Origin of the sequence: Collimonas sp. OK242, from assembly GCF_900107095.1 — a bacterium.
In the GTDB taxonomy this organism is placed as follows: domain Bacteria; phylum Pseudomonadota; class Gammaproteobacteria; order Burkholderiales; family Burkholderiaceae_D; genus Collimonas.
The window spans coordinates 1-57,021 of sequence record NZ_FNOR01000019.1; the positions used below are offsets into that span (position 1 = coordinate 1).

The window sequence follows — 57,021 nt, forward strand, 5'->3', positions numbered from 1 at the left end:
TTCAACAACGGTGGCCAGACCAAGGATTGGTCGTTCACTCAGACCGTGGCAGCCAGTACGCAAGTGCCCAGTACCAAGCATTGTTGACCAGCCACGGTTTCATCTGCAGCATGAGCCGTAAAGGGAACTGCTGGGACAATGCAGTTGCCGAACGCTTCTTCCTGAATCTCAAGATGGAACGGGTGTGGCAGCGCCAATATGCCAATCACGCGGAGGCCAAGATCGATATCGCCGCCTACATCGTCGGCTTCTACAACAACGAACGTCTGCATTCAGTTCTGGGCAATCTGCCGCCCTCCGTCTACGAACGGAACATGGCAGCAAAAAAACCTATCGCCGTGTCCGAATTTACTTGACCACTACACAGTGAGGATCGGCTAGCCATGGTCAACAATCCCGACTTTCTCGGTCTGGGTCGGATGTTCCCGGCGCATATACCTGCGTAACGGCTTCAAGGTACACTGCCGGCTGAATTTTTGTTTGGCGCCTAAACGCGAGGTCGAATAAACTTCACCCCTTGGGAAATTTGGCTTGCATTCAAGGGAACGTTGCCTCCATGTAATCGCAGTTTCCTGGCTAATTCAGCGTGCCCTTAAGGGAGTGGTGGCAGGAAGCACCAAACCAATGCTGCCGCGCCAACCGACACACCAACCGCAAGGAGATTACAGTGACTGCAGGTAAATCAACCATCATCTATACGCTTACCGACGAAGCGCCGCTTCTGGCAACCGCTTCTTTTCTGCCTATCGTCAGGACCTTCGCCGCAGCGGCCGGTATTGACGTCGTCGAGAGCGACATCTCGGTGTCGGCGCGGATTCTTGCCGAATTCTCCGATTGCCTCGCTGATGAAAAGAAAGTGCCGGACAACCTGGCTGAGTTGGGCCGCCTCACCCAGGAACCCGATACCAATATCATCAAGCTGCCGAACATCAGTGCCTCGGTGCCGCAGCTGATCGCGGCTATTCGCGAACTGCAGGCACGCGGCTACCAGATCCCCGACTTCCCGGAAGACCCGAAGACCGACGAAGAAAAATCCATTTTGAAGCGTTATTCAAAGACGCTGGGTAGCGCGGTCAATCCGGTGTTGCGCGAGGGTAATTCCGACCGCCGTGCGCCAGCGGCGGTGAAACGCTATGCGCGCAAGAACCCGCACTCCATGGCCAAGTGGAGCCCGGCATCTCGCACCCACGTATCCCACATGCACGGTGGGGATTTTTACGCCAGCGAAAAATGCATGACGCTATCCAAGGCCTGCGACGTCAGGATGGAGCTGGTCGCCAAGGATGGCGCAAACACTGTCTTGAAGAACAAGGTGTCGCTGCAGGAAGGCGAGATCATCGACAGCATGTTCATGAGCAAGAAGGCGCTGTGCCAGTTCTACGAAGAACAGATGGAGGACGCGCGCGAAACCGGTGTGATGTTGTCGCTGCACGTCAAGGCGACGATGATGAAAGTCTCGCACCCGATCGTTTTCGGGCATGCGGTGAAGATTTTCTACAAGGACGCCTTCGCCAAGCACGGCAAGCTGTTCGAGGAACTGGGCGTCAATGCGAATAACGGTTTGAGCAGCGTCTATGAGAAGATCGCCACCCTGCCGGAATCCAAGCGTGATGAAGTGATCCACGACCTGCACGCCTGTCATGAACACCGTCCGGAACTGGCGATGGTGGACTCGGCCAAGGGTATCTCCAATCTGCATGCGCCTAACGACGTGATCGTCGATGCTTCGATGCCGGCCATGATCCGTCTCGGCGGCAAGATGTGGGGGGCGGATGGCCGTCCGAAAGACACCAAGGCGGTGATCCCCGAAAGCACGTTCGCCCGCATCTATCAGGAGATGATCAACTTCTGCAAGACCAACGGCGCGTTCGATCCGACCACCATGGGCACCGTGCCGAACGTCGGCCTGATGGCGCAAAAGGCCGAGGAGTACGGCTCACATGACAAGACTTTCGAAGTCCCTGCCGATGGCGTGGCGCGCATTGTCGACCTTGACGGCACCGTGCTGCTGGAGCAGAACGTCGAGCAGGGCGACATCTGGCGCATGTGCCAGGTCAAGGATGCGCCGATCCGCGACTGGGTCAAGCTGGCGGTGAACCGCGCCCGCCTGTCGGGCATGCCGGCGATTTTCTGGCTGGACGAGTACCGCCCGCATGAAGCCGAGCTGATCAAGAAGGTGAAGACCTACCTGAAGGACTACGATCTGACCGGTCTCGACATCCAGATCATGTCGCAAGTACGCGCCATGCGCTACACCCTGGAGCGCGTGATCCGCGGCAAAGACACCATCTCGGTGACCGGCAACATCCTGCGCGACTACCTGACCGACCTGTTCCCGATCATGGAACTCGGCACCAGCGCCAAGATGCTGTCGATCGTGCCGTTGATGGCGGGCGGCGGCATGTTTGAAACCGGCGCGGGTGGCTCGGCCCCGAAGCACGTCAAGCAACTGGTGGAAGAAAACCACCTGCGCTGGGATTCGCTGGGCGAATTCCTGGCACTGGCCGTGTCGCTCGAAGATATCGGCATCAAGACCGGTAACAGCAAGGCCAAGATCCTGGCGCAGACCCTCGACGACGCCACCGGCAAGCTGCTGGAAAATAACAAGTCGCCTTCACCACGCACCGGCGAGCTGGATAACCGCGGCAGCCATTTCTATCTGGCCATGTACTGGGCACAGGCGCTGGCGCAACAGACCGACGACGCAGAACTGCAGGCGCAGTTTGCACCACTGGCCAAAAGCCTCACCGAGAACGAGCAGGCCATCACGGCGGAGTTCAAGGCGGTACAGGGTAATCCGGTGGACATCGGCGGCTACTTCATGGTCGACACGGAGAAGCTCAAGGCAGTCATGCGCCCAAGCGCAACCTTCAATGCGGCATTGAACGCCGCGGGCAACTGACGGCAAGGTAATGCGGATCTGCATAATTATGCAGATCCGCACCAGCTTTCCGGCGCAATTTCGCACTTCGCGTCGCAACGCTACGTGTTTTGGAATGGAAGCGGTTCGAATTATTGTGTGCGAAGTACAATTCCCGACTCCGTCTAGTGCGGAGTCGGGAGCGACTTTCTGTTTGCCGACGATGTCAGTGAAATCTAGTCACTGGTAATCATCAGGCATCCGGGCATGACCCTGACACGTACGTTGGCATTGGGGTTGAAGCCTGTTTGCCTGATCCCGTTGCCATGCAGGCGAATCCAGAGTGTTTCAGGATCGTCGTCCTGATAGAAGGAGACGTTGAGCCGTTGTGCTGGGTTTACTATCGATGTGCTGCTATCTCGCGTACTATTGCGCTTAGCCATATTCAACTCCGGTTTAGTTGCTTGTGGTTAGCGGGTCATGGGTGTTTCCGCACCTCTGACCCGCGTCTATTTACTGCTCTGCATAGCGCTCTTTACTCTGAACGCCTTCTTAAAAATAGCACGTGCGCATGTTTAAAGACATCATTATCGTGCGTCGATGGATTTTTAAGAAAATGCAGATACTTGGCGTTGTTGGCTTCGACTCAGCGGGTGCAGGCTTCTTTGGATTCTTTGCCGAAAAGAAGGTCATACCTATTAGCGGATAGGGGCAAAGGCGGTTGGTATTTCAATCACACAGAATATCTGGAGATGTTTCTGCTGTATGCTCGTTTTCGCAATCTATGAGAAACTAATCGACGGCAAATTTTACGGTCACACGATATGGAGATATAGCTATGGGACGGGCAAAACAAGGGCAATTCGATCAAGAGGAAAAAACGAATCGAGCTTTAGCGTTATGCGTTGAAATTGGCGCCATCGAAATATGCGATTCGCATGAGGATACATACATCGATACTCTAGAATATTCAGACTACGACGAATTGACAACAGCAATCCTAAAAAATAATCCTGACTCGATTGATTTCTTTGATAATCGAGACGACATGCTTGACTCTATAGGAGACGCTATGGGTTCTGCTGGGGATGAGTGTGGCTCTTGCGAAAAAAACCGTAATTCATAGATTGCAAATTCGAAGACCAAACATAAAATGCAAACCTGCCTGTTATAACAGGATTAAAAGTAACGCTTAACTTGGACTTGCCAAAGGCTTTCGTTTCCGAGGGCCTTTGGTTTTTAGACTTATCAACAGTTGCGTGATAAGCCCATGAGCTGGAAAGGGTGGAATTGTAACTCGGCGTTGGATGTCATATATCCTTGGTCGGCATAGAGGTGACTTTACACGACGCTGCCTGCTTCGCCGCTGCGTATCTAGCATTTCATTTTGCCCCCGACCCAATAGTCTCGTACATGGCAACATCGAACACCGAGTGTTCGACTTGATACAACTTAACGTCTTTTTTCCTGAAATGCTATTGCGTTGTCTGCGGCCATTGAAATGACTACGCGATTAAACAGTGGAGAGCGCTATCTCTGCTTCGCTTTCTGTCGCTGTCGATGCCAATTGTTGTATGAGCCGGGCCAGTTGGCGGGCTGTATAGCAAACGTGATGGTTCATGTCAGCTATGACCCACGTAGCAAGTGAACCGGGCCTAATTAGGCGTCTTGCGCAATCATCGATGTAAGTATCACCAAAGCTGCGTGTCCGACCCACATATCGAAAATCTGCGCTAACGCGACTGGCTAGATCGTGATACTGATCATAGTCCTTGATGGGGTGGTGGAGGGCATGGCCTCTAAAATAGATGATTTTATCGCCAGCGGTATAGCGAATTTTGGCGTTCACGTACCGGCTTGTTGTTTGATCACTGAAATCGGGATGTATGATGCCGTAATCCCCAAATGTTGGTTTGATTGTATCGGGCATGTCCCGCCAGAGAGCTGACCAAAGACGCAGTTCTTGGCGAATCACCTCGCCGACCTTATTTTTCTCGATACTACCCACGGTTTTCAGTGCGGAAGAACCGGCAATTACTATTGATCTATAACCGGCGATGTTCGGGTTGTGAAAGAGAAAAGAAACTATGTTCTCTGCTAGGTTCGATGTGTCGTCCCCATCTATGTGTCGCAAGTCTAAAAGTAAATCAATTTTGTTTTGTGGCAGCCGCATCTGAGCGGTGCGTTCGATAATTTGCGCCCAGACATCATCGAAGAGATATTCAGCTAGATCGTCACGAGACAAGCGAAAGCAAAATCCTTTATTGAAATCCCGAGCAATCACGCCGAGCGCATCCCACAAATCATCATTTCGTTCGAATCCATACGCCGGAGTCACGGAGCGTCCGAATGCTTTTAATAGCGCGAATCCATGAAGGGTAGCGTTTGTGCCGTCTGAGATCGTCGCGTCCGGCATCAAACCGTGGAAATCTACGAAAATCTCACCAAGCGGCAAATGCTTTCGAATGTACTCGCAGAGTTTGAAGACGTGCTCCTCTACCAGTGGAGCCTTGGGATTGATTGGCATCGCTTCGATGAACGGTTTCATCAGTTGACGAACATCATTGTTGACCCTGCCAACGGCCATCAAATCATTTTTTTTGCCCTTGACCAGCGGCACATAAACTGAGCGACTATTCATCGATATCTCCTGCTTACGTCAACAAGATTTCATTGAAAATGCTGTTGTACCAATCCCTGCTCTAAAAATTCACGAAAATGCTCGTAGTGACCGCTCTCGAACTGAATTCGTCCAGCCACAATTGCTGGGTGAATATGCAGACTGTCCGCAAGTTCTTGAATGCTTTGATTTGTAGGGGCGAGTCTAGCCGACGAACGCTCCCAAACGGCACGGCGAATAAATGAATCGCGGGCTATACGATTCGCTTCATTCTCTTTTTGTTCGCTCTTCTCAGTACTCGCAATTCGTTCAATGCGATCAATAAACGCCTCGTCGGCAGTATTCAAGTGTTTCCACACGTGCGCGACCTCGTGCATCAATGTGAACCAAAAATAGTCAGTTCGATCAATTCGCAGCGTCAGACCAATCACCGGGGTGCCTCGCTCAGACAGCATCGCTGCGCCATCTATTACAGCGTTCGGTAGCCGAGGCTCGACGATCACTGCAATACCACACTTCGATAGGAATTCAACTGCCAGGCGAGGGCCATTACTGAACCAACTTAGTCGAGCAAGGTCTCGCAACGTATCAGCAGAAATTTTTCCAGGATCAAATTTAGGTAAATCATTCTCGACATCCTTGGCACGCATCAAGACCCGGGCTGTCCATGCTAATGTCGAATAGTACGCCTTTTCATCGAGCTTATCGCCCCGAAACCTGCGTCTAAACATGATAGGCACTTGGCGGCTCGGAACAATCTGGGTAAGGAAAGAGCGAAGCCTCTCTTCTGCATTCTTCCCGCTAATTTTTGCTGCGCTGAACCACCCACGCCTTTCCATCTCCCGATAGGGAAACCGTTTCCAGTCGATTTCTTCGACGTTGCTCTCACTGTCACGTGATGGAACGGGTTCTCTTCCGATGAGAGCATCTGCTGGAATTCCAAGGCCGCTCGACAGAGCGCGAATCATTTGCACCGTTAGAGGTCGTTTGCCTCCTAACACTTCAGAAACCCGGCTTCTGCTGCCCAAGAGCGGAACGAGGTCCTTCTGTCGAAGTCCCTGTTCAGCCATTCGAAATTCAATAATCTCGATTGGATCAAGTGCCTCGAATTGATATGCACGCTTTTCGTAATCTTCAATCAGGAGAGCAAGCAATGCGAGGCGATCACCTTCGGTCGATCCAATCGGTGGGTCAAGTGCAACAAGCTCCTCCGCTTCTAGCAGCGCAGTTTGATGTTCAGTTTCGCTTTTCAGAATTCTATATTCCATATCAATGCATCCGCTTCGTGTACTGGTCATGTGTGCCCACCCATTTGATGGATATCACCCCTGCGTTGTACGCCACCTGGGTTTCCAGGCGGTACTCGTTGCCGCGCACGTTAAAGATGACAATGTTTGTCGCTAAAAAGCTGGCAGACGGATATCTGTCCTTGATATCGTGGCTAGTCTCCCAGCGACTGGCGCGTGCATCTGCGATCCAGTTCGATATCCACTTGCGGCAGTCTGCGTGCTTGTCGCAAAAGGCGGCAAGCACCCCAAGTCCAACAATCCTCATTAAAACCAGGCTCCCATAAATGCTTCGAATCTCGAATCCCATTATGGGAACATATTTATTGTTACCGATTTGGGATCGGTCGTCAATGCCAAATTGCACCTAAGTAAGTGCCTTCCTGTCGCGACATGCCTGGTAATCGAGGAATTAGTGTTTAGCTAGAAACAGACATGTGGTGATATTCATGCAGTGTGACAAAAACAGCGCCAAATGCATTTTCCAATTATGAGCATTGCTCAAGTGCAAATATTTCTCAGCTTGAATGCGATAGTGCCAGCCCGTCCAACAAGGCATACTTTCTTTGCAATACTAATTCATCCGCACTTGCCCCACAGATTTTGTCCAACAAGTATATGTTTAAGATTTTCTTTACATATTCTATGAAGTACTAAATACTTGTTATGCATTATCAAAAAAGGGGAACAGAATGGCAGCAGGGCAAACTATTGGATACTTGCGAGTATCGACCGCTGGGCAAAATACAGCGCGTCAACTTGACGGCATTGCGCTAGATCAAGTATTTGAAGACAAATGCAGTGGAAGCACGACGGATAGGCCACAACTTACGGCAATGCTCAAACATGCTCGATCAGGTGACACAGTCGTAGTGCATGAGATAAGCCGACTAGCTCGTAACACTGCCGATTTGCTAGACCTCGTAAAGCTGCTCACTACCAAGGGTGTGACTGTCTCGTTCATCAACGAGTCAATGACCTTTGCCGCTGGCAAAGATAACCCGATGAATACCATGTTCCTAACCATCATTGGAGCCATTAGTGCATTCGAGCTATCGATGATTAATGAGAGACGTGCTGAAGGCCAAGCCAAGGCGCGAGCTGAAGGTAAACACATGGGACGTACTGCGAAGCTGACAGCCGAGCAGATCGCAGTAATTAAGCAACGCGCTGCAACTGAGAGCAAGACCGCGCTGGCTGATGAGTATGGCGTATCCAGGGCAACGCTATATTCAGTATTGAAGGTGGCTTAGGTCCATACAGCCGTCGGAATTGCATTAGGCCCATAGGCCGTCGTGAGTCGCACAAACCGGGAGCTGTACGATGCTTTTTTTCCTGACAATTCAACCCACAATTAAGGCTTGATTCTTACTATCTGATATACGATGTTATTCTTATTTGGCCAGAGAGGTCAGTCATGAAAAAATCTGCAAGGATCAGAAACACAGTTTCCTATGTCAATGAGAAAAACCAACGCATCAATGTTCCGTTGGGACCGTGCGAGATTGAAGAATATCCTTCATCGAGCAAGATCGCTGCAAGAATTTGGTGGACTGACAAGGATGTGGAGAATATGACTGATCTCAGTGATGCGGAATGGGCGCACTACAAGTCCACAAAAGCATTCGTCATTGATGATTAATATGGTGCAGCCATTTGGAATTGCTCATGCAAACCAATCGTCGCCATTCGATACTCAATGACGGCAGCATTTGAAATAACTAATACTGGGCACGCGACCATGAAGAATTCCAAGAAAAATAATCTACAAAGCGCAGGCAATTTCACGATACCAAATGAACAAAAAGTATTTGGAAACCTTCATCTAAATGGCCGCAGCACAGTATTGCATCTTCAGCCCAAAGCTGAATTATCACCGCTCGATGAGAACAGCGTAATAAATGGAGAGTTGGGTGATCTCAGAAAAGTGAGCTGCTTACAGTGCGTCGTTGGATCTACAGGAGGTGGATTTCGAGGTGATGCTGGACAGTATCACTATGCTGACATATTCCCACATTTTGTCACTATAGGGGATCAGCACTTAAAACCTGACGCGCACTCCATCAAAGCCGCTCATTTCACAACCAATGACGTGCCCTTGATTTTCAACGACTTTGGCGCATTCGGCCACTTTACAGATTCAAACTCGCTAGTTAAATCTTTTGTTAAGGAAAATAGGCCCACGCACGAAATTGCACTTGGCGACTCACCCGAAATTTTCTATTTTTCAGGGAAAGATGAGGTTATTGCAGTAGATACACCTATCGGCCAGTTCCGCGTATCTCATCGACCAAGCTACCGTACGGGCGGTTCAAATGGTTCGCTCGTAAAGAACAGCATGATTGTGACCTTGGAATACTCTGAGCCGGTCGTCCTTGGCGTGTGCATCGAGAGACTGATGTCGATCCACCGATTCCTTAGCCTCATGGCAGGTCGCAAGCAGTCAATCGAGTCAGTCTCTCTTGAGCTTGTCGGCCATTCCGTCAGCAAGCCGTCACTGCTTGAGTTGCACTGGTCTTTCGCGCCCAAACGGCCCAAAAAAGATGATAACGTGCCTCGTATAGGAGATATTCCTCTCGATGCAGTTCGTCGACCGGAGGAATTTAAAGTCGTTCTCAAAAATTGGCTAAGTCGAGAAGCCGAATGGCGGACAGCACGTATCCGATACGCAGGATGTATGGGAAAAGGAAACTCTTATAGTATTGATCGCATTGTCGCCGCCGCAAATATGTTTGATATTTTGCCCCAGGATGCGATGCCATCGGCATCTCCTCTTTCGGACGAACTTATCAAGGCACAGAAGGATTGTCGTGAAATTTTGAAGCGATTAGCTGTGGGAGTAGAGCGAGACAGCATACTTGGGGCACTAGGCAGGATGAACCAGCCTTCGCTCACGAAGAAAGTACTTCATCGAGTCGATATGGTGAATGTCCATTTGGCCAGTCAATTTCCTGAGCTTGCGTCGGTTGCTACTACAGCGGTCAAGATCCGCAATTTCTTCGTGCATGGAAGCTCAGGTGGCTTTGATCCAGAGAAATTAGAGCCGTTACTGCCATTTCTCACGAATACTCTGGAATTTATCTTTGCCGCGTCTGATTTGATAAATGCCGGTTGGGATGCTCCAGCTTGGGGCAAAAGGCACCATAGTCGGGGGCATAATTTCATAAGTTTTCGGTGGGGTTACGAAAATCATCTTGCGCTTCTGAAGAAAGCTCTGTCGTAACATCGCTACGACGTTCGAAGTGACATGCGTCACGCTTCTATGCCGGTGCTGGACCGAATAGTCTCTCAAACAAGGCCAGAACATTCTTTCTCATATCTAACTGCTGCTGCATGAACTCTGCCTCATCAGGCGACAAGTGAATTTCTTTCCTCAACGAGCTAATTAGCTGCACCATTGTTTTTTGTAAAGGTTCCATTTCCGCGATCAGTTTACGCGAGTAGGCTAATTGTTGCGGGGCGAGAGCTTCTCTCATATGAGCCCGGTGTCTTTTGATTGCATCCACAAGATCATTTGCCTCTTTCCAAGCCTTTTGAACTGCCTCGATAACGTTAGCGTCTGCCCCTTGCTCAGCCAGATCGGCAAGTTTCACACTTTTGCGCAGCACCTCGCTTTCGGCGTGGATCAGCTTCTTATTTAGCTCCCAGACTGGATCCAGCGCTAATCGTAGAGGAAATGCAGATGCTAGCGCCAGCAAGTACACTTCTGACATTTTGTTAGCAAGGTCGCGCGATAAATGAGCAGCTTCCGACTCTGCTACAAGCCAAATTTTTGAGTTGGCCTTTAAGAAAACCTGAAGGGCATCACTATCAGTGTTTCCGGAAAAATCTAAGGGCTTAAAAGGGAAACCACCAATAGCCCCAAGAGCCGCGTGTGTCTCCTCCACTGCTTTCGTGTAGACCTCACGCCTAATTGCTGCTTTTCGATCTTCCTCTTTTTGGATGGCGTCATGGGATCGCTGTTTGTCAGCTTCCAATTTATCGTGAACGTGTTGGTCTCTCAAACGCTTGTAGCTGCTATTGTTGGCAGAACGGATCCCAACATACGACATGCCGGATGCCAGCAAGGCACCAATTGCCCCCGACCAAATCACAGCCGGTATGCTATCAATCCAAACGAAAAACGCGTCCCACAAATCCATCTTTCACCTCAAATCATTGATGTAACTTGGAACACGTGGGCTTCGCGTAAGCTGAAGCTGTTATTGCTTCATCTCTGGTTTTCCAGCCGCTTTGAGTTTTGCATTTAGTGCATCTCGTCTTTGCTTTGCTTTTTCCGGTTGAACGTAGAAAAAATCAAATAACTCTTCCAAAACGTCTAAGTTCCACTCTGCCTCCTCGGGTTCCACGGACATAATTGACCCGCTGCTGGTGTCCTTCATTGGATGGGCGGCAAAATTACCTATATTGCGTACCGCGTCCAGATTGTCGGCAATTGCAGGTGGCAATTTATTTGAATCTATAGCTGCCTTAATTGCTGGAGCAAGATTGTGTTGAGTGAAGCCATTCTCGTGCAACACGCCTTGAAGACAACGCCGACTCAATGCAGCAGACGCTTTAGGGCTATCAGATAGTACAAGGCACGCTTCGTTAAAATCCTCTGCGAGATTTGCTGGCACCTCTGCCGGTGCCTTCGGCCTATTAGCCGCACGAGGATAGACTAATCGCATCGGTGTACCAATAATCCCGTTTCCTAACTGAGAGGATAGGAAAATTATCGCGTCATGGCAGGATGGACATTCCATATGCGTCGCGGTCCAATATAAAGGTGCGCCGTGTTTTTCCCCAATTGCTGGATTAAACGTTGTTGTGTGAAAGCCTGGATGAATCTCAATTTGGCAGTGCGGACATTGCATTGTTGGCCCCTAACAGAAAATGATTGTGCAGTTCATATAGTTTTTATTTATGCAAGTTAGAGTATCCGGAATACTGCCCAATTGCATCAATTTGCATCAAAATAATTCTCACCTGTCTTGCCATTGCCATATTTCGCAAATCTCATATACTGTACATTCATACAGTTGTTTGGGGTGGCAAAAATGTTTGTGCGTGTCGAATGCCTCTGGGATGAGGGACGCCGATTAGAACGTGACGTATTGGCAGCACGCAAGAGAAATTGCATTTGTGGCGAACTGCGCCTAGAGCGTCAAAAGCATGAATATCTTGCGGAGTGAACTACTCTTGTGGCACGTCTAATGAATGGGGACTTTGACTCACTGTCACCGTTACAAGATGCTGTAGATTAGATCGGTGGATAGCGTTTTAAAACGCTATTTGAGTCTTAAATTAATCCGCTGATTTCGCAATCAATTACGATTTTGGTTCAGCCTATGGCTGTATCTGATACGTCTTGAAAATTTGGAGATTCCGGCGAATGCGGGAACCTTTATTCTGATTGCAATGTTTTTTGAGCGAATCGTATTTGCACAAAACTTTGCCCGGGAAATATGCTTTGCAACGCGATTTGCATTTGGTTATCCATTTTCTTCGTCGTGGCGATGCCCTCGTCCACTTGCCTGATGAATTGATCGGTCAACGCGGCCAGCTTGGCATACTCAGCTCTAAAAATCGTCTGCAATGATTCGTGCGTCAGATTAGGGATGTTCTTTGAAAGCACGGCCTTGCGCAAATCATCGTGCGCGACGGCTCGCAGTTCAACGGTGTTGAGCAGAGCTTGATGATGCCAGTCAAGGACTCGCAACTCCACCAGAGCCATTGAGCACAGCTCGCCGTCTTGATCCAGAAAATAGTTGAGGCTGTCGAAATCGAAATGGAGCGATTGCATCATGCCGGGCTGCGGCGAGTCCATGAGGAATGCACGGTCTTCGCTTTGCCTGATGTCTTCGTGATCTATGAAGAATTGACGCAAATTGTCGAATACGTTGAACATGGTTGCAATTGTGAACAACGCTTTGTTCGCTGACGAAATACGTATATTGCGCTCGGCCTCATCGCGTGTTTTCCGCTCCGCGCTGAACGCAGCCCATCCGCCTGCCCACGCCGCTACAAATGTTCCGAAGACTGTGACGATGAGATCGACGTATCTATCATGATGCGTGTAGATCAGCACTCCGGAAAAAATGAATGCGGCGAGAATGACTACGATGAACGGACGGTTGAATTTGGACAGCATCGCGCTTTTCCATGAAATGGGGGCAGTGCACAGTATGAAAATGGGTTGAATGTCTATGCGTCGGTGCGCGGCTTCGATTCTCGAAATCCACGAACGATCCAACGGACGACGGAAGCGAAAAGCTCAGAAAACATCCATAACAGCAATGGAAGCGCGATGCCGACAAGTAGGAAGCGGGACCAACGAATTTCCGATGTCTTCGGAATGCCATCCTGTTTCGACCAATAGATTTCCCAAGGTTTGATCTCTCTCTCCGTCGACAGATCGAATCCTTTCTTATCGCCACTCTGCTTGGCTTGCTGATTCTTGGGAACGAGAGATGCGGCCGAGCGGGGGGCGCGCAGCAAGGCTTCCAATCGGGCCGCGAGTTCCGGCGTCAACTTGTTGGGCATGTCCACTATGGTGCCGTCAGGCATCTGCACGGGGACAGCGGACTGTCCCTCTTCCTTTTCTCGGCGAACAGCGAATTCAATTTCTTCTTGGTCCGAAAGCCGGACGTTGCGGCCATCCGGCAAAGTGGCCGTGTCGCCTTTGACCAATGTCCCGACAGGAATACCTTGATAAACGAAGTAGCCGTCGTTCTTGCTGAAATAATCCGTTCCCGCGATTATCGACGCGATGCCGATCCACAGTATCGACATCGCCAAGGCGATGCGCCTCCACCCATTTAAGCGGACAACCATATTTTTCTCCCGTCGATATACCGCTGGAGTAGACAGGCTATCACAACAGGCAAATTCGATGCCTCCATTCAATCAAAGCGGCAATTAGAGACTCTATGGATCAGATCGGGGAATTGTTTGGCGAGTGGCTTCGGTCACTCGCCATTTTTATCGGGCAAACGAAAAGTTTAAAAAATTGCCGGAGATTTTTGAGGCTACGGGTGAGCAAAATTAAAAAATTGCCCGTTAATAAGTGTACCCGCCACTTTCAAAGCGGACGGCTAACTAACTTTGGTCTCGATGGTGGCGAGTTAGGATTTTCTGACCGAATAAGTTCTTGGTTTTTGCGACTCAAAGAAATGAAGCGGGTCGATACAGACCATCCATTTTGTACCCTGAGAGGCAAAAAATGAAAAAGGCCAATCCGAAGATTGGCCTAAGTCATTGATTCAATTGGTCGGGGCGAGAAGATTCGAACTTCCGACCCCTTGCACCCCATGCAAGTACGCTACCAGGCTGCGCTACGCCCCGACAAGCCTGCTATTATATCAGAGCAAAATTGCTTTGTTTCCAAGGCAATACATAAAATTTTAACTGTTTGTTCGCCAGACGATGACGCCGTTCATTGCAGTTTGCAATGAACCGTCAGATCGCCCGGCCGGCAATCCTCATTCGATAATCTTATGCCAATAAAAATTAGCCAGCAGTTTGACGCCGCCGCCATCGAAGTGTTGCGCGCCGATAGTCCTCAGCAGATTGAATTGAACATCCGTAGCGACTCGCATGCGGATTTCACGCAATGGTTCTATTTCCGCTTGCAAGGTGCGCGCGGCGAGGCTTGCCGCATCCGTTTCATGAATGCCGGCGCCGCTACCTATCCCAAGGGCTGGGAAAACTATCAGGCGGTGGCCAGCTACGATCGCGAGACCTGGTTCCGGGTGCCGACCAGTTTTGACTGCGAGGTGATGACCATTGCCCATACGCCGGAACGCGATAGCGTGTATTACGCCTATTTCGAACCGTATTCGTGGGAGCGTCATCTGGCCTTGCTGGGGCGCGCAGAGAAATCGCCTTTGGCGCGGGTGCAGGATCTGGGCGGCACGGTTGACGGTCGCGATATGAATCTGCTGGTGATCGGCAATCCGGCCGCGGCCAAGAAGGTGTGGGTGATTGCGCGCCAGCATCCGGGTGAAACCATGGCGGAATGGTTTGTCGAGGGCATGGTCGATGCATTGCTGGACCGTGCCAATCCGCTGGCGAACAAGGTGCTGCAGCATGCGGTGTTCTACATCGTGCCGAACATGAATCCGGATGGTTCCGTGCGCGGCAACCTGCGGACCAACGCTGCCGGCGCCAACCTGAATCGCGAGTGGATGACGCCGTCGCTGGAGCGCAGCCCCGAAGTATTTGTGGTCAAGAACAAGATTCACGAAACCGGCTGCGATCTGTTCCTGGACGTGCATGGCGATGAGGCTTTGCCGTATGTGTTTGTGGCCGGCTCGGAAATGCTGGAAGATTTTAGTCCGCAGCAGGGCGTGGAGCAGCAAAAATTCATAGCCGATTTCTTGCGCGCCAGCCCGGATTTCCAGACTGAATACGGCTATGCGGCGAGCAAGTACAGCAGCGATGTGCTGACCCTGGCGTCGAAATATGTCGGCCATACCTTCAAGTGCATATCGCTGACCCTGGAGTTGCCGTTCAAGGATAACGTCAACCTGCCGGATGCGCAGGTCGGCTGGGATGGCGCTCGCAGTGCGCGTTTGGGGGCGGTGGTGTTGCAGCCGATATTGCGGGCGTTTGAATAGGCCGTACTGCATGCGGTCTTGGTGCATGTTGTGAAAGAGCCGGGCATGTCCAACATGCCCGGCTTTTTTTTGCGCCGTAGTTCTGCTGAGCCGGCAGCGACTGCTAGGCCTGTTCAGTTATCTGCGCAAAGCGCCCGCTGTTGAAGTCGACGATCGCCTGGGCGATTTCTTCCTGGCTGTTCATGACGAACGGGCCATGGCCGACGATCGCTTCATCGATCGGCTCGCCGCTAAGCACCAGCACTACCGCGTCGTTGTTGGCTTCGATATCGACGCTGTTGCCGTCGTTGTCGAGCAACGCCATTTGCGCTTCGCGCGCCACGGTCTCGCCATTGATCAGCACGGTTCCGTGCAACACCACCAGCGCAGAATGCCAGCCGGCGGGCAAGGACAGTCTGGTGTTGCCGCCCTGGTTCAAGCGCATATCCCACACGTTCATCGGTGTGAAAGTACGCGCCGGACCGGCATGGCCGTCGTATTCGCCGGCAATCACCCTTACTGTGCCGGCGCCGTCAGGCAAGGCCACAACAGGAATGTCGCGATCTGCGATGGCTTGATAACCGGGCGCTGTCATCTTGTCCTTCGCCGGCAGGTTCACCCACAGCTGCACCATTTCGAGCGTGCCGCCGGAGCGCGTGAACGCTTCGGAGTGGAACTCCTCATGCAGGATGCCGCTGCCTGCTGTCATCCATTGCACGTCGCCGGGGCCGATAGTGCCGCCATTGCCGGTCGAGTCGCGGTGCGTCACTTCGCCCTTGTAGACGATGGTGACGGTTTCGAAGCCGCGATGCGGATGCGAGCCGACGCCGCGTGGGCGGGTAGCAGGCCTGAACTCGGCCGGACCGGCGTAATCGAGCAGCAGGAAAGGACTTAGTTGCTTGCCGTGGCTGGTGTAAGAAAACATCGAACGAGCAGGAAAACCGTCGCCGACCCAATGTTGGCGAGGTGCGCTGTAGATGCCGAGGACTTTTTTCATGATCGATTCCTTGTGGTGGTTGCATAGTTGTTGCAGGTAGAAGATTAAATCAAGGACAATGGCTGCGGTAGTCTGTGGAATTTGCCATCAGCGTCCTATTTTATGAACGATGAAATGTTTGCGCGGGAATTGTTATGCAGGATTTGAACGATCTCTACTATTACGTTCAGGTGGTCGACCATGGCGGCTTTGCGCCGGCCGGACGGGCCCTGGGCATGCCGAAGTCCAAGCTGAGCCGGCGCCTGGCGTTATTGGAGGAGCGCTTGGGCGTCAGGCTGATCCAGCGTACTACCCGGCAATTTTCCGTGACAGAAGTCGGGCAGTCGTATTACGAGCACTGCAAGGCGATGCTGGTGGAGGCAGAGGCTGCGCAAGACGCGGTCGAGCTGACGCGGGGCGAACCGCGCGGCATTGTGCGCCTGACTTGCCCGGTGGCTTTGCTGCATGCGAATGTGGACGTGATGCTGGCAGATTTCATGGCGGCCAACCCGCGTGTGACGGTGCTGCTGGAGGCGAGCAATCGCCGGGTTGACGTGGTGGCCGAGGCGGTGGATATTGCGATCCGGGTACGGCCGCCGCCGATTCCGGATAGCGAGCTGGTGCTGCGGGTACTGGCTGAACGCAGTCAATGCCTGGTCGCCAGTCCGCTGCTGCTTAAGGGGCGCTCGCTGCCGGCCTCGCCTGCCGATTTAAACGGCTGGCCGAGCCTGGGGCTGGGGACAGGGCAGCAAAATCATATATGGACATTGTTCGGCCCGGATGGCGCCAAGGCGGCGATTCATCACACGCCGCGTTTTGTCACCGGCGATATGGTGGCATTGTTGCGGGCGGCAGTGGCTGGCGTCGGCATTGTGCAATTGCCGACCATGATGATACGCGAACAGGTAGCGCAAGGCACGCTGTTGCATGTGCTGGATGACTGGCGGCCGCGCCACGAAATCATCCATGTGGTATTCCCGTCGCGGCGCGGCTTGCTGCCCTTGGTGCGTACCCTGATCGATTATCTGGTACAGCGTTTCCGGGCACTGGAAGAAGATTGAGATGATTGAAGGGCGTGCGCCGGCTCAGTGAAAATGGGCTGAGCCGCTTGGTGTGTCATCAGGCATTTCCGGATGCACCAGATCGCCTTCGCGGTCCGGGTAAAGCGGGGTGCCGCAATCGTCGCAGAATTCCATCGCATACATTTCGGCATGCCGCTGAATGTCGTCGATACCGCATTCGCGCAGCAGGCTCAGGATTTGTTCCAGCGGGGTTTCCGGTTCGGCCGCGGCCTCGTCGCTGTCGCTGGCGCGGGTAATGATTTCTTCAGTCGCTTCTTCCTGCCCGTACAGCGGCCACACCACGCCGTAGATCACCTCATTGGTTTGGCCCAGCGAGAAGCCGATCCGGTATTCGTCGACCCGGCCGCTTTCCGGCTGTTCGCTAAAGCGGCCGATGCTGGCGTGCAGGTCTTTCGATGCGATGTCCAGCGTGTGCGTCAGGTAATAGCTGGCGGCGCGCAGGGAAGCCGGACGGATTTGCAGGTCGGCCTCGCGGCAGGCGGCAAAGTAAGCCTCGGGTAGCAACACCTGGATGCCGCAACCTGGCAGCAAGCGTGTCAGGTTGGGAGTGACTTGAACGCGCCATTGTTCCAGTGCGTTTTCCTTGTCGGCGGCAATATGCCCCGTTTGTCCACGCGTCATTTGCCAGTGGAACAAGGGCATGCCGCTCGGGACTACCAGGGCGGCCAGCAAATAACGGGTATCGGCCAGGAAGGGCGCGGTCTCCGGCGGATTTGCGGGGCTGCGCACCGGTGCGGCGTTGAGTGCGGCATGCGACAGTTGCTGCAGCAGGGTAAAGGTTTCGCAATGGGTGCGCGGCAACTGATCGATGGCGTACAAGGTCGGCACGATGGCGGTTAGCACTTCCGGCGCCAGGATATGGGCGTGCAGATGGGCGTTCAGCGTCATGACGACGTCGGCCGGAATCGGCCCCGATCCGATCGAGAAGCGCGTCCACGCCAGCAGCGGAATGCCGACCAGCAGGCAGTCGTATTGCTTGCCTTGGTACTCGATGGTGCTGGATTCGCTGCAGGCTTCGACCACGTCCATCAAGGCGTCGTAGGCATCGGGCTGGGTCGGAAACAGCTGTTCCAGCGCGCCGTCGATAGGCTCCTGGTGATGGGCTTTGAAATGCCTGCCGAGCAGGGCTTCAATCTCGCGTTCCCATGCGCGCTCCTCAAGACGGCTGGAGGCTTGTATCAATGCTTGCGCCAGCTCGGCCAGGCGGTGGCTGTCGGCGGAAAATTTACGGGAAGGTTTTTTTGACGGGCGGCGCATAGTAGATAAGGTAAGGAGCTGACAACATAGTCAAAATCTTACTGCGCGACCGTAGCGGATGCATGCATCCGATGACCGGCAACTGAGACGCTCACATATTCATGGATGAATATGCTCCGCTTTTCTGCGCTGCCTTCTGGCCTACGACCGCTTGCTGAGAGTTTTCAAAGACTCTGAGGCAGGAAGACTGCAAGATCCTATTGTAGTGGATTTAACGGTATGTTGAATAACTACCGTAGATGAATGGCAACAATCCCTTGATTGAGGCCGAAAACGAGAAACGCCGGCATGGCCGGCGCTTTTTTTGTACATTCTTGAGTGACTTTGTCGGTGCATCCGACTGCCAGCCGGCCGCCCATGCAGAAGGGGCGGCCGGCTGGTGTGTCGTTATGCCGCCAGCAACTGGCGCAGCACGAACGGCAGGATGCCGCCGTGTTTGTAGTAGTCGACTTCGATTGGCGTATCGATGCGCAGCAGAACCTTGACTTCCTTGGTTTCGCCGTTGGCGCGATGGATCACCAGGGTAGCGTCTTGCTGCGGCTTGATTTCGCCCTCGATACCTTTCAGGTCGAAAGTCTCGTGGCCGGTGATGCCCAGGGTTTGCACGCTGTCGTTACCGATGAATTGCAAAGGCAAGACGCCCATGCCGACCAGGTTGGAACGGTGGATACGCTCGAACGAACGCGCAAACACGGCCTTCACGCCCAGCAACTGGGTACCCTTGGCTGCCCAGTCGCGCGACGAACCTGTACCGTATTCTTCACCTGCAAACACCATGGTTGGCACGCCGTCTTTGACGTACTGCATGGCTGCGTCATAGATCGATGTTTCTTCGCCGGTCGGCTGGAACAAGGTGATGCCGCCTTCAACCCGCGAACCGTCCGGTGTAGCAGGAATCATCAGATTCTTGATACGGACGTTGGCGAATGTGCCGCGCATCATGATTTCGTGATTGCCGCGCCGCGAGCCGTAGGAGTTGAAGTCAGCCTTCAGCACGCCGTTGGCGATCAGCCATTTGCCGGCCGGGCTGGATTCCTTGATGGAACCAGCTGGCGAGATGTGGTCGGTAGTGATCGAATCGCCGAACACGCCCAGTGCGCGCGCGCCGGTGATGCCGGTCGCAGCTGCCTTCGGCACCATGGTGAAGTCCTGGAAGAACGGTGGCTCAGCGATGTAAGTCGATTTCGGCCAGTTATAGACTTCGCCGCCGGCGACGCCTTTGATGGCTTCCCACAGCTTGCCAGGTGCGCCCTTGACGTCAGCGTAGTTGGTCTTGAAGGTCTTGGCGTTCATCGCAAACTTCATCAGCTTGGCGACTTCTTGCGAAGTCGGCCAGATGTCGCCCAGATAAATGTCTTTGCCGCCCTTGCCCTTGCCGACAGGTTCCGTCATCAGGTCGCGCGTCATGTTGCCGGCGATCGCGTAAGCAACCACCAGCGGCGGCGAAGCCAGGAAGTTGGAGCGGATGTTCGGATGGATACGCGCTTCGAAGTTACGGTTGCCCGACAACACAGCCGACGCCACCACGTCGTTCTTGACGATGGCTTCGTTCATGGCTGGCGTCAGGTCGCCGGCGTTACCGATACAGGTTGTGCAACCGTAGGCAGTGACGCCGAAGCCGAGCTTTTCCAGGTACGGCAGCAGGCCAGCCGCTTCCAGGTACTCGGTGACGACGCGCGAGCCAGGGGCCAGCGAAGTCTTGATGTGCGACGACACCTTGAGGCCGGCTTCGACCGCTTTCTTGGCCAGCAAACCAGCCGCCAGCATGACGCTCGGGTTGGAAGTGTTGGTGCAGGAAGTGATTGCAGCAATCAGCACGTCGCCGTTTTGCAGTTTGACGCCGTCAGCGTTGGTGTAAGTCGCGTCCAGGTCTTCCACTTTCTTGTTGAAGCCGTTTTCTGCGACAGGCTTGCTGAACAATTCTGCGAAGTTGGCCTTGACGTTGCCGATTTCGATACGGTCTTGCGGACGCTTTGGACCAGCCAGCGACGGTGCAACGGTAGCCAGGTCGAGTTCGACCACAGTGGTGTAGTCGATGTCGCCGGCTTTTGGAATGCCGTACAGGTTTTGCGCCTTGAAGTAGCCGGCGAATGCGTCGATTTCAGCTTTGCTGCGGCCAGTGCCTTGGAAATATTCGATAGTCGCGTCGTCCACCGGGAAGAAGCCCATGGTGGCGCCGTATTCAGGCGCCATGTTGGCGATGGTGGCGCGGTCGGTCAGGCTCAGCGAGGCAGTGCCTTCGCCGAAGAATTCGACAAACTTGCCGACCACTTTGGCTTTGCGCAGCAGTTCGGTAATGGTCAGCACCAGATCGGTTGCGGTGACGCCTTCACGCAACTGGCCGGTCAGGTTGACGCCGACCACGTCCGGTGTCAGGAAGTAGACCGGTTGGCCCAGCATGCCGGCTTCCGCCTCGATGCCGCCCACGCCCCAGCCGACGACGCCGATGCCGTTGATCATGGTGGTGTGGGAGTCAGTGCCGACTAGGGTGTCCGGATAGTAAACCGAATCCTTCTTGTGGACGCCGCGCGCCAGGTATTCCAGGTTGACCTGGTGGACGATACCGAAGCCCGGCGGCACGACGCCGAAAGTGTCGAATGCCTGCATGCCCCATTTCATGAACTGGTAGCGCTCGTTGTTGCGCTGGAATTCCAGTTTCATGTTGAGGTCGAGTGCTTTCTTTTCACGGAAGTGGTCGATCTGCACCGAGTGGTCGACTACCAGGTCGACCGGCACCAGCGGCTCGATGTTCTTGGCGTTCTTGCCCAGCGAGGCGGCGACGTTGCGCATGGCGGCGAGGTCGGCCAGCAGCGGCACGCCGGTAAAGTCTTGCAGCACTACGCGCGCTACCACGAACGGGATTTCGTCAGTGCGGGCTGCGTTGGCGCCCCAGGCGGCCAGTTGCTTGACGTGTTCTTCGGTGACCTTCTTGCCGTCGCAATTACGCAGTACGGATTCCAGAACGATACGGATCGACACCGGCAGGCGCGAAATGTTGATGCCGAGTTTTTTCTCCAGGGCCGGCAAGGAGTAGAACTTGCCTTTCTTGGAGTCGGAAATCTTGAATTCCTTGAGTGTATTCAGCGTGTTGCGGGACATGATTTCTCCTGGGGTTTTAATTTAATTACAAGCTGTGTGCTGGATCGACAGCTGCGGCGGCCGGCATTGCTTCTTGCGCTGCGGATTTACATTCGTTCGCAAGTTGATGTCCTGTTTTCGAATCCAGCAAAATACCCTTGGCAGGGATGCCGATCCAGAGCAGGCCGTATTTGCGGTTTTCGAAGCGGATGGCGCCGGTGGTGGTCGGTACGCGCGACAGGCGGTGCAAGGTTTTGCCCCAGCGCAGCGCGATGTGCTTCTCGTCTTCGGCGTTGGTGAAAATTGTCAGGCTGTTGCCGAGTTCGCATTTGTAATCGACGGAAACGGAAGTCTTGACGTCCGGCGTGCCTTCGTCCTCGCCATCGTCGACTTCTGCCGGCGCTGCTTTTGCAGCTGGCTTCTTGACGGCTTTCTTGCTGGTTTTCTTGGTGGTGGTCTGGGCCTGAACTTGCGGCGCTACAACTGCCAGGCTGGCGCATAGTAAAACAAGCATTGATAAACTCGTCGACAATCTCTTTTTCATTTTCATTGCTCCGTAATGCATCCCGTTATCTCGGAAAAGGCGGGCTGCGGTTATAACAAAATTGTTGCATCTTCGGGTAGTGCGATGCCGTTATTTTTTGCGCGCTGCAGAACACCCCAGTAATAACGATAACTGGCGCGGTCATGCAGCGTGCCCTCGTGTTGTATTGGTCCCCATGCTGCTTGCCTGGCCGCAAGCAGGATTTGTGCCGCGGCGGCTATCTCTGACGGCGGCGGGGTAAATGCGTTCAATATCGGTTTGATCTGTTGCGGATGGATGCTCCACATCCGGGTATAGCCGAATTCAGCCATGGCGCGGCTGGCATCGGCGGCGACGGTGGCGTTGTCCTTGATGTCGGTGGTGACGTTATGCGAGGGCACCTTGCCGTGCGCATGGCAAGCCGCGGCAATTTCCAGTTTTGCGCGCGCGACCAGCGGATGGCTGAACTGCGCCGGCGAACGCATCGCCGCGCTGGGAATGGCGCCGTAATGCGCTGAAACGAAATCCATGATGCCGAACGACAGCGACTGTACTTGCGGCAGGGCGGCGATGGCGAACACATCTGCCAGCGCGCCATGGGTTTCTATCAATACATGGACCGGCAGCGCCTGCCGTCCGGCCAGGCTGCTGTGGTGATCTATCAGGGCGATGGCGGCGCTGACGTCGGCCAGGCTTTCGGCCTTGGGCAGCATCAGGTAAGCCAGCCGGCGCGCTGCGCCTTGGCAGATGATCTCTACGTCTTGTTCGAAAAAAGTGCTGCCGATGTCGTGTACGCGAGCGCCAATGCGCTCAAAGCGATTGTCGGCGCCGGCGATGACGCCGGCGACCAGTTGTGCGTGCGCTGCTTCGTTGCCGGCGCTGGCGCCGTCTTCGCAGTCAAGTGTGATGTCGAATACCGGACCCAGCTCCTGCTGCAAAGCGACTGATTTACGCATGAGCTTTTCAGCGCCGGCGTAATGATCGCAGACCGGTAGCGAGACCGGCTGTTGCTTGCCTAGGAATAAGACCTGGGTAGGATGCATTGCGAAGTTCTTAATAATAATTGCGGAGTAGGGCAGACACCTGTGCGTACCAACGAGTACCAGCGTCCGCCCTACATTGAAGCAGTTGCTTAGCCGACCAGGTGTTTCACGCCGTCACGCTCTTCTTGCAGTTCTTGCAGCGTAATGTTGATGCGCTCTTGCGAGAAAGCGTCGATTTCCAGGCCTTGAACGATTTTGTATTCGCCGTTTTCGGTGGTTACCGGGAAGCCGAACATGGTGCCTTCAGGAATGCCGTAGGAGCCGTCCGATGGCACGCCCATGGTGGTCCACTTGCCGTTGGTGCCGAGTACCCAGTCACGCACGTGATCGATGGCTGCGTTGGCGGCCGAAGCAGCCGACGACAGGCCGCGCGCTTCGATGATGGCGGCGCCGCGCTTGCCGACGGTTGGCAGGAACACGTCTTTGTTCCAGACTTGATCGTTGATCAGGTCTTTGACCGACGCGCCGTCAGCTGTCGCGTAGCGATAGTCTGCGTACATGGTTGGCGAGTGATTGCCCCAGACGAACAGCTTTTCGATGGCTGCAACCGGTTTGCCGATCTTGGCCGCGACTTGCGACAGGGCGCGGTTGTGGTCTAGGCGCAGCATTGCGGTGAAGTTCTTGGCTGGCAGGTTGGGCGCCGATTTCATGGCGATGTAAGCGTTGGTGTTGGCTGGATTGCCCACCACCAGGACCTTGACATTGCGCGAAGCGACGGCGTCCAGCGCCTTGCCTTGCACGGTGAAAATCTGTGCATTGGCTTCCAGCAGGTCTTTACGTTCCATGCCTGGGCCGCGTGGGCGGGCGCCAACCAGCAGGGCAACGTCAGCATCCTTGAATGCTGTCATCGGGTCGCTGTGCGCGGTGATGCCGGCCAGCAGCGGGAACGCGCAATCGTCGACTTCCATGATCACGCCCTTCAACGCTTTTTGTGCTTTTTCGTCAGGGATTTCCAGCAGTTGCAAAATGACCGGCTGGTCTTTGCCGAGCAGGTCGCCGTTGGCGATGCGGAACAGAAGGGAATAACCGATTTGACCAGCGGCGCCGGTCACGGCAACACGCAGAGGGGACTTAGCCATGTTGAATCTCCAGAGAGGTGATAAAAATATTCGCGGGGCAGAATCCAAGAGCCGCCAGGCTGAGCTGAGCCCCGTGGCGGATTACTCTGCCCTTAACCGTTCAATTCAAATAAGAAAGACGGTTAAATTACAAAAAATCCCAGCAAAATATATAGCAAGATACAAAAAGCGGCGACTTAAATACGCAACCTCTAATCATACCGGCGAAAACCGCCTGCGTCAGTTTGTTTCGCTTTAATCCCGGCGCCAGAATTTACAGCCGGCATCTATGCCATGAAAATCGATTTGCGCGAAACAAACACTATCCAGCGATCGTCAAATAGTGCTTATGCCCGCGAGTTTAGGCGTGGCAACATGGTATGTCAATCAATATCTTATGTCTTATATAAGACATATCATTGCGTATTTTTTACTGGACGACAAGGGGTGTTTTATGGTGAAATCTGAGCTTATGAGTTCCATCCCGTCCAATGTGAGTAGTGACCCAGCCGGCCAGAGCGCTGCGGTTCCTGCGTCCCCCTCAGTATCGTCTCCAACCTTCAGTCCACTCTATCAACAAATCAAGGCGCTGATCATGCAGCGCCTGCAATCCGGTGAGTGGAAGCCGGGCGAACTGATTCCTAGCGAAGTCGAGCTTGGCAACCGTTTCAAGGTAAGCCAGGGCACGGTGCGCAAAGCGATTGACGAACTGGCGGCAGAGAACCTGCTGGTGCGGCGTCAGGGCAAGGGCACGTTTGTCGCCACCCATCACGAAGCGCGCTCGCAATTTCGCTTCCTGCGCCTGATGCCCGACAGTGACCAGCCGCAAGTTACCGATAAAAGAGTGATCGAGCTGAAGCGCTTGCGCGCGCCGGCGGAAATCGCCCGTCTGCTGGGCATGAAATCGGGCGACTCGGTGATATATGTCAAGCGCGTCATGTCATTTGACGGCGTGCCGACGATACTGGAAGAATTGTGGCTGCCGGGTGCGCTGTTCAAGGCTTTGACGCTGGAGCGCCTGGTCGAGTACAAGGGGCCGATGTACGGTTTGTTTGAAACCGAATTCGGCACGCGCATGATCCGTGCCACCGAGCAGATTCGCGCCGCCGGCGCCGACGCCGATGCGGCTGAGTTGCTGGCGGTGGAAAAAACATCGCCTTTACTGTGCGTGGAACGCGTGTCTTTTACCTATGGCGACAAGCCGGTGGAAGTGCGGCGTGGTTTGTATGTGACCAATCGCCATCACTATCAGAACGAATTGAGCTGACAAGTGGGAGCGGCGAGTTGGAGTAGGGAGTTGGAATAGGTGGCTGGCTGGCGACAGCGGCGACTGGTGGCAATATGAGCAAGCTGACCAAGCAATATCAAGCGCAACATAATGATTGCCAGGGATTATTTGCAATATCGAATAATAACTATTGGTGTGCTGCACAAAAATCGGCGAAAATTGCGGGATTGCGCTTGCTCTAAAAATTTTAAACTGAGGAGAACCCTGTTATGTCTGAAGCCGCGAAGCCCAATCGGCCACAGTTTCGTAATATAAGCATTACTCAAATTGTCGGTTACCGCTTTCCGTTGGCAGCCTTCATTTCGATTTTGCATCGTATTAGTGGCTTGCTGATGTTTTTGCTCCTGCCTTTTATCTTGTTCATGTTGGATAAAAGCCTGGTATCTGAAAGTTCTTTCGAATACTTCAAAGGTTTTACGTCGGGCTGGTTCGTAAAGCTTGTCATCCTGGCCCTGTCCTGGGCCTATCTGCACCACTTCTGCGCCGGCATTCGCCACCTGATCATGGATAACCACATCGGCCTGGATAAGGATAGTGCGCGCAAATCGGCTGCGGGAGTCCTGATTATCAGCGTGCCGCTGGCGTTGATCGTTGCATTGAAACTGTTCGGAGCGTTCTGATGGCTGACAACAAGAATATTGGCGCCAAGCGCCTGGTAGTGGGAGCCCATTACGGTTTGCGGGACTGGCTGGCGCAACGCCTCACGGCTGTCGTCATGGCGATCTATACCGTCATCCTGCTGGTGTCGTTTCTGACCGCCAGCAATTTTACTTATGAAGGCTGGGCAGGGCTGTTTTCGCATCAGTGGTTCAAGCTGGCTACGTTCGTAGCGCTGATGTCGCTGTTCTTTCATGCATGGATAGGCGTGCGTGATGTCTGGATGGATTATGTCAAGCCGGTCGCTCTGCGCCTGGTCTTGGATGTTGCCACAATCCTGTGGTTGGTTGCTTGTGCCGGATGGGCGGCGCAGATTTTGTGGAGAGTGTAATCGTGGCAGCTATTAAATCCACAATTCCTACACGCCGCTTTGATGCGGTAATCGTTGGGGCCGGTGGTTCCGGTATGCGTGCTTCGCTGCAGTTGGCGGAAGCTGGTTTGAATGTAGCAGTCTTGTCGAAGGTGTTTCCTACCCGTTCGCACACAGTGGCGGCGCAGGGCGGCATCGGCGCCTCGCTGGGCAACATGTCCGAGGACAGCTGGTACTGGCACATGTTTGACACCGTCAAGGGCTCGGATTACCTGGGTGACCAGGACGCGATCGAATTCATGTGTCGCGAAGCGCCAAAGGCGGTGTATGAGCTGGAACACTTCGGCATGCCGTTCGACCGTAATGCCGACGGCACGATTTATCAGCGTCCGTTCGGCGGCCACTCGGCCAACTTCGGCGAAAAGCCGGTAGCGCGCGCTTGCGCCGCTGCCGACCGTACCGGCCATGCGCTGTTGCACACGCTGTATCAGCGTAACGTGCGCGCCAAGACGCATTTCTTCGTCGAATGGATGGCGATCGATCTGGTGCGCGATGCCGAAGGCGATGTCATCGGCGTAGTGGCGCTGGAAATGGAAACCGGCGATGTCATGATCCTGGAAGCCAAGACCACCGTGATGGCTACCGGCGGCGCAGGGCGTATCTGGGCGGCTTCGACCAATGCCTTTATCAATACCGGCGACGGTATGGGTATGGCGGCGCGTGCCGGCTTGCCGCTGGAAGACATGGAATTCTGGCAATTCCACCCGACCGGCGTGGCTGGTGCGGGCGTTCTGATTACCGAAGGCGTGCGCGGCGAAGGCGGGATTCTGATCAACGCCAACGGCGAACGTTTCATGGAGCGCTATGCGCCTACCCTGAAAGATCTGGCGCCGCGCGATTTCGTATCGCGTTCGATGGACCAGGAAATCAAGGAAGGCCGCGGCTGCGGTCCGAACAAGGATCACGTGATGCTGGATCTGCGCCACATCGGCGCCGAAACCATCATGAAGCGTCTGCCTTCGATTTTGGAAATCGGCCACAAGTTCGCTAACGTTGACGCTCTGAAAGAGCCGATTCCAGTGGTGCCGACCATCCACTATCAAATGGGCGGCATCCCGACCAACGTTTACGGTCAGGTCGTAGTGCCGAAGAACGGTATCCCGAACGCGGTAGTCAATGGCTTGTACGCCATCGGCGAATGCGCTTGCGTATCGGTGCACGGCGCCAATCGCCTGGGCACCAATTCGCTGCTGGATCTGGTGGTGTTCGGCCGCGCCGCCGGCAATCATATTGTCGACAGCAAGCTCAAGGAACGCAGCAACAAGGCTTTGCCGGCAGACGCAGCCGACGTCGCCCTGGCGCGCCTGGCCAAGCTGGAAGCCAGCACCGGTTCCGAGCGCGTGCAAGACGTGGCCGGCGATATCCGCAAGACCATGCAGCACTACTGCGGCGTGTTCCGTACCGATGAGCTGCTGCAGCAAGGCTACAAGGAAATCATGGTGCTGGACGAGCGGCGCAAGCATGTTGCGTTCAAGGACAAGTCCAAGGTATTCAACACCGCACGTGTCGAAGCGCTGGAGCTGGACAACCTGATCGAAACCGCCAAGGCCACCATTACCTCGGCTGCAGCTCGTAAGGAATCGCGCGGCGCCCATGCGCATCGCGATTATGAAAAGCGTGATGACGAAAACTGGATGAAGCACACTTTGTGGTATTCCGAAGGTAATCGTCTCGACTACAAGCCTGTCGTTACCAAGCCGCTGACAGTTGATACGTTCAAGCCAAAGCCACGCACATTCTGATTTGTCGCGGCAGGGCGGTGCGCCACATGGTGGCCCGCAGCTCTGCCGCACAATTAATAAAAAGGTATAGCCATGTCATCACGTACTTTGAAATTCAAAATCTACCGTTACGATCCCGATAAGGATGCCAAGCCTTATATGCAGGACCTGACGGTGGAACTGCTGCCGACCGACAAGATGCTGCTGGATGCCCTGCAGCGTATCAAGGCCGACGTCGACGATTCGCTGGCGCTGCGCCGCTCCTGCCGCGAAGGCGTGTGCGGTTCCGACGCCATGAACATCAACGGCAAGAACGGTCTGGCTTGCACCACCAATCTGAACGAGCTGAGCGAGCCTATCATCCTGAAGCCGTTGCCAGGCCTGCCGGTGATCCGCGATCTGATCGTCGACATGACGCAATTCTTCAAGCAATACGATTCGATCAAGCCGTTCCTGATCAACGACAGCATTCCGCCGGAAAAAGAGCGTCTGCAGTCGCCGGAACAGCGCGAAGAGCTGGATGGCCTGTACGAGTGCATCCTGTGCGCATGCTGCTCGACTTCCTGCCCGTCGTTCTGGTGGAATCCGGACAAGTTCGTCGGCCCGGCCGGCTTGCTGCAAGCCTACCGCTTCATCGCCGACAGCCGCGACGAAGCCACCGGCGCCCGCCTGGATAATCTGGAAGATCCGTATCGCCTGTTCCGTTGCCGTTCGATCATGAACTGCGTCGATGTCTGTCCGAAGGGCTTGAATCCTAACGCAGCGATCGGCAAGATCAAAGAGTTGATGGTCCGTCGCGCTGTATAAGAGAGTAAGCAGGGCGGCGGAGCTTCCGAGTCTTCCCGCCCTGGTTTTTGCAACAGTTTTAGAACTGTTCGTCGAAAGCGCCGAACGGCGATATCAAATAGAATAAGTGGTTTCCATGCCTATCATCCATCAAGCCGATCCAGCTAACCGAGCCCGCCTGCGCTGGCGTGCGCGACGCGGCCTGCTTGAAAACGATCTGATACTGACCCGTTTCCTGGATGCAAACGAGGTCAGCATGACGGACGACGACGTCGACGCTTTTTCGCGCCTGATGGAACTGTCCGACATTGAACTAATGGATTTGCTGCTGGTCCGTAAAGAACCGGACGGCCTGCTGGATTTGCCGCAAGTGCATGCACTGTTAGCCAGAATACGCACTGCTTAAGCCCGTATCTTCGCCGGCGGCGACGGCCGCTGAAGATGCCGATCGGCTTGCGGGCGCATCTTTTGTTTTTTTTGATTGAGGGAAGAGCCATGACCACCGCTGATACAAAAGCCACGCTATCGTTTTCCGATGGCAGTCCATCCGTAGAGTTTCCTATTTACAAGGGCACCGTCGGCCCGGAAGTTATCGATATCCGCAAGCTGTACGGCGCTACCGGCAAGTTCACTTACGACCCCGGTTTCATGTCGACGGCGGCATGCAATTCGTCGATCACCTATATCGATGGCGACAAGGGCGAATTGCTGTATCGCGGCTATCCGATCGAGCAACTGGCGGTCAATTGCGACTTCCTGGAAACCTGCTACCTGTTGCTGAACGGCGAACTGCCGACTGCAAAGGAAAAGGAAAAATTCGACGCCACCGTGACCCAGCACACCATGGTGCACGAGCAGATGCAATTCTTCTTCCGCGGCTTCCGCCGCGATGCACATCCGATGGCTGTGCTGGTTGGTACCGTCGGCGCCTTGTCGTCGTTCTACCATGACTCGCTCGATATCACCAATGAGCACCATCGCGAAGTGTCCGCGATCCGCCTGATCGCCAAATTGCCGACCCTGGTCGCCATGGCGTACAAGTACACAGTCGGCCAGCCTTTCGTCTATCCGCGTAACGACCTGTCGTACAGCGCGAACTTCATGCACATGATGTTTTCCACGCCGTGCGAAGAGTACAAGGTCAACGACGTGCTGGTGCGCGCACTGGACCGTATCCTGACCTTGCATGCCGACCACGAGCAGAACGCTTCGACTTCGACCGTACGCTTGGCCGGTTCCAGCGGCGCCAATCCGTTTGCCTGTATCGCTGCCGGTATCGCTTGCCTGTGGGGCCCTGCGCATGGCGGCGCCAACGAAGCCGCACTGAACATGCTCAAGGAAATCGGTTCGGTCGACAAGATCCCTGAGTTCATCGCCAAAGTGAAAGACAAGAACTCCGGCGTCAAGCTGATGGGCTTCGGTCATCGCGTCTACAAGAACTTCGATCCGCGCGCCAAGCTGATGCGCGAAACCTGCTACGAAGTGCTGAACGAACTCGGCCTGCATGACGACCCGTTGTTCAAGCTGGCGATGGCCTTGGAAAAAGTGGCGTTGGAAGACGAATACTTCGTTTCCCGCAAACTGTATCCGAACGTCGACTTCTACTCCGGCATCGTGCAGTCGGCGCTGGGCATCCCGGTATCGCTGTTCACCGGCATCTTTGCCATGGCGCGTACAGTCGGCTGGATCGCGCAATGGAACGAAATGATTTCCGATCCTGAGCAAAAGATCGGCCGCCCGCGCCAGCTGTTCGTCGGTTCGCCGACCCGTGACGTGCCGGCAATCGCCAAGCGCGGCTAAAAAGGGCGCGAGCAGGCAATAGCAACACAAGCAACACAAAAACAGCGAATCCAAGGATTCGCTGTTTGCATTTCTGCAGGTTATGCTATGCTCTCAATCTGTGCCGATTTGTACCGTCACAGCATAGTAAAAGCATGTGATGAGCATGTTTTGAAGGGCAGGCGTAAAGAAGTACCCGAATTGAAATTGTAGTAATAGAGCCCTTCCCCACAACTTGATGTGCAATCCGCTAACCGGTCAGGCCGTGTCGCGGAAGGTTATGTTAACCCGCTAATCTCGCGAAACGCGAAGAAAGGTGAGCAAGATGATGCAACAATACCGCTCTAATTCTTATCTCTTCGGAGGTAATGCACCGTACATTGAAGAGCTGTACGAGTCTTACCTCGACAATCCCGGTTCAGTTGCCGATAACTGGCGTGCTTATTTTGACGCCATGCAACATGTGCCTGCCGTCGACGGCACCGACAAGCCTGACGTAGGCCACGCCTCTGTCATCGCCTCGTTTGCCGAGCGCGCCAAACATGGTCCGATCCGCACTATCTCCGCTTCGGCAGATGCTGAAATGGGACGCAAGCGTGTTGCTGCAACGCAACTTATCGCCGCCTACCGTTATCTGGGTTCACGCTGGGCCAATCTGGACCCGCTGCAACGCCAGGAACGTTCCGTATTGCCTGAACTGGAACCAAGCTTCTACGGTTTCACCGATGCCGACATGGACATCGTGTTCAACATCAGCAATACCTACTTCGGTACTGAAACTGCTACGCTGCGCGACCTGCTGAATTCGCTGCGCGATACGTATTGCCGTTCTATCGGCACCGAGTACATGTACATCAGCGACCCGACTGAAAAACGCTGGATGCAGGAGCGCCTGGAGTCGACGCGTTCGGCGCCGGTGTTCACCGCAGAAAAGAAAAAACACATCCTCGACCGCCTGACCGCGGCTGAAGGACTGGAGCGCTACCTGCACACCCGTTACGTCGGTCAAAAGCGTTTCTCGCTGGAAGGCGGCGAAAGTTTCATCGTGTCGCTGGACGAAACGATCCAGCGCGCCGGCGCCAAGGGTGTCCAGGAAATCGTTATCGGCATGGCCCACCGCGGCCGCCTGAACGTGCTGGTCAATACCTTGGGCAAGATGCCGCAAGAACTGTTTGCCGAATTCGAAGGCAAGCATGCCGACGACCTGCCGGCAGGCGACGTCAAGTATCACCAAGGCTTCTCTTCCGACATCACCAGCCCGGGCGGCCCGGTGCATCTGTCGCTGGCATTCAATCCATCGCATCTGGAAATCGTCAACCCGGTGGTTGAGGGTTCGGTCAAGGCGCGCATGGAGCGTCGCGGCGACACCGACGGCTCGCAAGTGCTGCCGATCCTGGTCCACGGCGACGCTGCATTTGCCGGCCAGGGCGTTGTGATGGAAACCCTGAACCTGGCGCAAACGCGTGGTTACGGCACTGGCGGCACCGTGCATATCGTGATCAACAACCAGATCGGTTTCACCACTTCAGATCCGCGCGATTCCCGTTCCACCCTGTATTGCTCGGACGTCGTCAAGATGATCGAAGCACCGGTCCTGCACGTCAACGGCGACGATCCTGAAGCGGTCGTGTTCGCTACCCAGATCGCGCTCGATTACCGGATCGAGTTCAAGAAAGATATCGTGGTCGATATCATCTGCTTCCGCAAACTGGGCCACAACGAGCAAGATACGCCAGCGCTGACGCAGCCGCTGATGTACAAGAAAATCGGCCAGCATCCAGGCACCCGCAAGCTGTACGCGGACAAACTGGTGGCGCAAGGCACTATCGCTGCCGACGCTGGCGACGCCATGGTCAAGGCGTTCCGCGATGCGATGGACGCCGGCAAGCACACCATCGATCCGGTCATCACCAACTTCAAGAGCAAATACGCGGTCGACTGGCTGCCGTTCCTGAACCGCAAGTGGACCGATGCCGCAGACACTTCGGTGCCGGTCACCGAATTGAAACGCCTGGCGGCACGCATCACTACCGTGCCGGAAAATTTCAAGGTTCACGCGCTGGTCGAAAAGGTGTTGAACGACCGCGCCGCCATGGGCCGCGGCGAACTCAACCTCGACTGGGGCATGGGTGAGCATCTGGCCTACGCATCGCTGGTATCGTCGGGTTATGCGATTCGCCTGACCGGCCAGGATGCAGGCCGCGGCACATTCGTCCATCGCCACGCTGTACTGCACGATCAGAACCGCGAGCGTTGGGATGCCGGCAGCTATATTCCGCTGCAAAACATCTCCGAACAGCAAGCGCCGTTCAAGGTGATCGACTCGGTCCTGTCGGAAGAGGCGGTACTCGGTTTCGAATACGGTTATTCCACCGCAGAGCCAAATACGCTGACCATCTGGGAAGCCCAGTTCGGCGATTTCGCCAACGGCGCGCAAGTCGTGATCGACCAGTTCATCAGCTCCGGCGAAGTGAAGTGGGGCCGTGCTTCCGGCCTGGTCATGATGCTGCCGCACGGTTACGAAGGCCAGGGCCCGGAACACTCGTCGGCACGCCTCGAGCGTTATCTGCAACTGTGCGCAGACAACAACATGCAAGTGGTGCAGCCGACTACCGCAGCGCAGATTTTCCATCTGCTGCGCCGTCAGATGATCCGCTTGTTCCGCAAGCCGCTGGTGATCATGACGCCGAAGTCGCTGCTGCGTAACAAAGATGCCGGTTCGCCGTTGTCCGATTTCAGCAAGGGCAGCTTCCAGACCGTGATCGGCGAAATCGATGACAAGATCGATCCCAAGAAGGTCAAGCGCATCGTCGCTTGCTCGGGCAAGGTTTACTACGATCTGGTTAACGCACGTAAAGAGCGCGGTCAGACCGACGTGGCAATTATCCGTCTGGAACAACTGTATCCATTCCCGCACAAGGCGTTTGCTGCCGAGTTGAAGCAGTTCCCGAACTTCAACGAGCTGGTATGGACCCAGGACGAGCCGCAGAATCAAGGCGCATGGCTGCAGATTCAGCACAACATTTTTGAAAACCTGGAAGATGGCCAGAAGCTTGCATACGCAGGCCGTCCGGCCAGCGCATCGCCAGCGGTCGGTTACTACGACAAGCACTATGCGCAGCAAAAAGCATTGCTGGACACAGCATTTTCCAAGCTCAAAGGCTTTGTTCTTACAAAATAATTGACGCCAGGGCAGGATGCCTGCCCGACGCACCATCTTACGGAGAATTAAATGGCACTTCTAGAAGTAAAAGTTCCGCAATTGTCGGAATCGGTCGCTGAAGCGACTTTGTTGACATGGCATAAAAAAGTCGGCGACGCTGTCAAGCGCGATGAAAACCTGATTGATATCGAGACAGATAAAGTTGTGCTTGAGCTGCCGGCTCCAGCCGACGGCGTGATCGTCCAGCTGATCAAAGGCGACGGCAGCACCGTGGTTGCCGATGAAATCATCGCTGTGATCGACACCGAAGCAACAGCTGGCGCAGTTGCCGCTCCGGCTGCAGCACCAGTAGCTGCTGCAGCTCCGGCAGCGGCTTCGGCGGCAGTGGCAGTGGCAGCACCGGCAGCATCGCAATCGGCAGCGGGCATCGCCATGCCTGCCGCAGCAAAACTGCTGGCGGAAAACAATCTGTCGGCGTCGCAGATCGGCGGCAGCGGTAAAGACGGCCGCGTCACCAAGGGCGACGTTCTGGGCGCACTGGCCAACAAGCCGGCTGCACCTGCACCTCTGGCAGCGGCGCCAGCCAAGCCGGCACTGCAGCAAGTTGCCGCGCCGACCAAGGCCCAGCTGGACGAGCGTCCGGAAGAGCGTGTGCCTATGAGCCGTTTGCGCGCACGCATCGCCGAGCGCCTGGTGCAATCGCAATCGACCAACGCCATCTTGACGACATTCAATGAAGTCAACATGCAGCCAGTCATGGACCTGCGCACCAAGTACAAAGACAAGTTTGAAAAAGAGCACGGCGTCAAGCTCGGCTTCATGTCGTTCTTCGTCAAGGCCGCGGTTGCCGCACTGAAAAAATACCCGATCGTCAACGCTTCGGTTGATGGCAACGACATCGTGTACCACGGTTATTTCGATATCGGTATCGCCGTTGGTTCGCCGCGCGGCCTGGTCGTGCCTGTATTGCGCGATGCGGATCAAATGTCGATCGCTGACATTGAGAAGAAAATCGGCGAATTCGGCGCCAAGGCCAAGGATGGCAAGCTGACGCTGGACGACCTGACCGGCGGTACATTCTCGATCTCCAACGGCGGTACTTTTGGTTCGATGCTGTCGACGCCGATCATCAACCCGCCGCAATCGGCGATCCTGGGCGTGCATGCGACCAAGGACCGTGCCGTTGTCGAAAACGGCCAAATCGTGATTCGCCCGATGAACTATCTGGCCATGTCTTATGATCACCGTATCATCGATGGTCGTGAAGCAGTGCTGGCATTGGTAGCGATGAAGGAAGCGCTGGAAGATCCGGCCCGTCTGTTGCTGGATCTGTAAGCTTTAAATCTCGCCAGGCGAGGGCGCCCTGACTCCTATTTCCGCGTAAGGAAAATGGAGCAGGGCGTATCGTTTAGGCGGCTAAGTAAATGATGATGAGAGCCTTGCTGCTGTCGCTTGCCGGAATTAACTGCTTTGAGCTACAGAGCAGGCGGCTTAAGTTGACAATCGGCCGGCAAGGCAATAACTCGAAGGATGGAAATGAGCAAACAATTTGATGTCGTCGTGATCGGTGGCGGTCCTGGCGGTTATATTGCAGCAATTCGCGCCGCACAACTGGGTTTCAATACTGCCTGTATTGATGAATGGAAAAATGCCAAGAACGGTCCTGCGCCGGGCGGCACTTGCACCAATGTCGGCTGCATTCCATCCAAAGCGTTGTTGCAATCGTCTGAGCATTACGAGCATGCCGGCCATGCATTCGCCGAGCACGGCATCGAAGTCAAGGGCCTGGGGCTGAACCTGGGACAGATGCTGGCGCGCAAGGATAATGTCGTCAAGCAAAACAATGAAGGCATTTTGTACCTGTTCAAGAAGAACAAGGTCACCTTCTTCCACGGCCGCGGTTCGTTCGTCAAAGGCGACGCCAACGCTTACGAAATCAACGTTGCCGGCGCTACCGAAGAAACCATCACAGCCAAGCACATTATCGTGGCTACCGGCTCTAACCCCCGTGCATTGCCAGGCACGCCGTTTGATGAAAAACTGATTCTGTCGAACACCGGCGCACTGGCAATTGAAGCGGTTCCGGCTAAACTGGGTGTTATCGGTGCTGGCGTCATCGGCCTCGAAATGGGCAGTGTCTGGCGTCGCCTGGGTTCAGATGTCAGCGTATTGGAAGCGCTCCCGACTTTCCTCGGCGCAGTGGACGATCAGATCGCCAAGGAAGCCGCCAAACTGTTCACCAAACAGGGGTTGAAGGTCAGCCTGGGCGTCACGATTGGCGCCATTACGGCCGGCAAGAATGATGTCACGGTAGAGTATGTCGATGCCGCCGGCGCAGCACAAAAAGTGGTGTACGACAAACTGATCGTATCCATCGGCCGGACGCCGAACACCATCGGCCTGAACGCCGAAGGCGTCGGCCTGCAGCTGGACGAGCGCGGCTTTATCGCTGTCGACGCTGATTGCAAGACCAACTTGCCGAACGTCTGGGCGGTAGGCGATGTGGTGCGCGGCCCGATGCTGGCGCACAAGGCGGAGGAAGAAGGCGTGGCGGTTGCTGAGCGTATTGCCGGACAGCATGGTCACGTTAACTTCAACACGATTCCATGGGTGATCTATACTTCGCCGGAAATCGCCTGGGTTGGCAAGACTGAACAACAACTGAAGGCAGATGGAGTAGCATATAAAGCTGGCACATTCCCGTTCCTGGCCAATGGCCGGGCACGCGCTTTGGGTGATACCTCAGGCATGGTCAAATTCCTGGCAGATGCCAAGACCGACGAAATCCTGGGTGTTCACATTGTTGGGCCTATGGCATCAGAGTTGATTTCAGAAGCCGTGGTGGCGATGGAATTCCGCGCATCTGCGGAAGATATCGCCCGTATCTGTCACGCGCACCCATCCTTGTCGGAAGCGACCAAGGAAGCGGCGCTGGCAGTCGACAAACGGTCCCTGAATTTCTAAGGGAGAAGCACATGCGCGATCTGACACCACCGTTGATCCTGTTGTTAGGCCTTGCACTGTCCGGCTGCGCGACTACGGCGTCGGATAACGGTCGTGTGCTGATCGTGGCTACCTCCGACAGCCAGCAGCTGGAAGGCGCGCGCTGTGTGGTGAAAACCGACAGCAGCCGCTGGAATGTGGTTACGCCCGGCGATGTCCTGATTGTTGAAGCCGACGGCGACTTGCATGTGGTGTGCGACAAACCAGGCTATCGCACCTCGGAAGTGGTGTATCGGGCTCCGCCTGGATTGAATTCTCCTAGCGTCGGCATCGGCGCCACCGGCGGCAGCGGCGGCATCGGTGCGGTCGGCCTCGGTTTGGGGGCCAACCTGCCGCTCAGTTTCGGCGGTAAGGAGAAGGCTTATCCCAGCCGCGTGCTGGTAGAGATGGGGCGGTCATAGTTGCGGGGTAGTTGTCACGGTGTTGTCAGGGCGGTTGCCTGGATTGAAGTGGGTGAGCGGAAGCTCGCCCATTTTTATTTTAAGCGGCTTGTTCAATGAGCATGATTAATTTTTTGTCAATCACAAAGATTGGCAAACGGGTTTGAGCTTTTCGTCAAGAATTGAAAACACAATGAACGTCTTAGAGTTTTACGAACAGACACTGGCACAAAGGGGTTTCCAGGCCGATGACGCGCAACGGCGCGCGGTCGATCGCCTGCAGCAGTCTTACGATGAATGGGTCGGGTACAAGGCGCGGCGTTCCAGCTCCTTCAAACGCTTGATCAACCGGCCTGACGTGCCGCGCGGCGTATATATGTGGGGCGGGGTCGGACGCGGGAAATCGTTTTTGATGGACAGTTTTTATTCGGTGGTGCCGGTGGTGCGTAAAACCCGCCTGCATTTCCACGAATTCATGCGCGCGGTGCATCGGCAGCTGGATGAACTCAAAGGCGTTGCCGATCCGCTCGATGAAGTGGCGAAGCGGGTCGCCAGGAAATATCGGCTGATCTGTTTTGACGAGTTTCATGTGTCCGATATCGCCGACGCCATGATCCTCTATAACCTGCTGAAAGCCTTGTTCGATAACGGCGTGTCATTTGTCATGACCTCGAATTACGAGCCGGGCACGCTTTATCCTGACGGTTTGCATCGCGATCGCATGCTGCCGACCATCAAGTTACTGCGGGATAACCTGGATGTGATGAATATCGATGCCGGCATCGATTACCGCAAGCGCGCCCTGGAACAGGTGGATAGCTACCATTCGCCGCTCAATGCCGATACCGATCGCGCCTTGCGGCATGCCTTTACCGGGCTTGCCGAGACTACTGACGAAGATCCTGTGGTCGATATCGAAGCACGTAAAATCAAAGCCTTGCGCCGGGCCGGCGGCGTGATCTGGTTCGATTTCAATACCTTGTGCGGGGGGCCGCGCTCGCAAAACGATTATCTGGAAATTGCCAGCCGCTTCCATACGGTGATATTGTCCGGTATTCCGCAGATGTCGGCGGCGATGTCGTCAGAGGCGCGCCGGTTTACCTGGCTGATCGATGTGTTCTATGATCACAAGATCAAGTTGATCATGTCGGCCGCGGTGGAGCCCGGCGAGCTGTATACGCAAGGCATGCTGGCCAACGAGTTTCACCGTACCGTATCGCGTATCATGGAAATGCAGTCGCGCGAATACATGGATAGCGAACGACGTTCCGAAGCCGACTCGATTGTGTGAGCCAAGCTGCAGGTAGCGGTGTTTGAAAGATAACGTACAGAAATGGATAGGTTTACGTGGAATTTGTTTCCTTGAGTTTGGCCCCTAGGTCTTTATGGACATTGTCAGCGCCGGCGCGCGCGCGTCTTCAGCGACCTGTCTTGCTGGGTGTTGCTGCGCTGCTGCTGACGCTGTCGGCCAGCGTGCAGGCCGCAGACGCCGAGTTGAAGCCGGTCGCCGAGCCTGCCGCCGAGCTGACCGCACGCTACCCGCTGGAAACGCTCAATTCGGTGCAAACGTCGAATCGGGCTTTGGCCGATGTCGCCAATGCCAAGGCCGAAGTCGAGGCGCGCGATCTGGAACAGCGGCGCGCCTGCTACGCAAAGTTCTTCGTCAACCATTGCCTGGATGCCGCCAAGGAGCAGCGCCGCCTGGCGCTGAAGGCCATCCGTCCGGTAGACATCACGGCCAACGCCTTCTTGCGTAAGGACCGTGCCGACGAGCGCGACAAGGCGCTGGCAGTGCACGATGCCCAGCAGCCGGCCGAAGCAGCGCAAAAAGCGCAGGATCAAAAGGAAAAAGAGCTGAGCAACGCCGACAAGGTCAAGCAGGGCGCTGCAAAGGAAAAAGAAGTGGCAGCCAATACCCGCAAGCATCTGGGTGAGGCAGACAAGCGCGTGGCAGCGCATAACGCCCGCGTGCAAAAGGCGCAGCAGGATGGGGCAGCCAAAGCCTCGCAACGTGCAGCCAATGTAGCCGCTTTTGAGAAAAAGGCGCAGGACTCGGCAGCGCGTCAGCGTGAAGTAGCCGCAAACAAGGCTGCCAAAGCCAAGGATCTGGCAGACAAGAAGGCGGCTGCAACGGGCGTGCCGGTAGCGCCTGCTGCGCCTGTGTTGAAATCGCCGTCGCCGGCCAGCACTGCACCGGCGTCAGCGCCGTAAGCCAGGCCGGAATTACACTGCGCGGCGCATCTTCTTGACGGTGTAGTTCTGCGCTTCCTTAGGCAGCGCCACCAGTTTGACGATCGCAAAGGTGCAATTGTCCGCGGCATGGCCTTCGGCCCGCTTGCGGGTCTTGGTGATCAGCATTTCGGCGGCGTCGCGCGGTTTGTTCATGGCGATGGCCGCACCCAGTTCATCTTCCGTAAAGTAGTGCCACAACCCATCCGAGCATAGCAGGAAGGCGTCGCCAGCCTTCAAACCGGTATAGCGGTTGATGGTGACCGTAGGTGTGTCGGTGCTGGAGCCGAGCGCGTTCAGCAGGATGTTGGACAGATTGTGCGATTTCGCTTCGCTGCGCGACAGCTTGCCTTCGGCCACCAGTTTCTCGACATAGGAATGGTCGATGGTGTGCTCGGCGAAATTGGGACCGTCGAAACGGTACAGGCGCGAATCGCCGACGTGGCCCCAGGTTGCCGTGCCGTCCGGCGCCAGCACCAGGATCACCATGGTGGTATGCGGATCCTTGTCGTTGGAAAAGCCGCTCAGCTTGATGACAGTGTGGGTCTCCAGCGCAATGTTGCGCAGCATGACCTCGACATCGTCGATCAGCGGCGAGAACCCCTCAAATATCTGTTTGGCGGTGCAAATCACCTGTTCGGCAGCCAGTGCGCCGCCGCTGCGGCCGCCCATGCCGTCGGCGAGTACTGCCATCATGTAACCGGGCGCTTTGGGGGCGGTGAATAATGCGGCGCGGTCCTGTTGTTCCTGGCGGTCGCCGATGTGTTGGCCGGTACCGGCTTCGATCTTGTATTGGCTCATTCGTCTGGGTAGATTAAACTGCATCCTGTTCTGGGTAATTCCGGGCTGGCCGGGCCTCGATCGAGCGTGAGGTTGGCATACATCGCAACTCGCAGCAACTCACCGCCATTCGCATACAGTAGTACAGTAAGAAGTCGATGGGAAATATTATACGCAGGAATAATTTTTAAAGTGTTTCCAGATGTTAACATTTTCCAACGCTAGAATACGACCGTGATTGATATGACCATGATTGATCGAGAAGAAATCCTGCGCCGCATTATAGAACTTGAAGTCGAACATCGCGATCTGGATGCGGCAATTCATACTATGACGAATCAGGTCTTGCATGAAGAATTGCAGTTACGCCGCCTGAAAAAGCGGAAATTGCAACTCAAGGACCAGATCACGCTGTTAAGAATGCAATTAATTCCCGACATCCCTGCCTGATAGCCCACCCCGAGGCTGTTAGGATAAACACCCAGCCTCTGCTTTAAGTAAGTTACCTTGACCGAAGATACATCTCCCCTTGTTGCAGAAGGCGCTTTGTCCGCTGCAATTGCCACGGCAGCTCCCGGCGCCCACGATGCCGACATCGATCGCCTGTTCGCCAGTTCCGGCCCGCTTGGACAGGCGGTCGGCGGCTTTCGCCCGCGCCAGGCGCAGACCGAAATGGCGAAAGCCATCGCCGACGCCATCGCCCAGCAAAGAACGCTGATTGCCGAAGCCGGCACCGGTACCGGCAAGACTTTCGCTTACCTGGTGCCGGCCTTGCTGTGGGGCGGCAAGGTGATCGTCTCGACCGGCACCAAGAATTTGCAAGACCAGTTGTACTTGCGCGACATTCCTACCGTGCGCAAGGCGCTCAGCGCGCCGGTCTCAGTCGCGCTGCTGAAAGGGCGCGCCAATTACGTCTGCCATTTTCATTTGGAACGGACCCTGCAGAATGGCCGCATGACATCGCGCGAGGATGTCGGCTACCTGCGTGAAATTTCCCGTTTCATGAAAACCACCTCGTCCGGCGACAAGGCTGAGTTATCCAAGGTGCCGGAAACCGCGTTGATCTGGAATCTGGTGACCTCGACCCGCGATACCTGCATGGGCGCCGAATGCCAGTATTACCAGGACTGTTTCGTGATGAAGGCGCGCAAGGAAGCGCAGCAGGCTGACGTGGTGGTGGTCAATCACCACCTGTTCTTTGCCGATGTGGCTTTGAAGGACACCGGCGTCGCGGAATTGCTGCCGTCGGCCAACACCATCATCTTCGACGAAGCGCACCAATTGCCCGAAGTCGCCACTTTATTTTTTGGCAATACCGTCTCTACCTCGCAGATCCTGGAATTGTGTCGTGACGTGCTGGCAGAAGGCTTGTCGCATGCCCGCGACGGCGCCGACTGGGGACAAGTGGTGGTGCCGGTAGAAAAAGCCGCACGCGATTTACGGCTGGCCTTTCCGCAGGAAGGGGTACGGCTGGCGGTGAACCAGATTGCGCCGTCGAGCGCATTCTTCCCGGCGCTGGAAACCATGCGCGCGCAATTGCACGGCATGATTGCCGTCCTCGAAAAGCAGGCGGAACGGGCGGAAACCATTGAGCAGTGCCGGACCCGCGCAGTGGAGCTGGGCCACCAGCTGGACAGCTGGAACAGTGCGCCAGGCGCCAGCAGCGGCAAGAGCGCAAAGAAAGCCAAGGCAAGCGGAGCGGAAGGCGAAGAAGGCAGCGTGCTGTGGGTAGAAGCCTTTTCATCGTCCTTGCAATTGCATCAGACACCGCTGTCGATTGCGCCGATTTTTAATAAACAGCGTGAAGGTGTCGCCCGCTCCTGGATTTTTACCTCCGCCACGCTGGCGGTGAAGAACGATTTCCAGCACTACGCCTCGCAAATGGGCTTGTGGGACGAGCCGGCCCAATCCTGGCCTAGTCCCTTCGACTATGGCGAGCAGGGCCTGCTCTACGTGCCGCACAACCTGCCGCAGCCGAATTCGCCTGACTATACCGACGCCGTCATCGACGCCGCGCTGCCGGTGATTGAAGCCGCGGGCGGCCGTGCCTTTCTGTTGTGCACGACGATACGCGCAGTCAATCGCGCCGCCGAACGATTACGCGCCGAATTCGAAGCGCGCCATCTGGATTTTCCCCTGATGGTGCAAGGCGAGGCGGGGCGCACCGAGCTGCTGGACCGTTTCCGCGCTGCCGGCAACGCCGTGCTGATCGGCAGCCAGAGTTTCTGGGAAGGCGTCGATGTGCGCGGCGAAGCATTGTCCCTGGTGATTATCGACAAGCTGCCATTTTCACCGCCCGACGATCCGGTCCTGGCGGCACGTATCGATGCGCTCGAATCCAAAGGCATGAACGGTTTCATGCACCACCAGTTACCGGCTGCCATCATTAACCTGAAGCAGGGCGCCGGCCGCCTGATCCGCGATGAAGCCGATCGCGGCGTCTTGATGATTTGCGATCCGCGCCTGATTTCCAAAGGCTACGGCCGGCGCATCTGGCAGAGTTTGCCGCCGTTCAAGCGGACCCGGGAGCTGGATGCGGTAAAGGCGTTCTGGCGCGGCGACGCGATTGATCCTGATTGAACATGAGATAGCGCTATCACTCTTGTACCGGACAGGACGGTGCGGTACATTGATGCTGGCGCGGTCAATTGCGATCGGCTAAGCTGCCCCGGATTTCCCTTCTTGAGTTGTCATCAACTTGTAATACTCGGCGTCTATTGTCACAGCTTGCGTTTTCAGGCGGCTGACGCCGGTTTTGTCGAACGTTCGTTTGGATAAAGGTAAGCAATGTTTGCAGCAGTGGATTTGGGGTCCAACAGTTTCCGTTTGCATATAGGCAAATACAATGGTGATGCGATTCGCGTCATCAAGAGTGCGCGCGACCCGATCCGACTGGCTGCCGGCCTGGATAGCAAGGGCTATCTGACCGAACAGGCGATGCAGGTTGCGCTGGATTCCCTGTCGCGCTTCCGCAATATCCTGGCCGACTATCAATTGGAAGCCGTGCGGGTGGTGGCGACCAACACGCTGCGCGTCGCCAAGAACGCGGCGGAATTCCTGCCGATCGCCGAACAGGTCGTCGGCTACCCGATCGAAATCATTTCGGGAGAAGAAGAGGGGCGGCTGATTTACATGGGCGTCGCCAGCATGCTGCGTCTGCCCAATGAAAAGCGGCTGGTGCTGGACATCGGCGGCGGCTCCACCGAGCTGATCCTGGGGCGCGGTCAACAGATCGAGCGGGTCGAGTCGTTCGGCATCGGCACCGTCAATCAAAGCCTGGCTTTTTTTGCCGATGGCCAGATTACTGCGCAAGCCTACGATGCCGCGGTGCTTTCCGCGCGCAGCCATTTCGAAGACGCGGCGCCGCCGTATCGTCCGCAAAACTGGAGCCATGCCTACGGTTCTTCCGGCACTATCCGGGCGATTTCCGAGACCATCGAAAGAAACGGCCTGGGCGATTACCGTCTGTCGTACACCAGCCTGGAAGCCTTGCGGGCACGTTTCGTCGAGTTCGGCCACGTCAGCCGTATCGATTTGCTGGGCATGAAACCGGAGCGTGCTGCGGTCATGGTTGGCGGCCTGGCTGTATTGATCGGCCTGATGCAGGAGTTGGGGATAGAAGTGATCCAGCCGATCGAAGCCGGCCTGCGCATGGGCGTGATGTGGGATCTGCAGCTGCGCGGCACGCGCCTGGACCGGCGCGATCAATCGGTGCACGATTTCTCGCAGCGCTTTCACGTAGACCAATTACGCGCAAGCCGGGTTGCTGAAACGGCGACCTCCCTGTTTGAAATGCTCAGGCCCAGCAGCGATGGCCTCAGCCAGTATTTGCACTGGAGCGCCTTGCTGCATGAAGTCGGGCTGGTGGTCTCGCAAAGCGGCTATCACAAGCATGCCGCCTACCTGATCGAAAATGCCGATCTGTCCGGTTTCACCACCCGTGAACAGCGTGCGATGAGCATGTTGATCCTGGGGCAGAAGGGAAACCTGCGGAAGATCAGCGATGCGCTGCTGGATCCTGATTTTTCCAAGGCGGTGCTGGCTCTGCGCCTGGCGGTGATGTTCCTGCATTCGCGGATCGAGGTCGATCTGGATGAGTTGCGCTTGAAAATGAAGAGCAAGATCGAGCTCGATATCAAGCGCGACTTGATTGAAGATCATCCAACCGCGAGTTACTGGATGAGCAAGGAGCAAGACTGGTGGCGCGAGATTGGCGTCGATTTCGCCATTCGCCGGACCTGACGCAAGCCGCCGCTATTATCCGCAGGGCGGGCACAGCCTGGCCATCCGGCTCACCCCGCCGGGGCGAAGATTCTCAGTAAGTCAGCCCATTGGCCTTGTTGAACAGCGCCATGTCCACGTAGCCGGAGAGGTGATTGCTGTTGGCGGCTTCGCCCACGGTATAGCCGCCTATATCGAAACCGCCGCCGGGGATCGTGTATTCAGCCTGGCCGGGGGCTCTTTTGCCGGCTGGCAGCAGCCGTGTCCATGATTTGGCTGCAGTGAAACCTTCCAGCGTCAGTGCCGACACCGGCTCATCGCGGTACTTCCGCATCATGTTCAAATGTTCAAGCTGTATCGAAGAACTGCCGAGGTTGGGGTTGGGGACGACTTGCGAGAATACTGTCCATTCCACGGCTTTGACGCCTGCCAGCTGGCGCAGCGTGGTCAGGTTAGTGAGGGATAAGCCGGCGACAAAGGTTTGCGGCGCAAGTTTGCGAAATTCCTTCAGGAATACCCCGGCGCTCACCGTGTCCGCGATCATGATCACGAAACCCGGCCTGGCGCTGGCCAGCTGCGCCGTCTCACTGCGCATTTTTGCCTGATCATTGCTCAGGTGGACGGTGCCGCTAAGCTTGATGCCGCTTTCACGCATCTGATCGGTGAGCCGCCGATAGGCGTCCGCGGTGGCGGCAGATTCTTGATATACGATGCCCACATTGTTGATGCCCAGCTTATCGAAATGGGAAAATATGTGGCGGATTTCCTGCTGGTAGCTGGGACGCCAAAACAAGACTTTGGCATCTTTCTGGTAATCGGCGCCAGCCAATGGGGCATATAAGGTCAAGCCGCTGCGTTTGAATTCTGCCGAATCCAGCACCGCCCGGGTCACATCGTCGCCGACGCCGCCAAACAGGTAGGAGACGTGGGCCTGGGCGATCAGTTCGGTCACCGCCTTCACGGCCAGGTCGGCCTGGCCGCGGTCGTCGCGCACCAGATATTGAATGCGGCGGCCGTTGATCCCGCCCTTTGCATTGAGAACGTCGAAATAGGTCTTGATGCCGGCGACATAATCGCGTCCCAGATCCGCATTAGGTCCGGACAAGTCGATGGCCTGGCCGATCACGATGGCGTCGGCGGCCGCATTTGCCAGCAACGGCAGACACAGCGAGAGGGCGACCAGATACTTGCACAAAAAGCGTTTCAAGTTTAAGTTCATTGGGAAGTCGACATATGGCGATGGAGGTGCCGCGATTCTGGTTGTAAATTGTGACGGCTTGATGAATTTGTTTCGTTTTTGAAACGGTTCTTGCCGATGGCTGGATAATTGTATATATTATTTATACGATTTAATTATGGAGAGTTGAATGGTTACCAGTAAAAATGTAAAAACAGGTGTGGCGCCAGCTGTGAAACGCGCCGTCAAGAAGCCTGCAGCGGCGATCAAGACCGTTGCCAAGGCCAAGCCGGCAGCGCGTTCCGCCGCCAAACCAGGGCCGAAGGCCGCGCCCGCAATTAAGCCTGCGGCCAAGGCCGTAGTGAAGCCCGCAATGAAACCCTTGCTCGTCGCCAAGCCGCTCGCAGCGAAACCCGCGCTGCCTGTCAGCAAATCGGCGCCTGGCATCAAATCTTTGCCGGACCTGAAGGCCAAAGTAAAAAAGGCCAAGCTGGTACGCGATAGCTTCACCATGCCCGCCGATGAATATCAAGTCCTGGGCGACGTCAAAAAGACTTTCTTGAAGGCTGGCCTGGAAGTGAAGAAGAGTGAACTGTTGCGCGTTGGCGTTGCCTTGATCCGCGAGCTGGATCTGGCAAGACTGAAACTGGCCGTGGCCAGCTTGCCGCCGGTGAAGGCAGGTCGTCCGAAGAAAGAGAAATAAGACAGATTCGCTGCGCTCAGCGGTCCGCTAAATGGGGTCCGGATTGGTACGACGGCAGGACGCGTCGTCGTACCAATCCGGACCCCATTTATTTGCTGCCGATTTATCGAAAAACATCGGGATTGAAACGGTGAAAATTGGTTTTTTAACACTGTTGCTATGTCATGGAACCGAAATAAATCTGTCATTTTCTTGAAGTAATCGGTGGTTAGGCTTGTCATCGTCACAATCAGAAAGGACGATGAATGCAACTACTAACGAATCCAGGCGAAGCCAGTCCTAGTGTTTCCAAGTTGACGGTTAGTCTTGCCAGTACGCCGGAAGAAGTGCGCGAAGTGCAACGCCTGCGCTACAAGGTTTTTATCGAGGCGATGGGCTTGTCTACGCTAGCCAATGCAGATGGTCTGGACAGCGATGAATTCGATTCTTATTGCGATCACCTGATCGTCCGCGATACCAATACCTTGCGCGTGGTCGGCACTTATCGTGTGATGAGTCCGCATGCTGCGCGGCGCATGGGGCGTTATTATTCAGAGCAGGAATTCGATCTCGGCCGGCTCGATAATCTACGCGACAGGATAGCCGAAGCCGGGCGCGCCTGCATCGATCCCGCCTACCGCAGCGGCAGCGTCATCATGCTGTTGTGGGCAGGCCTGGCGGCGTTCATGCGGCGCGAGCGGTGCGACTATCTGATGGGGTGCGCCAGCGTCAGTCTGGCCGACGGTGGCCATAACGCCGCGGCTTTGTATCATGGCCTCGATCACAGCAATTTTTCTCCTGCCGAATACCGCGTCACGCCGCATGTGCCGTTTCCGGTATATGAACGCGAAGCCGGCCACGTGGCGCAGATGCCGCCGCTGTTAAAGGGATATTTGCGCAGCGGCGCCTGGGTCTGCGGCGACCCGGCCTGGGATCCCGATTTCCATTCCGCCGATTTCTTCCTGCTGCTGCCTTTATCCAAGCTGGACCAGCGCTACGCTCGCCACTATCTTAAAGAAACGAGGGCGGCATGAAGCCGGGCGAGCAGTTCCTGGATGCCGCGCTGTTCCATTCTCTGGATGGCGCCGCGTCCGGCAGCGGATCCGGTTCGAAGCGCGACCCGATCCGCTTCCGCACTATCTGGATTTCCGACGTTCACCTGGGAACCACGGGCTGCCAGGCTGCTCGCCTGCTGGAGTTTTTGCGTGCGACCGAATCCGATACCTTATATCTGGTCGGCGATATCATCGACGGCTGGCAATTGAAGCGTCGCTGGTATTGGGACCAGGTGCACAACAACGTGGTGCAAACGGTGTTGAAAAAGGCGCGCAAGGGGACTGAGGTGATTTTCGTTCCCGGCAATCACGACGAGGCTGTGCGCCAATTCATCGATCTGGACTTCGGCGGTATCCGGATTCGCGATGAATTGGTGCATACCACCGCGCAAGGCAAGCGCATGCTGGTGCTGCACGGCGATCGTTTCGATGGCGTGATTGCCTGCGCCAAATGGCTGGCGTATGTGGGCGATGGCTTGTACACCGTGATCCTGAAATTCAACCAATGGTTCAACGGCTGGCGCGCACGTGCCGGTTTGCCCTACTGGTCGCTATCGCAATACCTGAAACTCAAGGTGAAAAACGCAGTGAATTATATTTCCTCGTTTGAAGACGCATTGGCGGCGGAAGCAAAAAAGAAGGGCCTGGACGGCGTCATTTGCGGCCATATCCATAAGCCGGAAATTCGCGACATCGACGGCATCAAATATTGTAACGACGGCGACTGGGTGGAAAGCTTGTCGGCGCTGGTGGAGGAAGCCAGCGGCGAACTGCGCCTGGTGACCTGGCAGGAAATCATGCAACAAAAGAATGCTGTGTCCAGCAACCGGGTCCGTGAGTTATGCGAATTGCCATCGTAACTGACGCGGGGCAATCGCAAATAAACGGAGTCGTCAATACTTTACGCGCCACCAGCGCTTGTCTGCGCCAGAACGGCCACGAAGTATTGCTGCTCAATCCTGATGATTTTCCAACCTTTGCCTGTCCCACTTATCCGGAAATCCGCCTGGCCCACAAACCTTACGCCAGGATTGCCGCCAGCCTGAAAGCGTTTGCGCCGGACTGCATCCATATCTCGACCGAAGGGCCAATGGGCTTGGCCGCCAGGCGCTTTTGCCTGCGTCAGGGAATAGGCTTCACCACCGCCTACCATACCCGTTTTCCCGAATACCTGAGCGCACGTTCGATTTTGCCGAAGGCGCTGACTTATCGCTGGCTACGCTGGTTTCACGGCCCTTCGAAGGCGGTGATGGTGCCCACTCCGCATGTGCTCAGGGAGTTGGAGCAGCGCGGCTTTCGCCATCTGGTGCTGTGGGGCCGGGGCGTCGATACCGAGCGCTTCAAGCCGGTGGATGAGGATCATGCCTGTATCGCGCGTCCCCTGTATTTGTATGTCGGCCGGGTCGCGGTGGAAAAGAATATCGAATCTTTCTTGCAAGCCGATCTGCCAGGCAGCAAGTGGGTGATCGGCGATGGGCCATTACGCGAAGAATTGCAGCAACGCTATCCGGAGGTGCAATTTCTGGGGGCAAAACCGCACCACGAACTCACTTCGTACTACAACTGCGCCGATGTCATGGTATTCCCCAGCCATACCGATACCTTCGGCCTGGTCATGGTAGAGGCTATGGCGTGCGGCGTTCCGGTTGCGGCCTATCCGGTGGCAGGCCCGTTAGATGTTGTGGCGCATGGCCGCTCCGGAATACTGGATGTGGACCTGACTTCGGCTTGCCTGCGCGCCCTGGTCCTGGATCGGCATGAGGTCCGCAAACATGCGTTGGAGTATTCCTGGGAAATTGCAACCCAGCAGTTCCAGCAGCATTTGTTTCAAATCCACAGCGTGAAAGCCCGTCCCGCGCATCTGCTGGCGAGAAGATCACGGCCGCTATCCGGTTTGTAGCTCCAGCTAGCTGCACCGGCTTGCCGCCATAAAAAAACCTCGCATTGCGAGGTTTTTTTATGGCCGGGGCGCGACGGCTGTCGCATGCGGCTATTACCAGAATTTCCACCAATGCGTCTTCGCCACCTTGGTGCTGTCGGTGCCGGTGCCGCCGACATACTTGCTGTTCGGGTAGGTTTTTTTCAGCACGCGCTCGGAGTCGTCGCGCAACTGCTTGAGGCCCAGCGCATCGTAAGATTGCACCATGATATACAGCGCTTCCTCAACCGCTGGCGCATCGCGATATTCCTGGATGGCGTTTTGTGCGCGATTGGCGGCAGCCACATACGCGCCGCGCCGATAGTAATAGCTGGCGACGTGGACGTCATATTGCGCCAGCGCATTCACCAGATACTTCATGCGTGCCAGCGAATCGGCAGCGTAAGTGCTTTCCGGGAAGCGGACTGCCACTTGCTTGAAGGCATCGAATGCATCGCGTGCAGCTTTTGGATCGCGCTCGGTAGCATCTTCGCTAGACAAGAAATCGAAAATACTGACCTTGTCATTGAAATTTACCAGGCCCCGCAAGTAGTACATATAGTCTACGTTAGGGTGATTCGGATGCAGCTTGATGAAGCGGTCAATCGCCGCCAGCGCCTCTGGCTGCTCGCCTTGCCGGTAATGCGCATAGGCGATATCCATTTGCGCCTGTTGCGCGTAAGTGCCGAACGGGTAACGCGATTCCAGCTTTTCAAAGTACTTAATTGCCTTATCGTAGCCGCCGCTGTTCATTTCATCCTTGGCCTCCGAGTATAATCGGGGGGCGGACCAGTTTGCGGTTTCATCGACTTTGTCTGGCAATAAGCCACACGCAGATAAGGATAGAGCGAATGCGACAGCAGCTAGTTTTAAGAGTCTTTTTTGCATAGTGGTTTGCAAGATTGCGCGTGTTTGCGTGTGGTTTGCGTGTGTTAACAACGATTGATTATAGCTGATGGGACTTCAAGTGATGTCATTTACCAAGCCAAATTTGGCTGAAAGTCTGCCTGACGCTGATTTTGACGCCAATATCGAGGATATTGATAACAGCGTCGACGACGGCGATGCGGCTACTGCCAGCGCGCCGATAGTACTGCAATTGACGCCGGATGTGTGCGGTACGCGTCTGGATAAAGTGGTTTCAAGCCTGGTGCCGCAATATTCGCGTAGCCGGATCCAGCAATGGATAGAAGCCGGCCACGTCACCGTGGACGGTAAACCCGGCACCACGAAAATGACCACCTACGGCGATGAAACCGTCATTGTGCTGCCGCAGCCGGCGCCCGATGAGCAGGCATTCAAGGCGGAAGACATGCCGCTGGACGTGGTTTATGAAGATGCTGCCATTGTCGTCATCAACAAGCCGGCCGGGCTGGTGGTGCATCCTGCGGCCGGCAACTGGTCTGGTACCTTGCTGAACGGCTTGCTGTTTCGCTGGCCGTCGCTGGTCGGGGTGCCGCGCGCCGGGATTGTGCATCGCCTGGATAAAGATACCAGCGGCCTGATGGTGGTCGCCAAAACGCTGGAAGCGCAGACCGATCTGGTGCGCCAGCTGCAGGCCCGCACCGTTAAACGCCAATACCTGGCGCTGGTGTGGGGTTCGCCGCAACTGAATGGAACCGTGGATGCCGCCATGGCGCGCCATCCGCGCGACCGCATCAAGATGGCGGTATCGGAAAGTTTGATCGCCAAGCCGGCCATCACGCATTATCAGCGGCTGGCGACCGGCCTGCTGGAGCGCCGCCCGGTCAGTTTGATGGGTTGCCGCCTGGAAACTGGACGCACACACCAGATTCGCGTCCATATGCAGTCTCTTGGCTTTTCACTGGTGGGCGACGCCTTGTATGGCAAGCAACATCTGATGCCGGCTTTCCCGCGCCAGGCCTTGCATGCATCCCGCCTGGGGCTGATTCATCCTGTCAGCGGCAAGGCTTGCGAATGGTTTGCGCCGCTGCCGGACGATTTTGCCGCACTGCTGGCGCGCGCCGGCATGAGCGCGCCTGAATAGGGGCGACTGGCCGTGGCTTTGCTGATGCAAGAGAACAATCGGAGAACATTCGGCACATGCAATTAATTATTCCGGACTGGCCTGAACTGCCGCCCAATGTTGGTGCTTTTGCCACCTTGCGTAGCGGCGGCTGCAGCCGTGCTCCTTATGACGATGGCAACGGCGGCGGCGGCCTGAATCTCGGTACGCATGTCGGTGATCTGCTGCGAGACGTGGAACGCAACCGTGCGCGCCTGGATAGGTTGCTGCCGGCGTCGCCAGTCTGGCTGTCGCAGGTGCACGGCCATCATGTGATCAATGCTGACGGCTTTGGCGCCGGCGCGGTAGTGGGAGTCGAAGCGGATGCCGCAATTGCCACCCGGGCCGGCGTGGTGTGTGCGATACAGACTGCCGATTGTCTTCCGGTATTGTTCGCCGATTCGAATGGCGGCGTGGTCGGCGCAGCGCACGCCGGCTGGCGCGGCCTGGTGGGCGGGGTTTTGCAAAACACGGTGGCGCGCATGCGGGCAGCCGGCGCCGGGCCGATTTCCGTCTGGCTTGGGGCTGCTATCGGCCCTGAACGATTCGAGGTCGGCGCCGATGTTCTTGCGGCATTTGTCGAGGCTGCAGAACCCGGTCAGGCGCGGCCGCAAAGCCTGGCGCAAATCGAGGCTTGTTTTACGCCCATCGCCCAAAGGCCAGGCAAATATTTGGCTGATATCTACCAGCTGGCGCGGATCGCGCTACGCCAGGCAGATGTACAGCATATTCATGGCGGCGGTTTATGCACGGTCAGCGACAGGAATTTCTATTCCTACCGTAGAGATCATGTGACAGGTCGCATGGCCTCGCTAATATGGCTAAAATGAGCAGCGCAACTCATTCATCCGTTTTTTCTGAAGAGACGGGCGTTTGAGCGGCTGTGGCAGCCGTTGCGGCAGCTTTCCGTTGTGCCGCGAGCCGGGCAGAATTTTCAGCGCGCTGTCGATTTCTCTTGCGCTGCGGCGTGCCCATCAGGTATAAAACAATTGTCAAAGGGAGAACACCGTAGAGTAAAAATGTCATCACCCCTGCGACTGCGTTAGCTTCGGTAATTGCCATCATGAAGACGACGTAGATCCATGCGATGGCGACGATATGCATTTGTGTAAGCTGCTTTAGAGTAAATCCGATAAAAGATACACGAAAATAAGCCAAAACAACGGTCACCGCATGAATACGCCTAATTTTTCCGTCTTCGATCCCGCCGCATTGTCGCAACTCTCGCAACAATTCAGTCCAACCTTCAATCCGCAATTCCTCCAGCAACTTAGCCATATAGCTGATCCCAATATGTTCCTGGGCCTCAATCCGCCTGCGCCAAATCATGGCGGCGCTGCAGGCCTGGGCGATCTCGGCATTTCGCTGGACCCCGCTGTGCTGAAAAAGCTGCAGGCCGAATACACGCAACAGTTGTCGGCCTTATGGCAGGACATGCTGGCGGCGCGCATCCCGGCCATCGCCGACCGCCGTTTCAGTGCCGCAGCCTGGCATGATAATCCGGTGTATGCATTCAATGCGGCGGCGTACTTGTTGAATGCCCATTTTCTGAACGCAATGGTCGATGCTCTCGACGCTCCGCCGAAGATCAAACGGAAAATCGGCTTCACGGTGCAGCAGATGATGGACGCCATGGCGCCTTCGAATTTCCTGGCAACCAATCCGGCGGCCCAGCAGAAAATTGTCGAGACCAATGGCGAGAGCCTGACCAAGGGCATCGCCCAGATGCTTGCAGACATGCATAAGGGCCGGGTGTCGCAGACCGATGAGTCCGCGTTCGAGGTCGGCAAAGATGTGGCAACCACTGAAGGTGCGGTGGTATTTGAGAACGACCTGTTTCAACTGATTCAATACCAGCCGCTCACCGCCAAGGTGTATCAGCGGCCGCTGCTGATCGTACCGCCGTGCATCAACAAATTCTACATTCTGGATTTGCAGCCGCAGAACTCGCTGGTGCGCTATGCGGTCGAGCAAGGACACAGCGTATTCCTGGTTTCCTGGCGCAACGCCGATGAGTCAATGGCGCATGCGACCTGGGACCAATACATAGTCGATGGCGCAATCCGGGCGATCCGGGCGGTGCAGGATATATCCGGCCAGGACAAGATCAATACGCTCGGTTTTTGTGTCGGCGGCACAATCCTGTCGACCGCCTTGGCGAAACTGGCGGCGGATAAAGTCAATCCGATAGCCAGCCTGACCTTGCTGACTGCCTTCCTGGATTTTAGCGATACGGGGATTCTGGACGTGTATATCGACGACATGCAAATACGCATGCGGGAGCAAGCCATCGGCCACGGCGGTTTGATGCCCGGACGCGAGTTCGGCTCGGCCTTTTCCAGCCTGCGCCCCAATGACTTGCTATGGAATTATGTCGAATCGAATTATCTCAAGGGCGAGCAGCCGACCCCCTTCGATTTGTTGTACTGGAACGCCGACAGCACCAATTTGCCAGGCCCGATGTTTTGCTACTATCTGCGCCATATGTATCTGGATAATTCCTTGAAAGATGCCGGCAAGCTGACGGTGGACGGGCAGAAAATCGACCTTGGCAAGATAGCTGCGCCGGCCTTTATCTATGCGTCCCGCGAAGATCATATCGTGCCATGGACATCGGCCTATGCCTCGGTTTCTCTGCTGAATCCCAAAAATCCGAAACAGAATCGCTTCGTGCTCGGCGCCTCGGGTCATATCGCCGGTGTGATCAATCCCCCGGCAAAAAAGAAACGCAGCTATTGGACAAGCGACGGGGCCAACAACGGAAGCAACAGGAAAATGGCCGTGGATGCCGAAACCTGGCTGGCGGCGGCGGTCGAGCACCCTGGCAGCTGGTGGACAGAATGGGCGGAATTCTTGTCCGCGCATGCGGGAAAACAAGTGGCCGCGCCGCGTAAATTAGGAAGTGCCGAGTATGCCATCATCGAAGCGGCGCCGGGACGGTATGTCAAGGTCAGGGCGGAGTAAATAAAACAGCGGAATAATGTAAAACGCAGCGGTACGACTGCGGGATAGGTAGATAAGACGTAGATGGATTTTCTGAATTGTTTTTTTGAAGGAGACAAAGATGGCAAAGCGAATCGTTTATGTGACAGGGGGAATGGGCGGCATCGGTACCCCAATTTGTACTCGTCTTTGCACAGATGGTTTTACCGTGGTCGCCGGCTGCGGGCCGAATTCCACGCGCAAGGACAAATGGCTGGCCGACATGCGGGCCAAGGGTTTTGATATTCACGCTTCAGAAGGCAATGTCTCCGACTGGGAGTCGACCAAGGCGGCATTTGAGAAGGTCAAGGCTGAAGTCGGCGAAGTCGATATCCTCATCAACAATGCCGGCATTACGCGCGACGGCCAGTTCCGCAAGATGTCCAAAGCGGATTGGGATGCAGTCATCGATACCAATCTGAACTCCCTGTTCAACGTCACCAAGCAGGTCATCGACGGCATGGCGGATCGCGGCTGGGGACGGATTGTCAATATTTCATCGGTGAATGGTCAGAAGGGGCAGTTCGGCCAGACCAACTATTCGACTGCCAAAGCCGGGATTCACGGCTTTACCATGGCGCTGGCGCAGGAAGTGGCGACCAAAGGCGTTACCGTCAATACGGTATCTCCCGGCTATGTCGGTACCGACATGGTGCGTTCGATCAGGCCGGACGTGCTGGAAAAGATCGTTGCCGGGATTCCGGTAAAACGTCTGGGTGAGCCGGAGGAAATCGCTTCCATCATCTCCTGGATCGTGTCGGACGAGGGCGGTTATGCGACAGGCTCCGACTTCTCCTTGAACGGCGGCCTGCACATGGGCTAATGCCGGTTCTCGCGTGGATCGCAGGCCGGTTTTGCGGGCGTGCTATCCACGCGGCTTATCGGAATGCTTGCTTCTATTGCAATGCAATAGAACTTCCTGCAATGGATGCTGCACGTGCATATAATAGGGATGTTCTGTAGCAAAGCTGATTGCAAAAGTAGCAAACAAATAGAAAATAAGTAGCAAATATAAAATGCCTTATGGGCGCAGCAACCTGGGACTGAAATGACTACTACAAAAAAAATGTCTGAACGTTTGATTAAGAAGTATCCGAATCGTCGCCTGTACGATACGCAAACCAGTTCATACATTACCTTGGCAGACGTCAAGCAACTGGTGCTGGACAATGAGGAATTCGTTGTGCTGGACGCCAAGACCGACGACGATCTGACGCGCAGCATCCTGTTGCAGATTATTCTGGAAGAAGAATCAAACGGCACTCCCATGTTTTCCAGTGCGGCGCTGTCGCAAATCATTCGCTACTACGGCCACGCCATGCAGGGAATGATGGGTTCCTACCTGGAAAAAAATATCCAGGCTTTCATCGATATCCAGAACAAGCTGACTGAAAATTCCAAGGGGCTTTACGAAGGCAAGCCTTTCAGCCCGGAGATGTGGGCGCAGTTCATGAATATCCAGGGGCCGATGATGCAGGGCATGATGAGCAACTACATCGAACAGAGCAAAGGCTTGTTCGTTCAGATGCAGGAACAGATGCAAAACCAGACCAAGAATATGTTCGGCACCTTCCCATTCGCGCCGCCACCGCCGGACAAGACAAAAAAATAATCATTCTGAACATACCCTGCAGCAGGTTTTAGACCGGCGCAGGGTAACCATGGCAGTGGACGGGGTACAATAGCGACTTTGCTTTGACCCTACCTCCCGTCATGTCCAATGTTATTCCCGCAGCGCCTGCTGCACCAGCCACCGCACTAGCCGCCGCCCCCAAAGTTGGTTTCGTCTCGCTTGGTTGTCCTAAGGCACTAGTCGACTCCGAACAAATCCTGACCCAGCTGCGTGCCGAGGGTTATGAAACTGCCAAGTCGTATGAGGGCGCCGATCTGGTGATCGTCAACACTTGCGGCTTTATCGACGCTGCGGTGCAAGAGTCGCTGGACGCCATCGGCGAAGCCCTGAGCGAAAACGGCAAAGTCATCGTGACCGGCTGTCTGGGCGCAAAAAAGGATGCTGACGGCGACGACATCATCCAGAAGATCCATCCCAAAGTATTGGAAGTCACCGGTCCGCATGCGGTCGGCGAAGTCATGTTTGCAGTGCATAAGCACCTGCCCAAGCCGCATGCGCCGTTCCTCGATCTGTTGCCGCCACAAGGCATCAAGCTGACGCCTAAGCATTTCGCCTATCTGAAAATTTCGGAAGGCTGCAACCATCGTTGCAGTTTTTGCATCATTCCATCGATGCGTGGCGACCTGGTGTCGCGGCCGATTGCCGATGTCATGCTGGAAGCTGAAAACCTGTTCAAGGCCGGCGTCAAAGAGTTGCTGGTGATTTCGCAAGACACTAGCGCCTACGGCGTCGATGTCAAGTTCCGCATGGGTTTCTGGAACGGCAAGCCGGTCAAGACCCACATGACGCAACTGGTCACCGCGCTGGGC

55 protein-coding genes and 1 tRNA gene (1 of these 56 only partly in view) are annotated in these 57,021 nt (G+C 55.5%); 37 read left to right on the forward strand and 19 right to left on the reverse strand.

The features are described from left to right. Window positions 1–356 (forward strand): integrase core domain-containing protein (locus BLV81_RS19210; protein WP_176992905.1); only part of this gene is annotated, 356 nt, incomplete at its 5' end. A 311-nt stretch (window positions 357–667) separates the two neighbouring features. Continuing rightward, complete coding sequence (locus BLV81_RS19215) at window positions 668–2,902, forward strand: NADP-dependent isocitrate dehydrogenase (protein ID WP_092359253.1); 2,235 nt, start codon at window positions 668–670, stop codon at window positions 2,900–2,902. A 194-nt stretch (window positions 2,903–3,096) separates the two neighbouring features. On the opposite strand, the gene BLV81_RS24475 is transcribed toward BLV81_RS19215, so the two are convergent. Further along, complete coding sequence (locus tag BLV81_RS24475) at window positions 3,097–3,303, reverse strand: SymE family type I addiction module toxin (RefSeq protein WP_092359255.1); 207 nt, start codon at window positions 3,301–3,303, stop codon at window positions 3,097–3,099. A gap of 128 nt (window positions 3,304–3,431) precedes the next feature. Between BLV81_RS24475 and BLV81_RS23980 the strand changes: the two genes are divergently transcribed. Together BLV81_RS23980 and BLV81_RS19225 are read left to right on the forward strand one after the other, a co-directional pair. Beyond that, window positions 3,432–3,569, forward strand: coding sequence for a hypothetical protein (locus BLV81_RS23980; protein WP_176992906.1), 138 nt, complete (start codon window positions 3,432–3,434; stop codon window positions 3,567–3,569). A gap of 129 nt (window positions 3,570–3,698) precedes the next feature. After that, window positions 3,699–3,986: a hypothetical protein gene (locus tag BLV81_RS19225; RefSeq protein ID WP_092359257.1), complete on the forward strand. Its 288-nt coding sequence runs from the start codon at window positions 3,699–3,701 to the stop codon at window positions 3,984–3,986. A 387-nt stretch (window positions 3,987–4,373) separates the two neighbouring features. On the opposite strand, the gene BLV81_RS19230 is transcribed toward BLV81_RS19225, so the two are convergent. Genes BLV81_RS19230 through BLV81_RS19240 form a run of 3 tightly spaced genes read right to left on the reverse strand, consistent with a single transcriptional unit; the run spans window position 4,374 to window position 7,133 of the window. Then, window positions 4,374–5,501 (reverse strand): beta family protein, encoded by a 1,128-nt coding sequence (locus BLV81_RS19230; protein ID WP_092359259.1) that lies wholly within the window; start codon window positions 5,499–5,501, stop codon window positions 4,374–4,376. Window positions 5,502–5,530: 29 nt separating this feature from the next. After that, window positions 5,531–6,748 carry an ImmA/IrrE family metallo-endopeptidase gene (locus tag BLV81_RS19235; RefSeq protein WP_092359261.1) on the reverse strand — a complete coding sequence of 406 codons (1,218 nt, stop codon included), beginning with the start codon at window positions 6,746–6,748 and terminating at the stop codon, window positions 5,531–5,533. 1 nt (window position 6,749) lies between these two features. Then, window positions 6,750–7,133, reverse strand: a complete 384-nt coding sequence (locus BLV81_RS19240) for a type II toxin-antitoxin system HigB family toxin (RefSeq protein ID WP_255365362.1) — start codon at window positions 7,131–7,133, stop codon at window positions 6,750–6,752. A gap of 325 nt (window positions 7,134–7,458) precedes the next feature. Here BLV81_RS19240 and BLV81_RS19245 point away from each other — a divergent pair, with 325 nt between their 5' ends. From BLV81_RS19245 to BLV81_RS19255, 3 genes are all read left to right on the forward strand, one after another. Next, complete coding sequence (locus BLV81_RS19245; RefSeq protein WP_092359263.1) at window positions 7,459–8,019, forward strand: recombinase family protein; 561 nt, start codon at window positions 7,459–7,461, stop codon at window positions 8,017–8,019. Between the two features lie 164 nt (window positions 8,020–8,183). Then, window positions 8,184–8,408: a hypothetical protein gene (locus BLV81_RS19250; RefSeq protein ID WP_092359264.1), complete on the forward strand. Its 225-nt coding sequence runs from the start codon at window positions 8,184–8,186 to the stop codon at window positions 8,406–8,408. A 99-nt stretch (window positions 8,409–8,507) separates the two neighbouring features. Next, window positions 8,508–9,989 carry an ApeA N-terminal domain 1-containing protein gene (locus BLV81_RS19255; protein WP_143036384.1) on the forward strand — a complete coding sequence of 494 codons (1,482 nt, stop codon included), beginning with the start codon at window positions 8,508–8,510 and terminating at the stop codon, window positions 9,987–9,989. A gap of 37 nt (window positions 9,990–10,026) precedes the next feature. Here the strand turns inward: BLV81_RS19255 and BLV81_RS19260 are convergent, their stop codons facing one another. The 5 genes from BLV81_RS19260 to BLV81_RS19280 all read right to left on the reverse strand — a co-directional run bounded on the left by BLV81_RS19260 (window position 10,027) and on the right by BLV81_RS19280 (window position 14,092). Next, the gene (locus BLV81_RS19260; protein WP_092359269.1) at window positions 10,027–10,908 is read right to left on the reverse strand and encodes a hypothetical protein; all 882 of its coding nucleotides are present in this window, start codon (window positions 10,906–10,908) and stop codon (window positions 10,027–10,029) included. 60 nt (window positions 10,909–10,968) lie between these two features. Then, window positions 10,969–11,622, reverse strand: coding sequence for a DUF4145 domain-containing protein (locus BLV81_RS19265; RefSeq protein ID WP_255365364.1), 654 nt, complete (start codon window positions 11,620–11,622; stop codon window positions 10,969–10,971). A gap of 530 nt (window positions 11,623–12,152) precedes the next feature. After that, complete coding sequence (locus BLV81_RS19270) at window positions 12,153–12,899, reverse strand: hypothetical protein (RefSeq protein WP_092359273.1); 747 nt, start codon at window positions 12,897–12,899, stop codon at window positions 12,153–12,155. 53 nt (window positions 12,900–12,952) lie between these two features. Next, a complete protein-coding gene (locus BLV81_RS19275) occupies window positions 12,953–13,582 on the reverse strand; it encodes a hypothetical protein (protein WP_092359275.1) in 630 nt (209 codons plus the stop codon). A 433-nt stretch (window positions 13,583–14,015) separates the two neighbouring features. Then, a tRNA-Pro gene (locus tag BLV81_RS19280) sits at window positions 14,016–14,092 on the reverse strand. A gap of 152 nt (window positions 14,093–14,244) precedes the next feature. Here BLV81_RS19280 and BLV81_RS19285 point away from each other — a divergent pair. Then, entirely contained in the window at window positions 14,245–15,366 is a 1,122-nt protein-coding gene (locus tag BLV81_RS19285; protein ID WP_092359277.1) for a M14 family metallopeptidase, read from the forward strand. A 103-nt stretch (window positions 15,367–15,469) separates the two neighbouring features. On the opposite strand, the gene BLV81_RS19290 is transcribed toward BLV81_RS19285, so the two are convergent. Beyond that, complete coding sequence (locus tag BLV81_RS19290) at window positions 15,470–16,342, reverse strand: pirin family protein (protein WP_092359279.1); 873 nt, start codon at window positions 16,340–16,342, stop codon at window positions 15,470–15,472. A gap of 134 nt (window positions 16,343–16,476) precedes the next feature. On the opposite strand from BLV81_RS19290, the gene BLV81_RS19295 reads away from it, so the two are divergent. After that, complete coding sequence (locus BLV81_RS19295; RefSeq protein WP_092359281.1) at window positions 16,477–17,382, forward strand: LysR family transcriptional regulator; 906 nt, start codon at window positions 16,477–16,479, stop codon at window positions 17,380–17,382. A gap of 24 nt (window positions 17,383–17,406) precedes the next feature. On the opposite strand, the gene BLV81_RS19300 is transcribed toward BLV81_RS19295, so the two are convergent. From BLV81_RS19300 to BLV81_RS19320, 5 genes are all read right to left on the reverse strand, one after another. Then, entirely contained in the window at window positions 17,407–18,660 is a 1,254-nt protein-coding gene (locus tag BLV81_RS19300; protein WP_092359283.1) for a DUF2863 family protein, read from the reverse strand. Between the two features lie 387 nt (window positions 18,661–19,047). After that, window positions 19,048–21,759 (reverse strand): aconitate hydratase AcnA, encoded by a 2,712-nt coding sequence (acnA, locus tag BLV81_RS19305; RefSeq protein ID WP_092359285.1) that lies wholly within the window; start codon window positions 21,757–21,759, stop codon window positions 19,048–19,050. A gap of 25 nt (window positions 21,760–21,784) precedes the next feature. Further along, a complete protein-coding gene (locus tag BLV81_RS19310; protein ID WP_255365366.1) occupies window positions 21,785–22,252 on the reverse strand; it encodes a hypothetical protein in 468 nt (155 codons plus the stop codon). 80 nt (window positions 22,253–22,332) lie between these two features. After that, window positions 22,333–23,304 (reverse strand): HpcH/HpaI aldolase/citrate lyase family protein, encoded by a 972-nt coding sequence (locus BLV81_RS19315; protein ID WP_092359289.1) that lies wholly within the window; start codon window positions 23,302–23,304, stop codon window positions 22,333–22,335. 89 nt (window positions 23,305–23,393) lie between these two features. Continuing rightward, window positions 23,394–24,383, reverse strand: coding sequence for a malate dehydrogenase (locus BLV81_RS19320; RefSeq protein WP_092359291.1), 990 nt, complete (start codon window positions 24,381–24,383; stop codon window positions 23,394–23,396). On the opposite strand from BLV81_RS19320, the gene BLV81_RS23730 reads away from it, so the two are divergent. The 15 genes from BLV81_RS23730 (at window position 24,382) to BLV81_RS19385 (ending at window position 39,720) form a co-directional block, all read left to right on the forward strand. Then, window positions 24,382–24,621, forward strand: coding sequence for a hypothetical protein (locus BLV81_RS23730; RefSeq protein ID WP_143036385.1), 240 nt, complete (start codon window positions 24,382–24,384; stop codon window positions 24,619–24,621). The genes BLV81_RS19320 and BLV81_RS23730 overlap by 2 nt on opposite strands. Before the next feature lie 195 nt (window positions 24,622–24,816). After that, the gene (locus BLV81_RS19325; protein ID WP_369823907.1) at window positions 24,817–25,629 is read left to right on the forward strand and encodes a GntR family transcriptional regulator; all 813 of its coding nucleotides are present in this window, start codon (window positions 24,817–24,819) and stop codon (window positions 25,627–25,629) included. Between the two features lie 74 nt (window positions 25,630–25,703). After that, complete coding sequence (locus BLV81_RS24300; protein WP_255365367.1) at window positions 25,704–25,832, forward strand: hypothetical protein; 129 nt, start codon at window positions 25,704–25,706, stop codon at window positions 25,830–25,832. A 27-nt stretch (window positions 25,833–25,859) separates the two neighbouring features. Then, entirely contained in the window at window positions 25,860–26,270 is a 411-nt protein-coding gene (gene sdhC, locus BLV81_RS19330; protein ID WP_092359295.1) for a succinate dehydrogenase, cytochrome b556 subunit, read from the forward strand. Continuing rightward, window positions 26,270–26,638, forward strand: a complete 369-nt coding sequence (sdhD, locus tag BLV81_RS19335; RefSeq protein WP_092359297.1) for a succinate dehydrogenase, hydrophobic membrane anchor protein — start codon at window positions 26,270–26,272, stop codon at window positions 26,636–26,638. The genes sdhC and sdhD overlap by 1 nt, the downstream gene beginning before the upstream one ends. A gap of 2 nt (window positions 26,639–26,640) precedes the next feature. After that, window positions 26,641–28,419 (forward strand): succinate dehydrogenase flavoprotein subunit, encoded by a 1,779-nt coding sequence (gene sdhA / locus BLV81_RS19340; RefSeq protein WP_092359424.1) that lies wholly within the window; start codon window positions 26,641–26,643, stop codon window positions 28,417–28,419. Between the two features lie 72 nt (window positions 28,420–28,491). After that, the gene (locus tag BLV81_RS19345) at window positions 28,492–29,205 is read left to right on the forward strand and encodes a succinate dehydrogenase iron-sulfur subunit (protein ID WP_092359298.1); all 714 of its coding nucleotides are present in this window, start codon (window positions 28,492–28,494) and stop codon (window positions 29,203–29,205) included. 115 nt (window positions 29,206–29,320) lie between these two features. Next, on the forward strand, window positions 29,321–29,590 hold the full coding sequence (locus tag BLV81_RS19350) for an FAD assembly factor SdhE (RefSeq protein WP_092359300.1): 270 nt from the start codon (window positions 29,321–29,323) through the stop codon (window positions 29,588–29,590). A gap of 89 nt (window positions 29,591–29,679) precedes the next feature. Then, entirely contained in the window at window positions 29,680–30,984 is a 1,305-nt protein-coding gene (gene gltA / locus BLV81_RS19355; protein ID WP_092359426.1) for a citrate synthase, read from the forward strand. 304 nt (window positions 30,985–31,288) lie between these two features. Then, window positions 31,289–34,144, forward strand: coding sequence for a 2-oxoglutarate dehydrogenase E1 component (locus tag BLV81_RS19360; RefSeq protein ID WP_092359302.1), 2,856 nt, complete (start codon window positions 31,289–31,291; stop codon window positions 34,142–34,144). Window positions 34,145–34,195: 51 nt separating this feature from the next. Beyond that, window positions 34,196–35,461, forward strand: a complete 1,266-nt coding sequence (odhB, locus tag BLV81_RS19365; protein ID WP_092359304.1) for a 2-oxoglutarate dehydrogenase complex dihydrolipoyllysine-residue succinyltransferase — start codon at window positions 34,196–34,198, stop codon at window positions 35,459–35,461. Window positions 35,462–35,662: 201 nt separating this feature from the next. Beyond that, entirely contained in the window at window positions 35,663–37,090 is a 1,428-nt protein-coding gene (gene lpdA / locus BLV81_RS19370; protein WP_092359428.1) for a dihydrolipoyl dehydrogenase, read from the forward strand. An 11-nt stretch (window positions 37,091–37,101) separates the two neighbouring features. Then, on the forward strand, window positions 37,102–37,530 hold the full coding sequence (locus tag BLV81_RS19375) for a hypothetical protein (RefSeq protein WP_092359306.1): 429 nt from the start codon (window positions 37,102–37,104) through the stop codon (window positions 37,528–37,530). Window positions 37,531–37,702: 172 nt separating this feature from the next. Beyond that, on the forward strand, window positions 37,703–38,800 hold the full coding sequence (gene zapE, locus BLV81_RS19380; RefSeq protein ID WP_092359308.1) for a cell division protein ZapE: 1,098 nt from the start codon (window positions 37,703–37,705) through the stop codon (window positions 38,798–38,800). A 71-nt stretch (window positions 38,801–38,871) separates the two neighbouring features. Further along, window positions 38,872–39,720, forward strand: a complete 849-nt coding sequence (locus tag BLV81_RS19385; RefSeq protein WP_143036386.1) for a hypothetical protein — start codon at window positions 38,872–38,874, stop codon at window positions 39,718–39,720. 12 nt (window positions 39,721–39,732) lie between these two features. Here BLV81_RS19385 and BLV81_RS19390 read toward each other — a convergent pair whose 3' ends face one another. Further along, complete coding sequence (locus BLV81_RS19390; RefSeq protein WP_092359312.1) at window positions 39,733–40,539, reverse strand: PP2C family protein-serine/threonine phosphatase; 807 nt, start codon at window positions 40,537–40,539, stop codon at window positions 39,733–39,735. 222 nt (window positions 40,540–40,761) lie between these two features. On the opposite strand from BLV81_RS19390, the gene BLV81_RS19395 reads away from it, so the two are divergent. From BLV81_RS19395 to BLV81_RS19405, 3 genes are all read left to right on the forward strand, one after another. Then, complete coding sequence (locus BLV81_RS19395; protein ID WP_170850937.1) at window positions 40,762–40,968, forward strand: YdcH family protein; 207 nt, start codon at window positions 40,762–40,764, stop codon at window positions 40,966–40,968. 96 nt (window positions 40,969–41,064) lie between these two features. Further along, on the forward strand, window positions 41,065–43,098 hold the full coding sequence (locus tag BLV81_RS19400; RefSeq protein WP_092359314.1) for an ATP-dependent DNA helicase: 2,034 nt from the start codon (window positions 41,065–41,067) through the stop codon (window positions 43,096–43,098). A gap of 207 nt (window positions 43,099–43,305) precedes the next feature. Beyond that, window positions 43,306–44,760, forward strand: coding sequence for a Ppx/GppA phosphatase family protein (locus tag BLV81_RS19405; RefSeq protein ID WP_092359316.1), 1,455 nt, complete (start codon window positions 43,306–43,308; stop codon window positions 44,758–44,760). Between the two features lie 73 nt (window positions 44,761–44,833). Here BLV81_RS19405 and BLV81_RS19410 read toward each other — a convergent pair whose 3' ends face one another. Further along, complete coding sequence (locus BLV81_RS19410; RefSeq protein WP_255365368.1) at window positions 44,834–45,946, reverse strand: ABC transporter substrate-binding protein; 1,113 nt, start codon at window positions 45,944–45,946, stop codon at window positions 44,834–44,836. A 160-nt stretch (window positions 45,947–46,106) separates the two neighbouring features. Between BLV81_RS19410 and BLV81_RS19415 the strand changes: the two genes are divergently transcribed. The 4 genes from BLV81_RS19415 (at window position 46,107) to BLV81_RS19430 (ending at window position 49,553) form a co-directional block, all read left to right on the forward strand. Further along, complete coding sequence (locus tag BLV81_RS19415) at window positions 46,107–46,619, forward strand: hypothetical protein (protein WP_092359320.1); 513 nt, start codon at window positions 46,107–46,109, stop codon at window positions 46,617–46,619. A gap of 245 nt (window positions 46,620–46,864) precedes the next feature. Beyond that, window positions 46,865–47,632, forward strand: a complete 768-nt coding sequence (locus BLV81_RS19420; RefSeq protein ID WP_092359322.1) for a GNAT family N-acetyltransferase — start codon at window positions 46,865–46,867, stop codon at window positions 47,630–47,632. Then, window positions 47,629–48,513 carry a UDP-2,3-diacylglucosamine diphosphatase gene (locus BLV81_RS19425; protein ID WP_092359324.1) on the forward strand — a complete coding sequence of 295 codons (885 nt, stop codon included), beginning with the start codon at window positions 47,629–47,631 and terminating at the stop codon, window positions 48,511–48,513. Before BLV81_RS19420 ends, BLV81_RS19425 begins: the two co-directional genes overlap by 4 nt. Beyond that, window positions 48,495–49,553: a glycosyltransferase family 4 protein gene (locus tag BLV81_RS19430; protein WP_092359325.1), complete on the forward strand. Its 1,059-nt coding sequence runs from the start codon at window positions 48,495–48,497 to the stop codon at window positions 49,551–49,553. Before BLV81_RS19425 ends, BLV81_RS19430 begins: the two co-directional genes overlap by 19 nt. A gap of 93 nt (window positions 49,554–49,646) precedes the next feature. Here BLV81_RS19430 and BLV81_RS19435 read toward each other — a convergent pair whose 3' ends face one another. Continuing rightward, window positions 49,647–50,459, reverse strand: a complete 813-nt coding sequence (locus BLV81_RS19435; protein ID WP_092359327.1) for an outer membrane protein assembly factor BamD — start codon at window positions 50,457–50,459, stop codon at window positions 49,647–49,649. A 67-nt stretch (window positions 50,460–50,526) separates the two neighbouring features. On the opposite strand from BLV81_RS19435, the gene BLV81_RS19440 reads away from it, so the two are divergent. Next, on the forward strand, window positions 50,527–51,579 hold the full coding sequence (locus BLV81_RS19440; protein ID WP_092359329.1) for an RluA family pseudouridine synthase: 1,053 nt from the start codon (window positions 50,527–50,529) through the stop codon (window positions 51,577–51,579). A 56-nt stretch (window positions 51,580–51,635) separates the two neighbouring features. Then, window positions 51,636–52,427 carry a peptidoglycan editing factor PgeF gene (pgeF, locus tag BLV81_RS19445; protein WP_092359331.1) on the forward strand — a complete coding sequence of 264 codons (792 nt, stop codon included), beginning with the start codon at window positions 51,636–51,638 and terminating at the stop codon, window positions 52,425–52,427. 10 nt (window positions 52,428–52,437) lie between these two features. Here the strand turns inward: pgeF and BLV81_RS19450 are convergent, their stop codons facing one another. Beyond that, window positions 52,438–52,701 (reverse strand): hypothetical protein, encoded by a 264-nt coding sequence (locus BLV81_RS19450; protein WP_092359430.1) that lies wholly within the window; start codon window positions 52,699–52,701, stop codon window positions 52,438–52,440. Window positions 52,702–52,770: 69 nt separating this feature from the next. Here BLV81_RS19450 and phaC point away from each other — a divergent pair, with 69 nt between their 5' ends. The 4 genes from phaC to rimO all read left to right on the forward strand — a co-directional run. After that, entirely contained in the window at window positions 52,771–54,561 is a 1,791-nt protein-coding gene (gene phaC, locus BLV81_RS19455) for a class I poly(R)-hydroxyalkanoic acid synthase (protein WP_092359333.1), read from the forward strand. Window positions 54,562–54,661: 100 nt separating this feature from the next. After that, window positions 54,662–55,402: a 3-ketoacyl-ACP reductase gene (locus tag BLV81_RS19460; protein ID WP_092359335.1), complete on the forward strand. Its 741-nt coding sequence runs from the start codon at window positions 54,662–54,664 to the stop codon at window positions 55,400–55,402. A gap of 225 nt (window positions 55,403–55,627) precedes the next feature. Further along, complete coding sequence (gene phaR, locus BLV81_RS19465; protein ID WP_092359336.1) at window positions 55,628–56,191, forward strand: polyhydroxyalkanoate synthesis repressor PhaR; 564 nt, start codon at window positions 55,628–55,630, stop codon at window positions 56,189–56,191. Between the two features lie 101 nt (window positions 56,192–56,292). Further along, window positions 56,293–57,021 carry the 5' portion of a 30S ribosomal protein S12 methylthiotransferase RimO gene (gene rimO / locus BLV81_RS19470; RefSeq protein WP_092359338.1) on the forward strand. The gene runs 666 nt beyond the window's last position, so the window shows 729 of its 1,395 coding nt (coding positions 1–729); its start codon is at window positions 56,293–56,295; the stop codon falls past the right edge of the window.

What these genes read in the sequence shown, in the direction of transcription:
- BLV81_RS24475 (WP_092359255.1), bottom strand. Translation starts at nt 3,303, where the DNA reads ATGGCTAAGCGCAATAGTACGCGAGATAGCAGCACATCGATAGTAAAC.
- BLV81_RS23980 (WP_176992906.1), top strand. Translation starts at nt 3,432, where the DNA reads ATGTTTAAAGACATCATTATCGTGCGTCGATGGATTTTTAAGAAAATG.
- BLV81_RS19225 (WP_092359257.1), top strand. Translation starts at nt 3,699, where the DNA reads ATGGGACGGGCAAAACAAGGGCAATTCGATCAAGAGGAAAAAACGAAT.
- BLV81_RS19230 (WP_092359259.1), bottom strand. Translation starts at nt 5,501, where the DNA reads ATGAATAGTCGCTCAGTTTATGTGCCGCTGGTCAAGGGCAAAAAAAAT.
- BLV81_RS19235 (WP_092359261.1), bottom strand. Translation starts at nt 6,748, where the DNA reads ATGGAATATAGAATTCTGAAAAGCGAAACTGAACATCAAACTGCGCTG.
- BLV81_RS19245 (WP_092359263.1), top strand. Translation starts at nt 7,459, where the DNA reads ATGGCAGCAGGGCAAACTATTGGATACTTGCGAGTATCGACCGCTGGG.
- BLV81_RS19250 (WP_092359264.1), top strand. Translation starts at nt 8,184, where the DNA reads ATGAAAAAATCTGCAAGGATCAGAAACACAGTTTCCTATGTCAATGAG.
- BLV81_RS19255 (WP_143036384.1), top strand. Translation starts at nt 8,508, where the DNA reads ATGAAGAATTCCAAGAAAAATAATCTACAAAGCGCAGGCAATTTCACG.
- BLV81_RS19260 (WP_092359269.1), bottom strand. Translation starts at nt 10,908, where the DNA reads ATGGATTTGTGGGACGCGTTTTTCGTTTGGATTGATAGCATACCGGCT.
- BLV81_RS19265 (WP_255365364.1), bottom strand. Translation starts at nt 11,622, where the DNA reads ATGCAATGTCCGCACTGCCAAATTGAGATTCATCCAGGCTTTCACACA.
- BLV81_RS19270 (WP_092359273.1), bottom strand. Translation starts at nt 12,899, where the DNA reads ATGCTGTCCAAATTCAACCGTCCGTTCATCGTAGTCATTCTCGCCGCA.
- BLV81_RS19275 (WP_092359275.1), bottom strand. Translation starts at nt 13,582, where the DNA reads ATGGTTGTCCGCTTAAATGGGTGGAGGCGCATCGCCTTGGCGATGTCG.
- BLV81_RS19285 (WP_092359277.1), top strand. Translation starts at nt 14,245, where the DNA reads ATGCCAATAAAAATTAGCCAGCAGTTTGACGCCGCCGCCATCGAAGTG.
- BLV81_RS19290 (WP_092359279.1), bottom strand. Translation starts at nt 16,342, where the DNA reads ATGAAAAAAGTCCTCGGCATCTACAGCGCACCTCGCCAACATTGGGTC.
- BLV81_RS19295 (WP_092359281.1), top strand. Translation starts at nt 16,477, where the DNA reads ATGCAGGATTTGAACGATCTCTACTATTACGTTCAGGTGGTCGACCAT.
- BLV81_RS19300 (WP_092359283.1), bottom strand. Translation starts at nt 18,660, where the DNA reads ATGCGCCGCCCGTCAAAAAAACCTTCCCGTAAATTTTCCGCCGACAGC.
- acnA (WP_092359285.1), bottom strand. Translation starts at nt 21,759, where the DNA reads ATGTCCCGCAACACGCTGAATACACTCAAGGAATTCAAGATTTCCGAC.
- BLV81_RS19310 (WP_255365366.1), bottom strand. Translation starts at nt 22,252, where the DNA reads ATGCTTGTTTTACTATGCGCCAGCCTGGCAGTTGTAGCGCCGCAAGTT.
- BLV81_RS19315 (WP_092359289.1), bottom strand. Translation starts at nt 23,304, where the DNA reads ATGCATCCTACCCAGGTCTTATTCCTAGGCAAGCAACAGCCGGTCTCG.
- BLV81_RS23730 (WP_143036385.1), top strand. Translation starts at nt 24,382, where the DNA reads ATGTTGAATCTCCAGAGAGGTGATAAAAATATTCGCGGGGCAGAATCC.
- BLV81_RS19320 (WP_092359291.1), bottom strand. Translation starts at nt 24,383, where the DNA reads ATGGCTAAGTCCCCTCTGCGTGTTGCCGTGACCGGCGCCGCTGGTCAA.
- BLV81_RS19325 (WP_369823907.1), top strand. Translation starts at nt 24,817, where the DNA reads ATGGTGAAATCTGAGCTTATGAGTTCCATCCCGTCCAATGTGAGTAGT.
- BLV81_RS24300 (WP_255365367.1), top strand. Translation starts at nt 25,704, where the DNA reads ATGAGCAAGCTGACCAAGCAATATCAAGCGCAACATAATGATTGCCAG.
- sdhC (WP_092359295.1), top strand. Translation starts at nt 25,860, where the DNA reads ATGTCTGAAGCCGCGAAGCCCAATCGGCCACAGTTTCGTAATATAAGC.
- sdhD (WP_092359297.1), top strand. Translation starts at nt 26,270, where the DNA reads ATGGCTGACAACAAGAATATTGGCGCCAAGCGCCTGGTAGTGGGAGCC.
- BLV81_RS19345 (WP_092359298.1), top strand. Translation starts at nt 28,492, where the DNA reads ATGTCATCACGTACTTTGAAATTCAAAATCTACCGTTACGATCCCGAT.
- BLV81_RS19350 (WP_092359300.1), top strand. Translation starts at nt 29,321, where the DNA reads ATGCCTATCATCCATCAAGCCGATCCAGCTAACCGAGCCCGCCTGCGC.
- gltA (WP_092359426.1), top strand. Translation starts at nt 29,680, where the DNA reads ATGACCACCGCTGATACAAAAGCCACGCTATCGTTTTCCGATGGCAGT.
- BLV81_RS19360 (WP_092359302.1), top strand. Translation starts at nt 31,289, where the DNA reads ATGATGCAACAATACCGCTCTAATTCTTATCTCTTCGGAGGTAATGCA.
- odhB (WP_092359304.1), top strand. Translation starts at nt 34,196, where the DNA reads ATGGCACTTCTAGAAGTAAAAGTTCCGCAATTGTCGGAATCGGTCGCT.
- lpdA (WP_092359428.1), top strand. Translation starts at nt 35,663, where the DNA reads ATGAGCAAACAATTTGATGTCGTCGTGATCGGTGGCGGTCCTGGCGGT.
- BLV81_RS19375 (WP_092359306.1), top strand. Translation starts at nt 37,102, where the DNA reads ATGCGCGATCTGACACCACCGTTGATCCTGTTGTTAGGCCTTGCACTG.
- zapE (WP_092359308.1), top strand. Translation starts at nt 37,703, where the DNA reads ATGAACGTCTTAGAGTTTTACGAACAGACACTGGCACAAAGGGGTTTC.
- BLV81_RS19390 (WP_092359312.1), bottom strand. Translation starts at nt 40,539, where the DNA reads ATGAGCCAATACAAGATCGAAGCCGGTACCGGCCAACACATCGGCGAC.
- BLV81_RS19395 (WP_170850937.1), top strand. Translation starts at nt 40,762, where the DNA reads ATGACCATGATTGATCGAGAAGAAATCCTGCGCCGCATTATAGAACTT.
- BLV81_RS19405 (WP_092359316.1), top strand. Translation starts at nt 43,306, where the DNA reads ATGTTTGCAGCAGTGGATTTGGGGTCCAACAGTTTCCGTTTGCATATA.
- BLV81_RS19415 (WP_092359320.1), top strand. Translation starts at nt 46,107, where the DNA reads ATGGTTACCAGTAAAAATGTAAAAACAGGTGTGGCGCCAGCTGTGAAA.
- BLV81_RS19420 (WP_092359322.1), top strand. Translation starts at nt 46,865, where the DNA reads ATGCAACTACTAACGAATCCAGGCGAAGCCAGTCCTAGTGTTTCCAAG.
- BLV81_RS19425 (WP_092359324.1), top strand. Translation starts at nt 47,629, where the DNA reads ATGAAGCCGGGCGAGCAGTTCCTGGATGCCGCGCTGTTCCATTCTCTG.
- BLV81_RS19430 (WP_092359325.1), top strand. Translation starts at nt 48,495, where the DNA reads ATGCGAATTGCCATCGTAACTGACGCGGGGCAATCGCAAATAAACGGA.
- BLV81_RS19435 (WP_092359327.1), bottom strand. Translation starts at nt 50,459, where the DNA reads ATGCAAAAAAGACTCTTAAAACTAGCTGCTGTCGCATTCGCTCTATCC.
- BLV81_RS19440 (WP_092359329.1), top strand. Translation starts at nt 50,527, where the DNA reads ATGGGACTTCAAGTGATGTCATTTACCAAGCCAAATTTGGCTGAAAGT.
- pgeF (WP_092359331.1), top strand. Translation starts at nt 51,636, where the DNA reads ATGCAATTAATTATTCCGGACTGGCCTGAACTGCCGCCCAATGTTGGT.
- BLV81_RS19450 (WP_092359430.1), bottom strand. Translation starts at nt 52,701, where the DNA reads ATGCATATCGTCGCCATCGCATGGATCTACGTCGTCTTCATGATGGCA.
- phaC (WP_092359333.1), top strand. Translation starts at nt 52,771, where the DNA reads ATGAATACGCCTAATTTTTCCGTCTTCGATCCCGCCGCATTGTCGCAA.
- BLV81_RS19460 (WP_092359335.1), top strand. Translation starts at nt 54,662, where the DNA reads ATGGCAAAGCGAATCGTTTATGTGACAGGGGGAATGGGCGGCATCGGT.
- phaR (WP_092359336.1), top strand. Translation starts at nt 55,628, where the DNA reads ATGACTACTACAAAAAAAATGTCTGAACGTTTGATTAAGAAGTATCCG.